This window comes from Mycobacterium sp. IS-1590, from assembly GCF_001500025.1.
Taxonomy (GTDB): domain Bacteria; phylum Actinomycetota; class Actinomycetes; order Mycobacteriales; family Mycobacteriaceae; genus Mycobacterium.
The window spans coordinates 1-57,671 of the sequence record NZ_LQIW01000016.1 but is presented as its reverse complement, the minus strand read 5'-3'; the positions used below and the strand labels follow the sequence as shown (position 1 = coordinate 57,671).

Below are 57,671 nucleotides of genomic sequence, written 5' to 3'. Positions count from 1 at the left end.
CCGTCTTGCCAGGCCATTTCGATCCACGTCTCGATCATCTCGGCGAACGACGGTTCGCGGCCACCGGCGGGAACCGGATTGAACGCCGTCATCAGCCCGGTGTCCCACATCGCTTCGACGACGGCAGGGCTGAGCGTGCGCAGTCGCTCCGACTCACCGGCTTCGGCCTGCACGATCTCGCGCAGGGCGCGCGCCCGCCCGGCGATCCCCTCGGCGGCTTCCAATGTCGACGTCATCAGTCCTCTTTATCAGCCATCGTCGCACCGCACATACACTTCGGCGGTGCACGTCACCGCGCTCAACATCGCACCGGGGAGCCGGCTGCCGATGCGCTCCGTCGGGGAGGTGGTGGCCGAGGCGCGAACCGGCCTGGTCGGCGACCGCTACCACGGCACCCGGGATCGCCACCTCACCGTCCAATCGCACGAACTGCTGGACCGCGCGGCCGCCGAGCTGGGCTACGCGTTCGACCAGGCCCAGACCCGGCGCAACGTCACCGTGGACGCCGGGGAGATCCCGACCAAGCCCGGTACCCGGCTACTCATCGGCGATGTGCTTGTGGAGGTGGTGCGGAGCCCGAGTGACGCCGGTCGGCCTATTTGATGATGCGGACCAGGTACGGTGCCATGTTGTTGGTCCGCACCGCCGACACCGCGACGCCCGACTCGGTGGCCTCCAGCATCTGACCGTTGCCCAGGAAAAGTGCGACGCTCTGAGTCCCGTTGGGTCCGTAGAAGATCATGTCACCGGGCAACGCCTCGGACGGCAACACCTTCTGCCCGACGTTGTACTGCGCGCCAGAGGAACGCGGCAGCTTGACCCCGATACCGGCGAACGAATAGACCATGAGGCCCGAAGCGTCGAAACCGACGGTGCTGATCGCCGGATTCAAGCCGACGATATGGCCTTGCGGATCGAGCCCGGCGACGTTCTCGGCCGTGCCGCTGCCCTTCGTCGGCCCGTTCGCGTCTCCCCCGCCGTAGGAGAAGGGAACACCGCGCTGCGCCAGACCGCGCGCGATGACGAGGTCAACCGCCTGCTGATTGACCGCGGATCGCGAGGATGGTGCGGCGACCGCCACCCCAGGGAGGGTCACCATCAGGGCGACACCGATCACCAAGGCGTAGATGCGTCTCATGGTTTGCTGCTCTTTCTCGTCTGCGCGCACACCGGTGGCGCTGTAATCACTTCTACGCGTCGTTTGCTCGTGACGCCAATTCGCGCCTGGCTCAGCGTCAATGAGATGCAGTACCGTAACCGAACAGTGATTACCTCCCCGTCTTGCAGCGTCCGGCGATGACCGAACGGGTCGCAGTGGTCGGCGGCGGCATCCTCGGTGTCGCGGTGGCCCGCGAGATCGTGCGGCGTCGTCCCGACTCCGACGTCACCCTCTTCGAGAAGGAGGACCGCCTCGCGTCACATCAGACCGGCCGAAACAGCGGAGTCGTGCACGCGGGCCTGTACTACCAACCCGGCTCGCAGAAGGCCGTGCTCTGTCGACGCGGGGTGAGCCTGCTCGAAGAGTTCTGCGCCGAGCGCGGGATCCGCCGGATCGCTTGCGGCAAGGTCCTGGTCGCGCTCACCGACGAGGAGAAGGCCAGGCTCGCCGACATCGAGCAGCGGGCGCTGGCGAACGGCGTGCCCGGGGTGCGCGTCATCGGGGCGGAGGAACTGCACGAACTCGAACCCAACGTGGGGGGTCTCGCCGCGCTGCACTCTCCGTCGACCTCGATCGTCGACTACGCGCAGGTGACCAGTGAGCTTGCCGCCGATGCCATGGCGGGCGGTGCGAAAGTCCTTCTCGGACACGAGGTGACGGGCTTGCGGGCGGGCGATAGCGACGTGGTGGTCAGCGCCCGAACGGAAGGAAGCGACGACCAGCTCCGATTCGACCGGACAGTCGTGTGCGGTGGCCTACAGAGCGACCGGCTCGCCCAGATGGCCGGTGACGGCCCCGAGCCGGTGATCATGCCGTTCCGGGGTGAGTACTACGCGCTGAAACCGCACCGACGCGATCTCGTCAACGGTCTGGTCTATCCGGTGCCCGACCCGCGCTATCCGTTTTTGGGTGTCCACCTCACCCCACGCGTGGACGGTGAGGTGCTCATCGGTCCCAACGCGGTGCTGGCGCTGGCGCGTGAGGGTTACACCTGGGGCACGGTGTCGCTGCGCGATCTGGGTGGGATGGCGTCGGCGCCCGCCTTCTGGCGGTTCGCCCGCCGACACTGGCGCACGGGGGTGCGGGAGGTCTCCGGGTCGCTGTCGCGGCGGCGATTCGTCACCGCCGCGAAGGCCTACGTACCGTCGTTGCGCAACGAGGACGTGGTGCCCGGCATCGCCGGCGTGCGCGCCCAGGCCATCGACCCCGACGGTGCCCTGGTCGACGACTTCCGGATCAGCGTCCGCGGTCGCATCGTGGTGCTCCGCAATGCGCCGTCACCGGCGGCAACCTCGGCGCTGGCGATCGCCGAGCATGTCGTCGCCACTTTCGAGGCGTCGACCTGACGGCGCCACCCTGCTGATAACGCCATTCCCGGCAAGGTCGAGTCGTACTGTGGGGACATGGCCATCATCGAAACGGACGCCGCGCCTTCGACCCCGTTCGACCAGGAGGTCGCTGCCACGCAGCGGTACTTCGACAGCCCGAGGTTCGACGGGATCATCCGCCTCTACTCGGCTCGTCAGGTCGCCGAACAGCGCGGCACGATCCCCTCGGACTACATCGTGGCGCGCGAGGCCGCCACGGCGTTCTACGAGCGCCTGCGCGAACTGTTCGCGCAGAAGAAGAGCATCACCACCTTCGGCCCGTACTCACCGGGCCAGGCTGTGACGATGAAGCGGATGGGCATCGAGGGCATCTACCTCGGCGGCTGGGCGACGTCGGCCAAGGGGTCGACCACCGAAGACCCCGGACCCGACCTGGCCAGCTACCCGCTCAGCCAGGTGCCCGAGGAGGCCGCGGGCCTGGTCCGGGCGCTGCTCACCGCCGACCGCAACCAGCAGTACCTGCGACTGCAGATGACCGAAGAGCAGCGCAATGCGACACAAGCCGTCGACTACCGCCCCTTCATCATCGCCGACGCCGACACCGGCCACGGCGGGGATCCGCACGTGCGCAACCTGATTCGCCGGTTCGTGGAGGCCGGCGTGCCCGGATACCACATCGAGGACCAGCGGCCGGGCACGAAGAAGTGCGGCCATCAGGGCGGCAAGGTGCTGGTGCCGTCCGACGAACAGATCAAACGGCTCAACACCGCCCGCTTCCAGCTCGACATCATGCGGGTGCCCGGCATCATCGTGGCCCGCACCGACGCCGAGGCGGCCAACCTGATCGACAGCCGCGCCGACGAGCGCGACCAACCGTTCCTGCTCGGCGTGACGAACCTCAAGGTGCCGTCCTACAAGTCGTGCTACCTCGCGATGATGCGGCGCTTCTACGAGGCGGGCGTCACCGAACTCAACGGCCATCTGCTCTACGCGCTGCCCGAAGGTGAGTACGCCACCGCCAACGCTTGGCTCGACCACCACGGGATCGGGGACGCGGTGGCCGAGGCCGCGTCGGAGTACCAGGACCGCCCCGACGGCGAGATCGACGCGATCTTCGACCGGGTGGAATCGAAGGCCGTCGACGCCTGGCAGCTCGACGCCGGCCTGATGACCTACGGTGAGGCGGTCGCCGAGCTGCTCGAGTTCCGCGAGAGCGAGGGCGAACAACTCGACATGAGCGTCGCGGACTGGCGTGCATTCGCCGAGCGCGCCCCGCTCTACACCGCGCGTGAGAAGGCCAGGGAGATCGGGGCGGCCGTCGGCTGGGACTGCGAGCTGGCCAAGACGCCGGAGGGCTACTATCAGGTGCGCGGCGGAATCCCCTACGCGATCACGAAATCGCTTGCCGCCGCACCGTTCGCCGACATTCTGTGGATGGAGACCAAGACCGCCGATCTCGCCGACGCGCGTGAATTCGCCGAGGCGATCCACGCCGAGTTCCCCGACAAGATGTTGGCCTACAACCTGTCGCCCTCCTTCAACTGGGACACCACCGGCATGACCGACGACGAGATGCGGGCCTTCCCCGAGGAACTCGGGAAGATGGGGTTCGTCTTCAACTTCATCACCTACGGCGGCCATCAGGTCGACGGCGTCGCGTCCGAGGAGTTCGCCACCGCGTTGCGCCAGGACGGCATGCTCGCGCTGGCACGGCTGCAGCGCAAGATGCGTCTGGTCGAATCGCCTTATCGCACACCGCAGACGCTCGTCGGCGGGCCACGCAGCGATGCCGCGCTGGCCGCGTCGTCGGGCCGCCTGGCAACCACCAAGGCGATGGGCAAGGGATCGACCCAGCATCAGCATCTGGTGCAGACCGAGGTGCCGAAGAAGCTGCTCGAGGAGTGGCTGGCGATGTGGGGTGAGCACTATCAGCTCGACGAGAAGCTGCGGGTGCAGCTGCGTCCGACTCGGCCGGGCTCAGACGTGCTGGAACTGGGCATCTTCGGCGAACGTGACGGCGAGGACGAGAAACTCGCCAACGTGATCGTCGATCCGATCAAGGACCGGCACGGCCGCAGCATCCTGACGGTGCGCGACCAGAACACGTTCGCCGAGAAGCTGCGCCAGAAGCGGTTGATGAGCGTGGTGCACCTGTGGCTGATCCACCGGTTCAAGCCCGAGATCATGTACTACGTCACGCCGACGGAGGACAACATCTATCAGACCGAGAAGATGAAGTCGCACGGCATCTTCACCGACGTGTACCAGGAGGTCGGCGAGATCATCGTGGCCGACGTGAACCAGGCCAGGATCGAGGAACTGCTCAACCCCGATCGCGAAGCGCTGGGCCGGTTGATCCGCAAGGAGGACTGACCCTCAGGACGTGCCGTCCGACCCCGAGCCATCCGAACCGGAGCTGTCGGAGCCGGAAGGGTCGGATGTGGAATCACCCGTGGTCGTTCCACCCGACGTCGTTCCGGTCGTCGTTCCGGTCGTAGTTCCGGTGGTGGTGTCGTCGGTAGTCGTCGACTCGGTCGCGGCGGTGCTTTCGGTGGCAGGCTCCGATGTCGACGAATTGGTCGGAGTCGCGGACTCGCTCGTCTCCCCGGACGTCGACGTAGACGTAGGGTCCTCGGTCGCGGTGCCCGAGGGTGTTGCCGCGTCGGTCGACACGGGCGTCGCGGTGGCCGACGTGCTCGGTGGCGCCGAGGTCACCGAGGCCGTAGGGGCTGTCGTGACGGCGACCAGGGTCGTCGGCTGCGCCGTGGTCTGTGTGAGGGAGGGGAACGTGCCGGGTTGGTCGCGCTCGACGATCCACATAATCTGCTCGGTGTATCCGGCGAGCTTCCCGTCGATTTCGTTCGGATCCGCCTCACCGGCCGCGATCTGATCGCCGTAGGCCGCGATCTCCGTCCACAGTTCGTCGAGTTCCGCCTTGGCCTCGGGCGACAGATCCTCGTCGAGCGTGACGAACAGTTGGCGCGCCAGCGCGTATGTCATGCAGTTGACGCACTCGTAGTTGAGCGCGCCGGCCAGGTTCTGCGGCACCGCGACGTTGTCGTTCGACTCATCCTGGTCGATTACGAACACCACTTGGTAGGCGATCGCCACCGCCGCGCAGTTTTCGCACGATGCGTACGCGTGCGCCTCGTTGACGTTCATCGCGTATTCCTCGTCGGTGGCCCAGACGAGGGCGAACGCGGCGTCGTACACGACGGTGTTGTCGGTCGTGTTCACGGCCAGGGCCTGATTGTTGCCGTCACCGGGTTCGGGGGCAACGGGCTTGTCGAACGGGAACACCCAGCCCTGGTCGGCCCGCGCAGTCGGGGAGGCAAAGAGCGAGGACCCGGTGTATCCGCCGCCGTTGGCCGCCGAAACCGGTTGCCGCGGCACCAGGATCACCGCAAGCTGAGGCGTTCTGAACGTCGGTGGCGCCGTGCGAGTATCCCACAGTGTCGGCATCACTCCACGTTGTCCGGGAGCAAGAGCACGCGTCACCGCGACGGGTTTGGGCGCCTCCCGGACGGTCGGTGAGGAATCGCCCAATCGCTCGACACGTAAGGCGTAGACGATATCGCCGAGGGTGCCGCGCTCGGACGCCTCGATGGGTCGGTAGTTGTCGGCCTGCGGCCACCAGGCATACGCGATACCAGCCAGAGCCGCCGCGCCGGCCAGGCCGGCGAGCAGTCGCTTCGCCGGCTTACCCGATGTGCCCTTCCAGGCGGTGGTGACGATTCGCCGGGCAACCCGGATCAGCAGATAGATCATCCCGGCCATCGGGATCACGATCGCGATCATCGCCAGTACGCGCGCGACCGCCTGCACCATGTCACCGTCGACCCACGCGTTGGTCAGCACATCCTGCTGCTTGTTCAACGCGGCCCACGCCGAACCGAGCAGCCGGGGCAGTGCCAGGACGGCCAATGTGATCATGCCGAGCACCAGCGGGACAACGACGATCACCCAGGCGGTCACCACGATGCGCGCCCACCACTTCAGTTGGCGCGCTTGCGGATCCCCCCACCGCCACGGCAGCATGCCGAGCAGCGTCGGCTTCATCCTGCCGTAGAGATCGGGCACCCCGGTGAGGTCTGCCAGCACGTGGTAGCCGTCGAATCGAACCAGCGGGGTGAGTTGGCGGATCATCTGAATGATCTGCGTGGCCACGACGAGCAGCAGCGCGTCATATCTCAGCCATATCCACAGGCAGGTAATGGCCACCGCGACAATGGCATTGAAGTAAAGCCCGCCGAGGTCGGTGCGCAGTCGTCCGCGCCGCCCGAGGCGGTATGAGTCGGTGACATCGGTGTAGAAGGCCGGCCACAAGAGATAGAGGCCGAACCCCATGACACCGGGTGTCGCGCCGCCGTACCGGGCCGCCGCTGCGTGTCCGAACTCGTGAAAACCTGCTGACAGCACGGTCACTGCGAACACGAGGATCAGCAGCCCCGGGCGTTCGAACGCGTCATAGGCCGCCGCGGCCAGCCCCTTGCGGAAGGACACCCACCAGCACACAACCAGGAACGCCGCCAGAACCGGAACGACCACCCAGGGGCGGAACAGGAACCGGAACGGATCGGTGAGGCGGCGGGTCTGCTCCGGATCGGTCACTGTCCGCTTGAGGCGTAAACCCAATAGCGGAGCGCGCTTCTTCACCTGGGGTTCGGCGCCGTCGGCAAGCAGCATCAAACCCAGCGGGCGCAACCTGGTGTCGACGAGTTGGTGGACGTTCTCCTCGTTGACGGTCCGCCCCGTCGACTCCGTTACCGCATCAGCAACCTCGGAAGCGCTTCGCGCACCGTCGATTTCGCTCAGCACCGCGAAGAGCAGTGGAGTGAGCTGAATCGTCTGACCGTCGCCGCGACGGACCAAGGCGGGCGGGACCCGGTAACCGGATCCCGCCATCGCCCCGATCAGTTCGACACCGTCCGCGCGCTGCAGGACGGCACCCTCGGCCGTCGTGCCCCGCTCGGCTGTCACGGTCATGTCGGCACCCTCGGTTCAGTGAGTAGGCCGAGCGTCAGCCGGCGGAACCGCCGCCGCTGCTGCCACCCGAGCCGCTGTCACCGCCGCTGTCACCGCCGCTCGAAGTGCCGCCACTGGAGGTGCCGCCACTGGAGGTGGAGACACTGTCCCCGCCGCTGGTGCTGTCACCGGTGCTGGTGCCACCGGTCGACCCACTGAAGGAACTGGTGGTGGAGTCGCCGGCGGAGGTGGGCGCCGAAATCGCCTCGGTGCCACTCGTCGGGTCCTCGTCATCGGGTTGGCTGGTTCCCTGCAAGATCTCGGACGTCTGGTCCGCGCCCGCGTAGGTCTCGCCCCTCAGTTCCTGGTTGACTACGGCGTCCTGGTAGGACAGGGCGTCCGCCTCGGAATCGACCGACAGCACGTTGGCCGCCACGGCGGCGCTGATCGGCGCCGCGACGTTCGCGTTCGCTGCCACTGCGCCTGCGATCGGTGCGGCCAGGTCGGTGTCGAGGTCAACGTTCACATTGACATTGAGCAGCGGCCCCTCGAGAGTGGCCAGGTCTCCGATCTCGACCGTCCCGCCGTCGTCCGGGGGTGGCGGGGCCGAATCGCCGTCGGCCTCATCGGTCTGGTCGATGCCGCTGTCCTGAGTCGAGATCGCCGTCGCATCGGCCTCGAGAATCTGGTTGACGTCGGCCGACTGTTCGACCAGGGCACCGGCCGTGGAGCCCTGAGACAACACATTGGCTGCGGCCGCTGCGTCGATCGGGGCTGCCACGTTGAGCTGTGCCGCGACGGCGAGATCGATCGGCGAGGCGACGTCGAGGAAGACGTCCACGTCGACGTTGAGGTCGAGAATGGAGACGACCTCTTTGTCCGGCAGCACGGTGGCCACCTCGGCTGCGAGTTCTTCTGGAGTCAGTCCCTGGATACTCATCGCTCTCTCCCGTGTGCGCACGTCGACGTTGCTGCCGCCGAGTGATCTGGACAACATTGATGTGGAGAGACGTACCCAGCTCTGCGCATGATCAACAAAATTTTTTCCAGAATCGACGAAAAATGCCTTGTTGCCGCAGCTAGGCGGAGCCAGGCTAATTAACTCCACCGAAAGGGCGAGTCGCGGTTGCCGCAAGTTACGCGGTACGCCCATCCCTGATCGACATGATCAAGACTTTGCTGGCAAACAAAGCGGGGGCGAGATCCCAGTGCGCGGGGCCGAGATGTGCCGGCTCATCGGATCGCGCAGCGCGGGAGCCGACCGCTCAGCCGTAGAGCTCTTCGAACCTGCGGATGGAACGTTCGATGTCGCCCTTGACCGCGCGCGCCGCCGTCGCGCCGATGGGTCCGAACAGCGGCGCTCCCCCGAGATTCATCGTGAGGGTGAATGCCGAACCGGTTTCGGTCGGCGCGACCGTCATCGTGAGCCCGTACCTGGTTCCACCGACACCCTTGCCGGTGACCTCGATCATCGTGGGTGGGTCGAACCTCTGGATGGTCCAGGTGACGCGGTTGCGCAACCCCTTGGCCCCCGCGACGCCCACGATCGTGGTGCCGACCGTCAGCTCGTCAGGCAGCTCGCCGCGCCAGCCCTCGTGCATGACCATCCAGTCCCCCAGCGCGTTGAGATCCGATACGTGCTCCCACGCCTCCTGCGGGCTCAACGTGAGCTGACGCGACAACTCGAGCTTGGCCATTTTCGGATGGTAGCGAGTTCAGCTCGGCGCGGGCAGGCGTAACACCAACCGGGCCCCGCCGAGTGGGCTGGCCTCCATCGCAGCGGTGCCTCCGTGTAGCTCGGCCTGCTGGGCCACCAGTGCGAGCCCGAGCCCCGATCCGGATCGCGCCGCCGTCGAGCCACGGGAGAATCGCTCGAATACGGCGGCGCGTTCCCCCTCGGGTATCCCGGAACCGTTGTCGTCGACGGTGATCTGTACGCCTTCGCCGGAAGCCACTGCGCCGAGCCGGATTTCGGTTGCGCCGCCGTGCTTGATCGCGTTGGTGATCGCGTTGTCGACGACGAGCCGCAGCCCGGCGGGCAATCCCACCATGAGGACCGTCGTCGTCGACGACAGCGACACCTTCAGGCCGGGATAGTTGCGCATCGCGTCGTGTGCGGCCCGGTCCAGCAGTTCGGTGATGTCGACGGGAACGAAGTCGTCGACGGTGGTCAGTTCGCCCTGTGCGAGCCGCTCCAACGCGGTCAGTGTCGCCTCGATCCGGCTCTGGGTGCGCATGATGTCGGCGATCACCTCTTGACGTTGCTCGTCACGCATCTCGAGCGTGGAGAGAACCTCGAGGTTGGTGCGCATCGCGGTCAGCGGCGTGCGAAGTTCGTGCGAGGCGACCGCGGCGAAGTCTCGGGCCGACTCCAGTGCCGCTCGCGTGCGCTGCTGTTCGTCGCCGATGCGGGCGAGCATCCCCTCGACGGCTTCGGCGATCTCGACGGCCTCCTGCACGCCGCGCACTTGAACCTCGTCGGGTTTGGACTGGGCGTTGATCGCGCGCGCCTGCTGGGCCAACAACCGGAACGGGTTGATCATGATCGACCACATGACCCAGCCGACCAGCACGGTGCCGACGATGACGCCGCCGCAGATCAGCAGCACGCGTCGGTGCAGTTCGTCGATGCGGCGCTGAGTCTCGGCCAGCGGCGCGCCGATCGCGATCAGGGCTTCGCCGGCGGTGAAGGTCCGGACCCGGTATTCGACGCCGTCGATGGTGGTGTCGGCGTAACCGACGTCGAACCGCGGCAACACGATGTTCTCCGGTATGGAGACCGTGATCCCGTCGACGCGGGCGGTGCGTACCAGCCCGCCGTCCGGGATCGGCGGGTTCAGGTCGGCTTGTTGCGCGGTGCGCAGCAGCTCGCTGATGTCCCCGAGGCTGCTCACCGAGTCGAGGCGACGGTCCAGCTGGCTGTACTGGTCGTTGGTGACGCCGAACCACACCCACGCACCCAGCGTGATCACCAGCGCGACCACCGACAGCGCCGCGACGATCACGATGATGCGCAGCGACATCACCCGGGTCAGCAGCTGATACAGGCGTCCACCGAGTCGCACGATCAGCAACGATAAAACGGATCAGACACGCCGCGGCAGTTGCGCGCCGATCAACGGCGCAATCTTTTCCGCCATATAGGTGTGACCGGCGTCGGTGGGATGCACACCGTCGGGGCCGATCAGCTCGGGCCGGTCCACGAACCACCGCTCCGCGATCGGATCGACGAACGTCGCGCCCGCCAGTTCGGCCTGATATTTGAGTGTGTCGCGGATGCGTACCACCGCGGCGGGCACGTCAGCCGTCGGCCATGGCGGCCCGATCACCAGGAAGAGCGCGGACGGCGCGATGCGCCGCGCCAACAGAAACGTGCCGTACACCAGGACCGACAACTGTGTCGGGTCGACATTCTGGTCGTTGCGCGAACCGAAGAACACCACCAGCGTGTCGTCGGGTTTGACCGTCGCAGCGGTCAAATCCTCGAAGAGGCTGCCCCGATTACCCCGGGTGCCGTACCCGGCCCCACCCTCGGCGCCGACCACCGCAGTGGTGGACAGCCCCTGTTCGGCCAGGATCTGCCAGGCCTGAGTGGTCCACGATTTCTCACCGAGACCGCCTTCGGGCCCGCCGGTCGTGTACGAATCGCCGATCACCGCGATCCGGTTGAGCGCGAAGCTGAGCGCGTCGATCTCCTTGTGCTCCACCGGCTTCGAGTGCTGACAACCGGTGACCACGAGGACGGCCACCGCCAGCGCCACGGTCAGGGCGCTCCTGAGCGCGCCGGTGTACGGCCGCGAGAACACGGTCGCCAGAAGCGTCATCACCCGGCGCGGGCCGTCATCACCTCGGAGCGTTCGCGCGCGCGGGACATGGTGTGCAGCCTGCCGGTCGCATCCGGTGTCGAAGCGACGGGGCCGTTCATCATGCTGCGCATCCATTTCCGGGCGGGCTCCTCGACAAGGTGGTACAGCATGACCGCGCCGATCAGCGCGGTAGCAAGCAAGGCAACCATTATGAGCTTGCCCGTGACGTCCGACGACAGCCGCAGTCCGAATTGCTGCACCATCCAGTTCCAGGTGGTGTGCACCAGCTCATGGACCATGTAGAGGCTGAACGATATGTGGCCCAGGTACACGATCGGCCTCCGCGAAAGAAGCCAGGGCACGGACCCGGCGCCGATGGCCAACGTGAACAGCAGAGGCACGAACAGTACGTCGACAAGACCGGCGCCGTCGGCGATCTTGGGCAGCGGATGCGCGTCGAGTCGGTAGAGGATTGCGACGATCGCGACGCCCAGAAGCAGTGCGGCGTACCCGGCGGCGCGCCGCGCCTGCTCGCTCGGGTCGAGCCTGCGCACCGCCGCGGCGATCAGGGCGCCCGCGGTGAATTGCATGACGATGCGCGGTAGCCAACTCCACGGGGTGTAGAACTGCCCGGACGCCAGTAAGAGCAGGATCGGCGGCATCACGGCAACGAAGGCCAGCGCGATCAGGCCCCGCGCCCGCGTCGACCGTGCGATGCGGAAAATCACCAGGATCAGGCCGCCGAACAGCAGATAGGCCAGCCACTCGGCACTGATCGACCATGCGGGTCCGTCCCAGCTGGAGCCGTCGAAATAAGGCACGAACCACAGTTGGACCATCAGCGCCTGGCGCAGATAGTTCGTGGCGGTCAGGGTCTCGGCCGCCGGTGACGGCACATGCCCGACCTGCAGGGTGAAGATGATCCACAGCGCCGCCAGATGCATCGTCACCAGGTACACCGGCCAGACGCGGGCCAGTCGAAGCCACAGGAAGCGCACGGTGGCTCGCCACTCGAACGACGGTCCCATGCGATCGAGATAGTTCCACGTCAGCACGAAGCCGCTGAGCATGAAGAACAGGTCGACCCCTTGGGCCCCACAGTTGAGCAACGGGGCGAACGCCGAGCGAAACCCGGGCACCGACTGCTCTAGCAGTGGTCGGAAGTGAAAGAGCACCACCCATACGGCGGCGACGATGCGCAGGCCGGAAAGGGCCTTGATTTCGCCGGTGCGCACAACACTCTCTTCGCCGAAGGTCGTCGTTTGTTCGATCTCGCCTGATAGGGGCTCACCGGGTGGTCGCTCCCCTGACCACAGACCCCGGCAGCCACCGAAGGGTACCAGCGGGTCTTGGCGCGGTTCACGTCCGAAAAGTGCGCTCGGGATGGTGTGCGAAGTCGAGAAGCGTTGGTAACGATGGACTTTGGCAGTGACAGCAACATCGGCGGATACGTGTGCGACACGCCGCCAAACCAACTCTTGACTGATTCCAGAAAACAGAGCATATTGGCAGCGTGTCCCCCACGCCTGATTACGCGGATCGGCTACGCGCCGCCGATCTTCGTGTGACCCGCCCGCGGCTCGCGGTGCTGGAGGCGGTTTACGGCAACCCCCACGCCGATACCGAGTCGATTTTCGGCGCGGTGCGTCGCGCTCTGCCCGACGTTTCGCGGCAAGCCGTTTACGACGTGCTCGCCGCGCTCACCAGCGCGGGGCTGGTGCGGAAGATCCAGCCGTCCGGTTCAGTCGCCCGCTACGAGTCGCGTGTGGGCGACAACCATCATCACGTCGTCTGCCGGTCGTGCGGCGTCATCGCCGACATCGACTGCGCCATCGGCGAAGCGCCCTGCCTGACGCCGTCGGACGCCCAGGGCGCGTTGGACGGCTTCGTGCTCGACGAGGCAGAGGTCATCTATTGGGGTTTGTGCCCAGAGTGCTTGGTATCGCAGGTTTCCCGATCACAACCGTGATCACAGCCCAGTTAACCCACCGGAAGGAACGCTGTGTCATCTGATACATCCGATGCTCGCCCGCCGCACGATGATTCCAAAACAGCCAGTCACAGCGAGAGCGAAAACCCGGCGATCGATTCGCCGAAGCCCAAGTCGCACGCTCCCCTGACGAACCGGGACTGGTGGCCCAACCAGGTCGACGTGTCGGTGCTGCACAAGCAGAACGAGAAGGGCAATCCCCTCGGCCAGGACTTCAACTATGCCGAGGAGTTCAAGAAACTCGATCTCGAGGCTTTCAAGGCCGATGTCCACAAGCTGATCACCACCTCGCAGGACTGGTGGCCGGCCGACTACGGCAGCTATGCCGGCCTGTTCATCCGCATGAGTTGGCACGCCGCCGGCACCTACCGGATCTTCGACGGTCGTGGCGGTGCCGGGCAGGGCGCACAGCGCTTCGCGCCGCTCAACAGCTGGCCGGACAACGCGAACCTGGACAAGGCGCGCCGCCTGTTGTGGCCGATCAAGCAGAAGTACGGCAACAAGATCTCCTGGGCCGACCTGATCGCATACGCCGGCAACGCCGCACTCGAAGTGTCGGGGTTCAAGACCAAGGGCTTCGCGTTCGGTCGCGAAGACATCTGGGAGCCCGAGGAGATGCTCTGGGGCCAGGAGGACACCTGGCTGGGCACCGACCAGCGCTACGGCGGAACCAACGACTCGGAGCGCAAGCTGGCCGAGCCGTTCGGGGCGACCACCATGGGGCTGATCTACGTCAACCCCGAAGGTCCCGAGGGCAAGCCGGATCCGCTGGCGGCGGCGCACGACATCCGCGAGACGTTCGGCCGGATGGCGATGAACGACGAGGAGACCGCGGCGTTGATCGTCGGCGGCCACACCCTGGGCAAGACGCACGGCGCCGGAGACGGTGACCTGGTCGGGCCGGAGCCCGAGGCCGCGCCGATCGAGCAGCAGGGCCTGGGGTGGAAGTGCGCGTTCGCGTCCGGTAAGGCCGGCGACACCATCACCAGCGGGCTCGAGGTGGTCTGGACGCCGACCCCGACGCAGTGGGGCAACGGCTACCTGCAGACCCTGTACGGCTACGAGTACGAGTTGACCAAGAGCCCCGGCGGCGCTTGGCAATTCGAGGCCAAGGACGCCGAAGCGATCATCCCCGATCCGTTCGGCGGACCGCCGCGCAAGCCGACGATGTTGGTCACCGACATCTCGATGCGGGAAGACCCGATCTACGGTCAGATCACCCGCCGCTGGCTGGAGCATCCCGAGGAGATGGACGAAGCCTTCGCCAAGGCGTGGTTCAAGTTGATGCACCGCGACATGGGCCCGGTCAGCCGCTACCTCGGGCCCTGGATCCCCGAGCAGGAGATCTGGCAGGACCCGGTGCCCGCTGTGGATCATGAACTGGTCGACGAGCAGGACATCGCCCAGCTCAAGAGCAAGCTGCTGGACTCGGGTCTCACCGTGCAACAGCTGATCAAGACGGCGTGGTCGTCGGCGTCGAGCTTCCGCGGCACCGACAAGCGCGGTGGTGCCAACGGTGCGCGGATTCGGCTCGAGCCGCAGAAGAACTGGGAGGCCAACGAACCCACCGAGCTGGCTCAGGTGCTTCCGGTGCTCGAGCGCATTCAGCAGGAGTTCAACAGCTCCGCGACCGGCGGCAAGAAGATCTCGCTGGCCGACATCATCGTGCTGGGCGGCTCGGCTGCGGTCGAGAAGGCCGCGCGTGACGGCGGTTTCGAGATCAACGTGCACTTCGCGCCCGGGCGCACCGATGCCTCTCAGGAGGACACCGACGTGGAGTCCTTCGCGGTGCTCGAACCGCGGGCGGACGGCTTCCGCAACTTCGCGCGGGCGGGTGAGAAGGCTCCGCTGGAGCAGCTTCTGGTCGAGCGCGCGTACATGCTCGACCTGACCGCTCCCGAATTCGCGGTGCTGATCGGCGGCCTGCGGGTGCTGAACGTCAACCACGGCGGCAGCAAGCACGGTGTGTTCACCGACAAGCCGGGTGTGTTGAGCAACGACTTCTTCACCAACCTGCTCGACATGAACACCGAGTGGAAGTCGGGTGCGGCGGAGAACGTCTACGAGGGTGTGGACCGCGCCTCCGGACAGCTCAAGTGGACGGCCACCGTCAACGACCTGGTGTTCGGCTCGAACTCGGTGCTGCGCGGCATCGCCGAGGTCTACGCGCAGGAAGACAGCAAGGACAAGTTCGTCGAGGACTTCGTCGCTGCCTGGGTGAAGGTGATGAACAACGATCGGTTCGACCTGGATTAACAGGCGAGTCGGATCGTCGGTAACGGCATGCGGCACCCCGCGGGCTCACCGGGCTCGCGGGGTGTCGTGCTTTCTGCGCCCTTCCTGTTGCTCTCCATCCGCGGAGAGGACGAAGCCGCCGAGGACGAATACCGGGCGATGATGCGGTTCGCCGGCCTGGACGGCACCGGTATGCGGCGGATCCGATTGACTCACGAGACGCTGGGACGCATCGACCTCGACGACTGGTCCGGAATCATCCTCGGAGGCGGCCCCTACAACGTCAGCGATCCCGTCGAGGTGAAGTCGGCGACGCAGCAGCGGGTCGAGGCGGAGTTGTTGGAACTCATCGGGCGCATCGTCGATCGCGACTTCCCGTTCCTCGGCTGCTGTTACGGCGTCGGCACGCTCGGGACCGTCATCGGCGCCACCGTGGACCGGACACATCCAGAACCGGTCGGTGGGCTCACCGTCACCGTCACCGCCGCGGGCCGCGAGGATGAACTCTTCGCCGAGGTGCCCGACGTCTTCGACGCCTACGGCGGACATCGGGAAGGTGCGACCTCGCTACCACCCGGAGTCGAACGCCTCGCGTCGTCACCGGACTGCCCGGTGCAAGCCTTCCGGGTGGGCCGCCACGTGTACGCCACGCAGTTCCACCCCGAACTGGATCTCGACGGCCTGCTCACCCGGATCAACGTCTACAAGGACCACGGCTACTTTCCGCCGGAATCCGCCGAAGCGCTCAAATCGGCTGCCCGGCAATGGGATGTCCGTTATCCGCAGATGCTCCTGCGCCGGTTCGTGGACAAGTACGCGCGTTGACGATTGGTCCTCGGGCTACCGGGGCACTATAGGTTGATGCACACCGTCGAATACTCCCCCGGCCGGTCCGCGGACATCTTCGGCGATGCGGCGCACGCGACAGTCCTGATGTGGCACGGCGCGCAGACCGATTCGCGCACCGTGATGCGGCCGTTGGCCGAACGGGTGCACGGGCACGGGTTGTCGGTGGTGCTGGCCGATTGGGATTCGCACGCCGACGATCGTGGGCGGGCCGACCTGCTGGCGTCGGCTTCGCATGCCCGAGAGCACGCCGGCGATCAGCCGCTCGTGGTGGTCGGCTGGTCGATGGGTGGCCTGGCGGCGGCCGGTCTGGTGGTCCACTCCCGTGAGTTCGGTGTCGCCCACAGCGTCTGCCTTGCGGGGGCATTCATGGTCGCCGACCCCATCAGCGGCTCCCCATTGCCCGGTCAGCTGGACGGCCACCCAGTTCCGTTCACGCTGTTGCACGGCGCGCACGACGATGTCATTCCCGTCGACGCGAGCCGCGACTTCGCCGAAACACTGTCGCGCAACGGTTGGCCCGTCTCGTGCGTCGTGCTGGAGGCCGATCACGGGTCCATCGCGGGCGCGACCTACGACCCTGCCGCCGACCGCTATTCGGCGGCCTCGGATCCGGTGTCGCTATCGGTGGCGACGGATGTGGCGGCGCGGATCGCTGCCACGTTCTGACCTACTCCGCGGTGTCGATGCGATGAGCCCACCGCAGGTGGCCCCCGCCCATGTCGGTACACACGAACGCCACACCGTCGGAGCCTTGAGCCGACAAGTTCTGTTCGGGGCAGTCCATCGCGACGTTGTGAATGCCGACGAGCGGCCCGGCCGGTGTCCAGGCGCCAATCCGGTTGCAGACGAACGTCGCACCGTCTGGACCGAGTCCGTAGTTGAAATACTTGCCGGGCTTGCAGGGCGTTCCTTCGACGACATTGCGTGCGACGTTGGGAACGCAGTCGGCGGAATAGCACACCGCCGACGCGTCGGGAGCGAGCGTGATCAGTGCGGCAGCGGTCGTCAGCGCCGCCGCCAGCGCCGGGATGCGAGAGCGCGCCATGTTCCGATGGTGACACTCGGATGCGAAATTCGGTGAAGAATCGCTTGACCTCAACAAGGGTTCAGGTCGCAGAGTCGAGCACATGACCACTTCCACGACACCGTTGACCCGGATCCGAGACGATCTCTGGCAGACACGGACCGACACGCCCTTCCCGGGCCTCACCACACACGCGTATCTGTGGCGAGGACCGCATGGCAACGTGCTGTTCTACAGCCCCGCCACCGAGGCGGATTTCGACGCGCTCGACACACTCGGCGGCGTCAGCGCGCAGTATCTGTCGCATCTCGACGAGGCTGGCCCGAACCTGAAGCAAATCGAAGAGCGGTTCGGGCGCCGGTTGCACGCGCCGGAGGCCGAGATCGACGCCGTTGCAGAGCATGCACGCGTCGACGTGGCCGTCGGTAGTGTGCGGCACGTCGACGCCAACGGTGTCGAGGTGCTTCCGACGCCGGGTCATTCGTCCGGCAGCACAAGCTATCTCGTAACGGGCGTGACCGGTGAGCGATACCTGTTCACCGGCGACACCATGTTCCCCACCGCCTCGGGGACGTGGGCGACCTTCCTGGTGCCGGGCCGCGGCGACGCCGGCCAGCTGCGCGAAAGTGTGAAATTGCTGAGCACGGTCGCGCCGGACCTGGTGATCTCGAGTGCATTCGGAGGCGAGACGGCGTGGATGGCCGTGGACTCGCGTTCGTGGGCCGACTGCGTCGCGCAAGCGCTGGCGACCGTGCCGTCATAGGTCTCTGCTTTGGCCGGCGGCTCGGCGGGTCTCGTTTGTGAAACTACCGACGCTTTTCGAACGCGGATTCATACGGTCAGTGCAACATCTGTTGTGATTGGAGTTGCGCTATGCCGAGTCCGTTCGGAGTTTCGGTTCGTCGAGATTTCTTTGATCGTGTGTGTCTGGGATCGACTGTTGGAGATGCCGCCCGGGGTGCGGGTGTGTCATACAACACCGGGTGGCTGTGGTGGCGCGATGCTGGTGCGATGACACTACGTAAGGGTCGCGGAAGTGGTGGGCTGGCTAATCCGGGGAATTTGTTGCGTCCGGGTGGATTCGGCGCCGACCTCAGTTTGGACGAACGCGTCAAGATCATGCGCGGTCTTGATGCTCACCTCACCCAGGCCGAGATCGCGCGCCGAATCGGTCGGGGCCGCTGGACGGTCAGTCGCGAAATCGCTCGCAATAAGAACCCCGACGGGGATTACCACGCCTTGATGGCCCATGCCCGCGCAGCCGAACGCGCGCGGCGGCCTAAGGCGTTCAAGCTCAAAGACAATCCGTTGTGCGCCCAGATTGAGGGCTGGATGGATATCGGTTGGAGTCCCGGGCTGATCGCCGATGTATTGGCCCGCGACTACCCCGATGACAAGCTGATGAGGGTGAGCCACGAGACGATCTATCGCTGCCTGTATGTACAGGCTAGGGGTAGTTTGCGCGCTGATCTGCACCAACGGCTGTCTACCCGGCGGGCCAAGCGCAAGCCACGCGACCGCACCGACAATCGTCGCGGGGTCTACAGCAGTGGTGAGGAATTCAAAATCAGCGATCGTCCGGCCGAGGCTGCCGACCGCGCAGTGCCCGGCCACTGGGAAGGCGATCTGATACTGGGGCCCGGGGGCACGAGTGCGGTCGGGACCCTGGTCGAGCGGTCCACCCGGTTCACCATGCTCTTGCACCTGCCCGGCGATCACACCGCCGAAACGGTAGCCACGGCGATGATCAAGGCGATGAGTGAGTTGCCCGAGGATCTGCGTCGGTCGATCACCTGGGACCGCGGCAGCGAGATGTCCAAGTGGCGTGACATCCAGCTCCAGCTCAACACCCCGGTCTACTTCTGCAACCCCCACTCACCCTGGCAGCGCGGAACCAATGAGAACACCAACCGACTGCTGCGATTCTGGTTCGAAAAAGGCAGCGACCTAAGCGGTTACACCAAGGCCGATCTCAAACGCATACAAGATCTCCTCAACCGCCGGCCCAGACCGACCCTCGATCTCGACACACCGGCCCAGCGGTTAGCCGCACTCCTCGACCAGGCCGCCGCCTAAACGTTGCACTCACCGGTTGACAATGCCGAAGGTTTTCGTCGGTGGTTTCACAAACGGTGTCGCGCTACGGCGTTGGGTCGTAGGTGTCGTGCCAACGCCACCACTCGTACGGTCGAGTCTGCGGATAACCCGCCGGCGAGTCTTCCCATTCCTCCTGTCGCCCAAGCGCCGTCATGTCAAGGAAGGGCCAGGTGTTGACGAACATCTCGTCGCCGCGGCCGGTGACGAGGTAAGTGCGGAAGATGCGGTCACCGTCACGGATGAACGCGTTGGTGCCGTGCCAGTCCTTGACGCCGAAATCTTGGTCGAAGTCGTCGGTGATGGTGTACCAGGGGATATGACCCCAGCCCATCTTCGCCTTCATCCGCTGCAGGTCGGGTTGTGTTGCCCGCGAGATGTATATGAGTGTGGTGTCGCGGGCGTTGAGATGGGCAAGGTTCGGCACGTGGTCAGCCATCGAGGAGCAGCCGACACAGCCGTGGTCGGGCCAGTCACCGTCGGAGGTTCCGGGCTCGATGAAAGCCCGGTAAACGATCAGCTGGCGACGGCCGTCGAACAGGTCGAGCAACGTCATGCTGCCGTCGGGACCGTCGAAGGTATAGGTGTTTTCCACGGCCATCCACGGCATCCGTCGGCGCTGTGCGGCAAGGGCGTCGCGAGCCCGCATGAGGTCCTTCTCCTTGGTCAGCATCTCTTGCCAAGCAGCGTCCCACTCTGCTGCGGGAACTATCGGTGGTGTGTTCATCGTCGTCATGAGGTTGCCTCCAATGCGCTCTTCAGGTTGGCCAGCTTCCATGGCCAGCCGCCGGAGATCAGGCCGCGCACAGTACTTTCCGGCGGGAAATCGTCATGTACGACGGTCAGTTTCACCTGACCGTCCTCTGCCGGCTCGATCTCGAAGGTGACTTTGGACCGCCGTTCGGCCGCGGCCTTCTCGACGACGTCCTCATCGAGGCCCAGCGTCGTCAGTTCGGGCACGAAGGTGTGGAAGGTGAACGCGAGCCGCCGATACGGCTCCGACTCGAGGATCACCTGCTCGGGGTCCGTGATCTCCAGACCGCTGCAGTCGGACCACACGTACTCCGAGCCCTTGTTGAAGTCGGACACCAACGCATGACCCATGTACCTGTTGGAGAAGGTGGGGTCGGTGATGGCATGCCACAGCCGTTCGGGGGTGGTGCGGATATACGTGACGTAGACGAATTCACTGCTGCTCATCGGGTGGGTCTCCAATGCAGTCTTGAGGTCCGCGAGCGTCTGCACCCGCGCGCGGTCGTATTGGTGGATCCAGCGGTCGGCGATCGCGTTGATCGGTTCTGCGTTGAGGTAGTGCAGCTTCTCGCGCCCCCGCCACACGGTGGTGATGAGATTGGCGGCTTCCAGCACGGCGAGATGCTTGCTCACCGACTGGCGAGCCATCGACAACCCCGAACACAGATCCCGCAGCGACTGGCCGTTGCGGTGGTTGAGGCTGTCGAGAAGCAAGCGCCGGTTCGGATCGGCCAGCGCTTTGAATACGTCGTCCATCCCTGCCGCCTGGTTTATGCAGCCGTCTGGCTGCCTGTCCGAGAATAGGCAGCCGCGCGGCTGCGTGTCAATGGTCAGCGCGGCTTCTCTTCGCCAAGCGCGCTCAGGCCGAAGAACGGCGCCGAATTTCGATCTCACCGCACGTTCGGTGAGTCAGTGCGATGCGGTGAGTTCCTCGAAGCGCCTCAATGCGTGGTCGCGGTCGTCAGGGTCGAAAGCCTCGATATGCGTGACGTGGTTCCCACTCCAGAGGTTGATCAGGAAGAACGGAACCTCGATGGAAAGGCCGTTGGTGGAGGTCCCTTTGACCACCACATGAGTCGCGACGCCGATGGCTGAGTGGGCCAGGATTTCTGCCGACTCGATTCGAAGGTCGGGTGCGAGCGATGCCAGCGCCTGGATCGATGCGATGTAGTCGGCGCTGTTGGCTCCGAGTTGGCGGTGGTTGATGTAGCTGGCGCCCGCGCAGAGGGCGGCGAGCGCATCCCACTCGTGGCGATTGGTCATTTCGATGTTGATCCGATGCGCCTCGATGATCTCCGGATGCGTCACCGCGCCCGAGGCGATCCAGCGGGCGTCGAGCTCTTTCATCGCGGCGTCGAGGTCGTCGCTGTCGAAAATCACAGACCGGCAGATCAATCCGTCTTCAGTGATTTCGGTAAGCGATAGATCGTCGACGGTGACGGGTTGGCCGGGCGCACCGGTGTCGCGGAACGAGTCACGGCACAGCGCCAAGCGCTGTCCGCGGATGGCGATCGGTTCGTCTGCCCACTGCCAACTCGCGGGTGCTTCGGACAGCATGGTGGGCACGAATTCCTCTTTGAGCGATCCCGAATTGCGTAAACCCTTGCGGCGGTCGTCGTATCGCCCGTTCTCCGCGATGTAAGAGCAGAACGCGTCCACGTTGCGGGAAGCGAATGCGTCTCTCAGATGAGCCCGTACGCTGGTGGCCGCGTTGGCAAGCCGGTGTGCCGGTTGATTGAGCTCGTCGAACCGCGCGAGTGCCGCGTCCAGATCGGCTTCGTCGAACACTTCGCAGCGGCTGATCGCGTCGGCGTCGACCGTCAGAAGGGTGACCTCCCGCCACTCACCGTCGAAACCCTCTTCTGACGTCGCTTGCACAACCTGAGTGAATACCGCTCCGAGGGTGTCGAGGCGATGGACGTTCACGGGGTAGACGTGGATCTTCCCCACAGCTTCCCAGGTGGCAATGATCAAGGCGCTCTGTTCGCCTGGTGCAAAAGCGGTGCCGCCCCGCCGGTGGTCGATGTTCACCCAGTCCGGAGTGGTGGTGAACAGCTCTCGCCGGTTGAACGCACCATATGCGTCGGCGACAGCCGACCAGGTGCGAGCGTGTGCGGCCGCTTCGCCAGCGAGGTAGCGGCTTTCGAGCTCCGCGAAGGCAGCGTCGAGGTCGTCGCTATCGAAGTTGACGAAGTCGTGCATCAAGCCATCGTCGTTGATCTCGACGACTGCCAGATGTTCTATCGTGACTGGCTGGCTGTCATCGTCAGTGTCGCGATAGATCTGCCGGGTGAGGGACAGTCGCGACCCTCTGATCGCGATGTGGTCAAGGTTCAGTCGCCACGTCCGCGGCACCTCGAAGAGCGCCTGTGCAGCCCGTCTGCGGTCTGAGGGATCATGTAGAGCCTGCAGACCTTTTCGACGGTCGTCGATTCTTCCGTCGGGTGAAGTGAGCGCGAGAAATTCGTCGATGTCGCGGTGATTGAAGGCGTCGGCGAGACGCTCCCGCATCCGGGTCGCAGCGTTTTCGATATGTGCTGTGGGCCGGCTCAGTTCGTCGAATCGCGCGAGTGCAGCGTCCAGGTCGTCCTCATCGAAGATCTCACAGCGCGTGATCGCATCACCGTCAAACGTTAGGAGTGTCACCTCACGCCACTCCGCGGCGAAGCCCCCGCGGGAAGTGCCGCTTTCGGCGTGAGTGAAGACAGCTCCGATGCCGCTCAGTCGGTGCACGGCTTCAATCCGGGTGCTGATATCGGACGCGACCTCCCACGACTCGCGGACGTATGCGTGCACGTCGCCCGGAGCTGACGCGACGACCGACCGGTGGTCGATGTTCACCCAGCCGTCGGTGGTCAAAGACAGTTCGTGCCGGTTGAAGGCGTCATAGGTTCGGGTGACGCGGGCCCAGGTTTGCGCATACTCAGCGGCTTCGCCCGCGACGTAACGTGATTCGAGTTCCTCGAGAGCGCTTGCGACGTCGTCGGGTTCGAAAACCACGATCCGATTGATCAAGCCCTCAGGACTGAGCTCCGTGACAGCCAGGACGTCGTTTGTCACTGGTCGGCCGGGAAGGTTGGTGTCGACCCAGTAAGCACGAAGAAGTGACAGACCCGAACCCCTTACCGCAATCGGTTCGACGTTCATCCGCCAGCCGCGTGGCGCAAGCTCGAACATCAGCCGGGAATGAGCGTGACGATCGGGACCGTCGAGGAGGGCCTGCAGGCCTTTTCGCCGATCGTGAAGTTGGCTGCCGGCCGTGATGAGGTTGAGGTAGCTGTCCAAGTCGCGTCGGTTGAAGGTATCCGCCACCGACGCCCACTTCTTCGTCGCAGCGTTCTCGATCCGCGGCGCCGGCTTGTTGAGTTCGTCGAATCTCGCGAGTGCCGCATCGAGATCGGTCTCGTCGAACAACTCACACCGCTCGATGGAATCCCCCGTGACGGTGAGGAGTTGAAGGAATCGCCACTCGGCTTCGAAGCCGTCTTGCGATGAACCGCCCACGACCGATGTTACGAGCACCGCTGTGTCACTGAGGCGGTGCACCGATTCGATGTGAGCGCTCAGGTCGGGTGTCACATCCCAGACGTCGGGATGCGCGGAGGCGGCGGCGGATGAGGTGGATGCGAACGGTGTGCCGCGCCGGTGGTCGGTGTAGATCCAATCCCGTTCGAACTGCTCATGGCGATTGAGCGCGGCGTAGGCGCGTGTTACGACCGACCAGGTTGGTGCGTGTGGCCTCGCCTCTCCCGCAGCGTATTTGGCGTCCAGCTCCGCGAAAGCTTCGTTGAGGGCAGCAAGGTCGAAGACAGTATTCGAGACCAGCCGATGCGCGGCGTCCGTCTCGATGATCACGAGTGCCTCGGCGATGTTGTCGCCGCGCAGTGACTCGCCCGCCGTGAAGCGACTCTGGCATAGCGCCAGGTGCTCGCCCCTGGTCGCGATGGTGCGCGACCCTGCGTTTCTGAAGCCGACCTCGCCAACCGACCGCATGTTTTCGACATTTATCGTCCGACCTCGCCTCACGCCGGCGTTGACGACCTGGCGGCGATCGTAGGAGGCGAAATCCTCGGCCGTCGCTGCTTGCATGGCATCCCAGTCTTGCGCGTCGAAGGACTGCCATAGATCCGCCAAGGCGCGGGTGGCTCCATTCTCCGGTCCTGCTCGGGAGCTCTGATCTCCTTTCGTCGCAGCGTTTGTCAATACTGGGGTCGGTGGATTGAGCTCTTCGAACCGAGCGAGGGCTGCGTCCAGGTCCGTTTCGTCGAACAACTCGACCCGACTCAGAAGGTCACCGTCGAAGGTCGCGAGCGTGATGACGCGCCACTCGGCGTTGAAGCCTTCCTGCGAGGTGCCCGTTGCCACTCGCGTGACGACGGCACCAAAGTCGTTCAACCTATGCACGGCTTCGATGTAATTGGTGATGTCTGGAGCCAACTCCCATGAGGTGCGCACATAAGGGAACAGCTGGCCCGGCGCGATCGAGGTGCCGCTTCGGTGATCGATGTTGACCCAATCGGGCGTTGTCGGAGGAAGCGCACGGCGGTTGAACGCGGCGATGGCGTTCGCGAGGACCGTCCACATGCGACCATGGGCTGCGCCTTCTCTGGTTCCGTACTGTGCGTCGAGTTCGGTGAACGCGGCGTCCAGGTCCTCCACGTCGAACACCACGGTCGATGTGATGACTCGCTGTTGCGCGTCCAGCTCGACGAGATTGAGCACGTCGCTGTGAAAGCGCGCGGTGCGGACGCGAGCAAGGACGAGGCGCTGACCTCGGGTCGCGACCACCGTTGAGGTGACATCGTCAATCCCCACCTCGGCGACCGCCCGCATATTCGCGACGAACGCCTCGCGGCCCTGGCGCAACCCGTCATTGACGATGCGTCTCCTGTCCTCGGCACGAATATCGGGTGCCAGTAGCTCCCCTATTGCCGCCCAATCCCGCTTGGCGAAGCTGCTCCACAATCGCTCGACCATCCGATATGCGGCGTTGACGGGTCGGGCTACTGGACGGGTGATTTCGTCGAACTGCGCGAGCGCCACCTCGAGATCCGGTTCGTCGAACAACTCGACACGGTCGACCAATCCCCCGCCAACTGTCGATAGGCTGACACCTCGCCACTCGGCCTGAAACCCCTGAGCGGACGTACCTTTGGCGACGTACGACACGACCGCGCCACGAACGTCCAGTCGATGTACCGCCTCGACGTAGGTCTTGAAATCGGGAGTGTTGGTCTGAGCAGCCACGGTGTAGGAACCGAGTTCACCCGGCGCGAAAGCGACAGCGCGCCGGTGATCGAGGTTGATGCAGCCGGGCGCGACTTCAGGGACAACGCCCCGGTTGACGGCAGCGAATGATTCGACGATGGCTAACCATGTCTGCGCATAATCGGAGGCTTCCCCGGCCAGGTAGCGAGCATCGAGTTCTCGGAAGGCGGTATCTAGATCGTCGTCCTCGAAGGCCATCATGAGCGTGATGCGGTTATCCGCATCGATCTCGGCGACGCCGAGCATCTGGGCGCTGACTCTGCCCGGTGAAACCTTCTGGTTGGCCGTATGGATACGACTGAGCACGAGGCGATCGCCGCGGGTTGCGAGGACGGCCGCCGATACGTCTTGGCCGCTGCCCACCTCGGCCGCGGCTCGGCTGTCGGCCACCTGCATATCTCGACCGCGCCGCAGGCCACCGTTCACTACCCGACGGCGGTCGTCGGTGAGGACGTCCTCGGCCAAGGTCTCCGCGAGCGCAGTCCAATCGCGTGCGACGAAAGCCGCACAGTAGCGGTCGATCAGCCGGCTCGCCGCATTATCCAGATGCGTCGTCGACCGATTGAGCTCATCGAACCGTGCGAGTGCGGCGTCGAGATCGGTTTCGTCGAAGATTTCCGACCGGTTGATCCGGTCACGGTCGACGGTCGACAACCCGATCTCGCGCCACTCTGCGGTGAATCCTTCACGCGACGTTCCCTTGATGACCCGGGTGACGACAGCGCCGAAGTCAGTCAGCCGATGCACGGCCTGGACGTAGATTCTGATGTCATTCTCGAGGACGTCCCACGTCGCCTTCAAGAACGGCTCCAACTCATTCGGCGCGAACGGAGTCACCCGGCGGTGATCAACATTGACCCAATCGGGCGTCGTCGGCGGCAGTTCATGGCGCAGCACAGCGGCGTAAGCACCCGCGATGACCGACCAGGCGTCGGCGTGAGGAGACGCCTCGCCAGCGAGGTAACGGCGTTCGAGCTCCTCGATGGCGGCGTCGAGTTCATCGGTGTCCCATACGACCACGGCTGCGAACCGCCCGTCGGGGTTGATCTCGATGAGCTGAAGGGTATCCATCTGGCTTGCGCGCGGATCACGGCCCACAGCATGGAAGTGTGTGAGGGCGAGGCGCTCACCACGGATGGCGATGACGTCCGACGACAGGCTTCCCCACAAGCCGATCTCCACAGCCGACCGGATGTCTTCGAGCGCGTGCGCTTTACCCTGTCGCACCCCGGAATGCACAGTGCGACGGCGGTCGTCGTAGTAATAGTCGCCGGCGAACAAGCTCGCTATTGCCTCCCAGTCGTCCGCCTCCAGAAGTGCCAAGAATCGCTTACCCGCCTTGCCGGCGACGTTTTCGAGTTGCCTTTCCGGTCGGCCAAGTTCTTCGAATCTTGCTATGGCCGCTTCCAAGTCGGTTTCATCGAAGAGCTCACATCCGCTGGCCAGTGGACCGTCAATAGTTGTGAGATTGAACATTCGCCATTCAGTTGGGAAGCCTTCGGGCGTTGTTCCGCGCGATACCTGTGTGCAGAGAGCTCCCTGATCACCCAGTCGATGCACTTTCTCGATGTGGCTTTGAAGATCTGGCGTGATATCCCACATCGTCGCGACTACCGCGCGAAGGTTGGCATTGGCGAGCGGTGTACCTCGCCGGTGATCAATGAGTACCCAATCCGACGTCGACGCAGGGGCTTCATGTCGAGCCAGGCTCGCGAAGACGCCGGCAATCGCCGACCACGTCTGCGCGTGACTAGCTGCTTCTCCCGCGATGTAACGAGCCTCGAGCTCCTCCAAGGCGCTGTCGATGGCGTCGCGATCGAACGTGACGATCGACGCAATTCGTTCGTCCGTGTCGGCCTCGATCAGCTGCAGCAGTTCGACGTGGAACGCATCGGCCATCCCCTCGTCGACGTCGTACCGTACAGCCGTCAAGGCCAGCCGCTCGCCCCGAGTCGCAAGGACGGTTGATGTTGCATCCGGGTTGCCGAACTCGCTGACCGCCCGGAAACTTCCGACCACGGCGTCGCGACCATGCAAGTCGACACCGATCACCTGGCGTCGGTCATAGCCTTGAAAGTCGTCGGCCACTACCTCGGCCATCGCGGCCCAGTCTCGTGCCTTGAAGCACGCATACAAGCGGTCACTTACTCCTGTTGCCGCATTCTCGAGGCGATGGGCGGGGCGGCTGAGTTCGTCGAAGTGGGCGAGCGCGGTGTCGAGGTCCGTTTCGTCGAAGAGCTCGCAGCGGTTGATCAGTTCGCCGTCGACGGTCGAGAGAGTAATCTCTCGCCACTCCGCTTCAAAGCCTTCGCGCGATGCGGCTTTCGACGCATAAGTGACGACAGCTCCGAGCGAATTCAGGCGATGCACCGTCTCTATGTATGGACCTTCGCGTAGATCCAGTTCCCGACCGCCGCGGATATACGTCGTCAGCTCATCGGGCTCGAACGCTGCGCCTCGGCGCCAGTCGATGGTCACCGCATTGGGTGTCATTGCGGGGCGTACGCGTTGACACACCGATGCGTACGCGCCTGCGATCACCATCCACGTCCGCGCATACGGGGCGGCCTCACCCGCGACGTACCGAGCCTCCAATTCGGCGATCGCGGAATCGAAGTCGTCCAGGTCGATGATCACCACTGCACAGATGCGCTCATCGGCATCGATCTCGACAATGCTAAGGTCTTCCATCTGAAAACCTTCAGGCTCCGCCCCGCTACCCGAGTACCGAGCGCGAAGCAACGCCAGGCGGCCGCCGCGCACCGCGATCACAACAGAGCCGATGTCTTTTGCCCCCAGTTCCGCGCCGGCCTGCATGCTCGCGATGGTCGCCTCTCGTCCCTGACGGATCTCGGTGTTCACCACTCGGCGGCGATCATCGACAGTTATGTCCTCGGCCATAAGGTCGCCAGCGGCGTCCCATTCGCGGTTCGCGAAATGGCCCTCGATGCGCGCGTGTATGCGACTTGCCGCATTCTCCAGCCGCGATGTCGCGCGGGTGAGCTGGTCGAACCGCGCCAGTGCAGAATCCACGTCCGTTTCGTCGAAAAGCTCGTAGCGCTTGAGCTGCCCATCTTCGATCAGGAGGATGTTGATCACCCGCCATTCGGCTTCGAACCCCCCTTGAGCGATCCCGTAAGAGCGACTGGTGATTACCACTCCGCGGTCGCTGATGCGATGCACTATCTCGATGTAAGTGCGCAGATCCAGCGGGAAGTCCTCATGAGTATGGTTTGCAACCGTCAGGTCTTCGGGTGCGTATCGCGTCAGTCGGCGGTGGTCGATGCTCGGACAATCTGACGCGTCATATTCGTGCCGATTGAAAGCAGCGGTGAAGTGTGTGACGACAGACCACGTCTGCGCAAATGCCGCCGCTTCGCCCGCGAGGTACCGCACGTCGAGTTCGGCGATGGCGCCGTCGAAGTCGTCGAGGTCGAAGTCGACCTTGGCCACCATCGACCCCTCGGTGTCAACCTCAGTGATCTCAAGCAGCTCAACACAGAACGCGTCGGACCTCGTCGACTGCTGTTCGAACCGGGTGCTGCTGAGGCATAGACGATCGCCCCTCAGAGCGAGAGTCTCCTTGGAGACGACGACGCCCAGGGCGGCGATTGCACTGATATTGCGGACGGCCATCCCACGATTGTTGCTCTCGCGACGAAGACCATGCCGCCGGTCGTCGAGCAGCGTGTCCTGCGAGAACAGGTCGCCGATCTCGGGCAAGCGATTCTCGTTGAACAGGGCGATCAATCGGTCGTCGGCTCGTGTCGCGGCATTCTCCAGCGACGGGCGCGCTTGCGATAAAACCTGCTGACCGTACAAGTTGTTCAACTCCGCGAGCGCGGGGTCCATATCCTCGGCGTCGAACCACATCCGGCAAGCGATTCGCCCTTCATCGTCGAGAGCGTAGAGCTCGAGAATGTCTTCTTCCGCCGCGTCGGGACCAAAGTCCGGTCCGCCTATGGTCAATCGACAAAGTGCCAGCCGCTCGCCCCGAACCGCGACGACACTTTGCCCGTGCCGCACCGTGTCGGAAGTGGCGAGACGTCGCGCCGCGCCCGTCCAGTCACCGGGTTCCAGGTCCTCCTTCCTAAACCCGACCATTTTCCGTCTGCTCTCGACTACAGCGTCGGGTGCGTATAGGTTCTGATACTCGTCCCAAGCCGCACGATCGGCTGTCGCGGCCTGCCGTCGGATGACTCGGACACATGCGTTCTCCGGCTCGGACTCGCCGGGCAGCGGCGGAGCGACCGGCGCCATCGGTTCGCTGCGTGCGCCCAATACTCGACGCGCCTTATCCGTAAGGGCTGCAGCACCTTTCCGTTCGTACAGCGCAGCCGCCTGCTCCGCCGCGGCGCGCATGCCGGCCCTGTCACCTGCGAGACGCAACACCGTAGCCAACGCCAGGCAGGCATCACCGTGATCGACCAAGGCATCGGTATCCCCGGCGAGACTGACCGCCTCCTCGGCGATCTCCCTGGCCCGATCGTGGGCACCGGCGCGCGCCAGTAGCTGAGCCCTGACCGACCGCCACGCAATCGACGCCTTCGACCCGTGACCAGCGAGACGCTCGCTCACCGAGCACAATTCGTCCGCCTCGGCGTCCCGCTCCAACGCCAAGCAGGCCCGCGCCAACAACGCCGCCGTATCCGCCGTGTCGGTGTCTAGGCCCATCCGACGGAAACCCTCGTAAGCCCGCCGCAGATACGGTTCGGCGGCTGCCGCATCATCGGAGACCAACTCGATGATGCCCGCGAACTGATCCACCTCCAGTAGCGCGTGGCGCAAGCCGAGTTCGGTCAACGTCCGTCTGGCCGACTCGATCAACCGCCGCCCCTCGGCGGCCCGGCCCCGGAACGCATCCAGCACAGCCTGGCACCGCGTCGACGTCGCCTCCACCAGCGGTGACCCCGTCGTGATGCGCAGCAGCCGCACCACATCCAGGCATCGCCCGCCTGCGCGCGGAACGGGATTGGGCCCCCACAGCGCCGCCAACGGTGCCCCTGCAAGGACGGCGTTGACCCTGCTGTGCTCACGGGCCCGCCGAGCCGCGGTGAGTGCCTGGTCCAAAGCCGTTTCACAATCGCCGATTCGGCCCAGCCGCGCCAAACACCCGGCGCGGACGGTGTGCGCCTTGGCCTCCCCCGCCGCGTCGTCTAGAGCGGCCAACTGTTCGGCGGCCACACGTACCGCGGATTCGATCTCGTCCAACCGTTCAGGATCGGTGAGCATGGCGAGCTCGCCGTCAAAGCAGGTCCCCCAGGCGCCGAGCCGACCGGAATCCCCTGCGACATCACGCAACTGCGTCACCGCGACTTTCGCCGATGTGACATCGCCGGCGGCCAGCAATGCCTCGCAATGAGCGATCAACAACTCGGCTTGCAGCTCGTCGCGGTTGGGGAGCTCGTCGTCCAACTCCTCGAGCGCATGGAGCGCCCGGTCGTAGAGGTCCGCCGCGCCCTCGTACGCCACCCGCGCCATCGCCTGGTCCGCCGCGCGCCGGCAGTACTCGACCGCCTTGGCCGCGTTTCCGGCCCAGGCACATTCGAAGTAGTGATAGGCCAGCTCGGCCAGCAGCTCGTCGTCGCCACCCGCTTCGGCTTCGAGCGTGCCCGCGATGCGGTGATGTAACCGCATGCGCCGCACCGACGGAAGCTCGGCAAGCAGCGACTGTCGCACCAGCGCGTGATTGAAGCGGTAACGCCCGCCGGGCTCCTCGATGACGATGCCGGCCTTACCGGCCTCATCGAAGGCGTCCACGAGGTCCTCACCAACCACCTGCTCGACGAGTGTCAATGCGAAGCGGCTGCCGACCACCGCTGCCGCCGCCAGCGCCTTGTTCGTCTCGGCCGTGAGCCGGGACAACCTGCGGCTCACCGCTTCTCGAACGCCCTGCGGCAGGGTGCTCGGATCCCAGCGGCCTCCGCTCTCCTCTACGTGGCGCAGCGCCTCGATCAGGAAGAACGGATTGCCACCCGTCACCGTCGCCAGCGCCCGGCCCAGTTCCTCGTCGGCGTAACCGGCTTCGGCGACATAGGCGGTGACGTCGCCCTCGTCGAGGCCACCGAGTTGCAGGCGAGTGGCGGTGCCGTCGCGGTGAAGGTCGGCGAGCATCGCAGCCAGCGGGTGGGAGCGGTCGAGATCGGTGCTGCGGTAGGTCCCGACGATCTGGACCCGGGCCTCTTCACCGAAACGCAGCAGGTGCCGCAGCAGCAACAGCGTCGGTTTGGCCGCCCAGTGAAGGTCGTCGAGGATGAGCACGACGGGTGCGATCGCGGAGGCGGTGGCCAGAAGAGTCACCGCAGCGTCGAACATCGCGTAACGCTCGGTATCCGGATCGGCTCGCGGCGGTGCGGTCACGTCGGGCAACGCCTCGGCCAGGCCCGGCACCAACGGCAGCAGCGCTTCGACACCGCGCACGTTGCGCAGTCGGTTGGAGTCGACGCAAGCCACCAGCGAGCGCAACGCCTCGGCGAACGGCTGATACGGCGCGCCGAGATCCTCGTCGGACCGGCCGTACAAGACGACGGCGCCCTGGTCGTAGGCGTTGCGCGACCACTCCCCGGCCAGCCGCGTCTTGCCCACGCCCGGTTCCCCCGCGATGAGCACAGCTCGTGTGCCGGTGGCCAAGGTCGATTGCCAGGCCGACACGAGTCGCTCCAGCTCACGACCGCGTCCGACAAATGGGCCCGGGCCGACGAGCACCGCAGGCAGCGCGGGCCGCTCCATGGGTGACTCCGCGGGGGGCGGGCCCGCGGCGTTCACGGCCTCGATGCGCAGTTCGAACACATGCTCCGGGCGGGGAAGGTTGCGTAGCCGGCGTGTGCCCAGGTCGGCGAGCACGACGTCATCCGGCAGCGAGTCGATGACGAGTTCGGCCGTCGCGCCCGAACAAAGGATCTGCCCCCCGGTGGCCAAGGACCGCAGCCGAGCAGCGCGGTTGACCGCCCTGCCGAAGTAGTCGCCGTCGCGGAACTCGACCTCCCCGGTGTGCAGTGCCACGCGGATCCGCATCGGGTCCGCGAGCTGCCACGCCTCGTGGGCGATCGCCTCCTGCAATTCGATCGCGGCCGCGGCCGCCGCCGACGGACGGTCGAACACCGAGAACGTCGCATCCCCTTCACCGCGCGTCTTGATGAGCCGTCCCCCGCGCGACGTGACCACCTGTTCGACGATCTCGTCGTGGCGGGCGAGCGCCACCGCCATCGCGTCGGCGTCGGCCTCCCACGCCGCCGTCGACCCCTCGATATCGGTGAGCAGGAAGGTAACCGCGCGCGTGACCGTCGAAAGTTGCTGCGATTGAGGCACTTCCAGCGCGGCATCCTGCGAGACGATCGCCGCCTCCAGGCGCCGCAGCTCCGGTCCGGGGTCGACACCCAACTCCTCGGCCAGCAGCGACCGCGCCCGCTTGTACGCGCCCAACGCCTCGCCCTGCCGGCCGGCCCGGTAGAGCGCGAGCATGAGATGACCCCAACGGCGTTCTCGCAAGGGCGCTTCCGCGATCGCCGACTCGAGCTCCCCCACGATCTCGGCGGCTCGACCCGTCGCAAGCAGGGCGTCGGCCCGGTCCTCCACCAAGGCGGCGTGGCCCTCGAGCCAGCGTGTCTTCTCCGATGATCCGCGTGAACTGTCGGGGAGTTCGGGAATCCCGCGCCACAGCGCGAGTGCCTGGTCGAACAGGGCCACCGCTTTGATCGAGTCGCCTACGGCGAGGGCCTTGCGCCCGAGTTTGGCGGCGCTCTTGTAGTGGATGGCGTCGATTTCGGTGGTGTTCAGGGTCCAGCCCGTGCCTTCTGTCAACACGAAGCCGTCTCCCAACGCGCGACGCAGCGACGAGACGTGGGTCTGTAGCGCTTTGGTCGCGGTCCGCGGCGGATCGTCTCCCCAAAGCAGCGCCACGAGGGCCGCGGCCGACACGACCGAACCGCCGTGGAGTCCGAGCATCGTGAGAATCGCCCGCGGCTTGGCACCGGGGATGGCGACCGGCAGGCCGTACTGCCGGACCTGGAGAGGTCCCAGAACCCCCAGTTCCACCTGTTGAAGCGTAGTCACATTGCCATCGTCAAAAAGGCGATTCAACATGCGGTCAAGAACCGGTAAAGGACCGCTGAGCTGGTTCTTTGCGCTGGCAATGAAACACGGTCGACCCGTGTGGCAGGCTCAGCTCGTGGACCTGCCCACACCGGATCCCGAGCTGCCCCACCTCGCTGATGTCGTGCCGTCGGTGCTGTCGGCGATGGGCGCCGAGGGTTTCCACGACACCCTCGGGTTTCCCGACCTCTCCGGGGCCTGCGTTCTGCTGATCGACGGGCTGGGCGCCGAACTTCTCGACCGCCACGCCGCCGACGCGCCGACGATGGCCTCGCTGCGAGGGCGGGCATTGACGGTCGGCTTCCCCTCCACCACCGCCGCGGGTCTGGCGGCGGTGGGAACGGGTCGTCGCTCCGGTGAGCATGGCTTCGTCGGCTACTCCTTTCGCATACCGGACGCCGGCGTGATCAATGCGTTGCGGTGGCGGCCACACCCCTGGGGACGGGATCTTCGCGGCGCGGTTGTTCCCGAACAGGTGCAGCCATTGCCGACCACCTTCGAGCGGGCCACCTCGGCGGGCGTCGCCGCCAGCGTCATCTCCGGCGCCGAGTTCACCGGCTCCGGCCTCACCCGCGCGGTGCTTCGCGGCGGACGCTATGTGGGTGTTCATGTGCTCGGCGATCTCGCCGCGGCGGTGCGGGTCACGCTGTCCGACGGCGGATTCTGTTACGGATATCACGCCGAGCTGGACATGTTGGGCCACCTCTACGGCCCGGGATCGGCCCAGTGGCGCCTGCAGCTGCGGCAGATCGACACCCTGATCGAGTCGGTGGTCGAGGCGCTGCCCTCAGGCGGCCTCCTGGCCGTCGTGGCCGACCACGGGATGGTCGAGGTCACTGACGCCGAGACGATCGACGTCGATGCCACCCCGGCGCTGCTCGACGGTGTCGAGGCGGTCGCCGGAGAGGTCCGGGCTCGGCACATCTATATAGAGGACGGATCCCACGAAGATGTGCTCGCCGCGTGGAGGGCCACGCTGGGTGAACGGGCATGGGTCGTCTCCAGGGACGAAGCCATCGAGGCCGGCTGGTTCGGGCCGCAGGTCAGCGACGACGTTCGGCCCCGGATCGGCGACGTCGTCGCCGCCGCCCGTGGCTCCGCGGCGATCATCCGACGCACGGTCGAACCGCTGGAATCCTCACTGGTCGGGCACCACGGATCGCTCACCTTCGCTGAACAGACCGTTCCGTTACTGTTGGCGCTCGGCTGAGTTCCTGCTTCAGTCCTCGCCGTAAAGCGGAGAATCGACTGCAGGACAAGGTAATTCAGATGATGATCCTGGACGACAACTGCAAATCGATTGCTGCGCTCCCGATTTCAGCCAGTGGTAATCGGCATTGCTGTAGCAACGTCAAAAGCCCAATTCGGCAATGCTATTCGTGAAGTAGGCAATAGAAACCGCAGGCTGTGAAGGCAGTCACAGAATTTGGTGGCGTTGTCCGGAGACTTGTAGCGTCCGACCGCGTGTTTGCTATTGCCACGCTTTTGACGCTTGTAAACCAGGTGTCCGGCACGCCGTACGTCACCGGCGGGGACTCACCGGCCGGTACCGACTGCTCGGGCCTGGTGTCCTGGGTGACGAATGCAGCGACGGGTCGGCCCGTCTACGGGAACCGGTTCAACACGGGAAACATCGAGGGTGCGCTGCTCGAGCGCGGGTTCCAGTACGGCACCCAGCCCGGTGCGCTGGTGGTCGGTTGGAACAGCGGCCACACTGCGGCCACGCTGCCTGACGGGACACCCGTCTCGTCCGGTGAGGGCGGCGGCGTGAAGGTCGGTGGTGGCGGCGCCTACCAGGACCAGTTCACCAACCACATGTTCCTGCCCGTGCCCCCTGAGCAGCCGATGATCCCGGGCGCCCCGGCCGCGCCGGTGGTGATGATGGCCGGCCATGCTCCCCCGCCTCCGGCGAACCCGTTCGCGCCTCCTCCACCGCCCGCCGATCCGCTGGCGCCCCCGCCGCCGCCGGCTCCGGCCCCGCCGCCGGGCGATCCGTTCGCGCCCCCGCCGCCGCCGGCTCCGGCCCTGCCGCCGGGCGATCCGCTGGCGCCCCCGCCGCCGCCGGCTCCGGCCGATCCGTTCGCACCCGCGCCGCCACCGGCTCCGGTGCCTCCGGCCTGAGCGAGACCCGCGCCCGGCTAACCTCTGCGGCGTGATCGTGCTTCTTCCGCCTTCGGAGACCAAGCGGGTCGGCGGCGACGGACCTCCACTGCGGTTGGACTCGCTCAGCTCGCCCGAGCTCGGACCCATGCGCGCCGAACTGCTCGACGAACTCGTGGACCTGGCCGCCGACCGGCCGGCATGCCGGCGCGCCTTAGGGCTCTCCGCCGCGCAGGACGCCGAGATCGATCGCAACGCCGAGCTGCGCGAGGCGCCGACGCTGCCGGCGATCAGCCGCTACACCGGTGTCCTCTATGACGCCCTGAACGTGGAATCGCTGCGCGGAGCAGCCGCATCGCGTGCGCGTGCCCGGCTGGCCGTCGGCTCCGCGCTGTTCGGACTGCTGCGCGCCGACGACCCGGTCCCGGCGTACCGGCTCTCGGCGACATCGAAGCTTCCAGGGCGACCGTCGCTGGCGACGCGGTGGCGCCCAGTGCTGGAACCGGTGCTCGCCGGCTGGGCGGCCGACGACCTGGTCGTCGATCTCCGGTCCGGTTCGTATGCGGCGCTCGGTCGGCTACCCAACGCGGTCCGCGTGGACGTCCTCGCCGAGCATCCAGACGGGCATCGCAGCGTGGTGACCCACTTCAACAAGGCGCACAAAGGGCGACTCGCCCGGGCATTGGCGAGTTCACGAGCGGAACCGGCCGATGCGGCCGCGGTTGCCGCCGTGGCGCGGCGCGCGGGTATGCGGGTGGAACGCCGAGGCGACGAGCTGACCGTCGTCGTTGCCGCCTGAGCGGAAACGTTCAGATCTTCACGATCAGGTCGCTGGTATAGAACTCCGCGGGATCCTGGGAGAACCGGTCGGGCCGCGAGATCCACACCCATGCCCCCGTCGCGCCCGGTTCGATGCTGTCGGTGAGGGTGACGGTGCCGTGGCCCACAGCGTTTGTCTGCAACGAAGCCATGGCGACACCGGGATCGCCGCCGAGGCACGGCGCGGACGACGGTCGCGGTACCTGAATGAGCCGGACGTCGTAACGCATATTCGGGATCGCCACGTCAAGCGTGACATCCGCGGTCAGATTCGACCCGCTCGACCTGATGACACTCGTGCCCCGCCCGTAGCCGGTCGGGCCGTTGTAGTCGGTCTCGCTGTAATCGCAACGGCGCGACACCTGGTTCATCGGGACGAAGGTGTCATTGGCCGACGCGATGGCGGCGGTCAGTAACCCGAGTGGCACCGCAGTTGTGCACGCGGCGGCTGAGGCCATCAGTCGGATCGATCGGCGCATGTCTTCGTCCCCGTTCCCTCATCCGCGGTGTGTAGCCACGGGATTGACCGTCGTCGCTACCGTAAACCACCCATCACCGGCTCCGGAACGGTTCGCCGGGTGTTCGGCGCCACGGCCATCAGTCCCGGCACTCGACGACGTCGTAGGCGCCGTCTGCGTACCGCGCCCTGATCAGTTTCTTGTCGAACTTCCCGACGCTGGTCTTGGGCACCTCCTCGACGAACGCCCATCGTTCCGGCAGCCAGAACCGGGGAACGTTGTCGCTCAGATGTTTCCGTAATTCGTCGGCGGCAACGGATGCGCCCTCGTCGAGCACCACCGCCGCCAACGGCCGCTCCTGCCAGCGGTCGTCGGGCACCGCGACGACCGCAGCCTCGTACACGGCGGGGTGGTCCATGATGCGCAGTTCCAACTCGACCGACGAGATCCACTCCCCGCCGGACTTGATCACGTCTTTGGCGCGGTCGGTCAAGGTGATGAAACCCTGCGGATCGATCTTTCCGACGTCGCCGGTGCGCAGCCATCCCTCGTCGAACTTGCTGGGGTCGGCGTTGCGGTAGTACGACCCCGTGATCCACGGACCGCGAATCTCGATCTCACCCACGGCTTTCCCGTCGCTGGGCAGCACCGCACCCTGGTCGTCGACGATGCGGATCTCGACGCCGCACAGCGCACGTCCCGCCGCGGCACGCAACGTCCAGTGGTCGTCGCCCGTCACTTCCGGCGGTGGGGTCGCAATCGCCGCCAGCGGAGAGGTTTCGGTCATTCCCCAGCCCTGCCGGATCACCACACCGAAGCGCTCCTGGTATTCCTTCATCATCGCCACCGGCACCGCCGAGCCGCCGCAGCAGACGGTCCGCAGCGACGAGATATCCCGGTCCGGATTGGCGCGCAAGAAGTTGAGAACGTCGTTCCATATCGTCGGCACCGCCGCCGAGACGGTCGGGCGGTGACGCTCGATCATGTCGACGAGCGGGGCGGCCTGCAGAAACCGGTCGGGCAGCAGCAGATCCGCACCTGCCATCACCGCCGCATACGGCTGACCCCACGCATTGGCGTGAAACATCGGAACAACCGCCAAGACCCGGTCACCGTCGGCCAGGCCGATGCCGTTCGCGGAGCACACGGCCATCGAGTGCAGATACGTCGACCGGTGGCTGTAGACGACGCCCTTCGGGTTGCCGGTCGTGCCACTGGTGTAACACATTGCCGCGGCGCTCTTTTCGTCGAGATCCGGCCAGTCGTACTCGAGCGGCTGCTCGGCGATGAGGTCGTCGTATCGAATCACCGTGCGGCCCGCGTCGGCGAGCTCGGATATGTCGCCCTCCCCCACCAGGACCACGGTGTGCACCGTCGTCAGCTGCGGCAGGATGGGCGCGAACAACGCGACGAGCGACATATCCACCAGCACAACGGAATCCTCGGCCTGATTGGCGATGAACGCGACCTGATCGCCGCCCAGCCGGATGTTGAGTGTGTGCAGCACCGCGCCCATGCACGGCGCGGCGAAGTAGGCCTGGAGATGCTCCTGGTTGTTCCACATGAAGGTGGCGACACGTTGGCCCTCGCTGACTCCGAGCGCACGCAGGCCGTTGGCCAGCTGGGCCACCCGGGTTCCGAGTTCGCCGTAGCTGATCTCCCGCGAACCGTCGGGCGTCGCGGTGATCACCTTGCGGCTGGAGTGCCACCCCGTTCCGTGTCGCAGGATCGTGGTCAGGGTCAGCGGAAAGTCCTGCATCGTGCTGTCCATCGGCATCTCCCGTGCGGCTGGCTCGATAGCGCCATGATGGTCCATGTCCAGGCGTTTCGACGGGAAACCGCGCATCGCGTCGCTAGCATCTGCGGTCATGGTCCAACCGAGCTATCCGCCCGTCTACCCGATGCCGCAGCCCGCCAAGCGGCCGGTGTCGGGCGCGGACATCGCGGCTTCGATAGTGGCGCTGGTGATGACCGCGGCGATGATCGTCGTCGGCGCCGTCTTCGGGCTGTTCTCCCTCGCGTTTCTGGATCACTGTCCACCCGAGAGCTGTAGTGAGGAGGGCGCGGTCGGCGCGGTCATCAACGCGTTGTTGATCGCCGCCGCCATCGGTGTCGCCGGCCTGATCGCCACGGTCGTGCAGTTGGTGCGGCGCCGGCGCGGATGGCCGTTCGCCCTGGGCACATTCGGGTTGTGCCTGGCCACCTTCGTCGTCGGCGGCCTCTTCTACACCTTGGCGGTCGGCTGAAACACCCGAGCGCTGCGCCGCTTTGGCCTACCGTTGGTCGCGTGGAAGCACACCCGGCAAAAGCCCCCGGCCTGGTAGCGGTCGAGGCACTGCGCTCAGGGGACCCCGTCGTCGACGTCAACGGTGGCGGTCAGCATTACACGGTGTTGGAAGCCAAAGACCTCGGCGAGGGTTGCGTCGTACTCGAACTGGAGTCCAAGGCCCACGACGAGCTGCGGGTGATCGAGATGACGTTCCCCGCCGGTTACGAGATGGAAAGATCGCCCCGCCGACTGCCGTAGACCGCCGTCGGCATCACCTCAGACAGGAGGCTGCGTGTTACGCGATATCCGGGAGTTGACCGATTCCCCCGAGGAGTACGCCGAGGAGTTGCGGAGGCGGTGGGGCGGGCTTCTGAGTTATCGCTACATCGGCCGCAGCTACGCGCAGATGGACCTCGTCGAGGAGGACAACACCGTCACGGTGCGCCGCGATATGCGCGACGCCGCGGGTGGCCTGCTGTTCGCGGTGCTCGGGATCTCGGCGCCCGAGAGCGGCCACATGTCCGACCTGGAGGCGGTGCCGAACCCGGTCATCCATTCCTGCCAGATCCTCGACCCGGGCCTGGGCGTGCGACGCATCGAGGTGGTGTCGGAAGAACTGCGGGTCGGCCGCCAGATGGGATACAGCCGCGCCAAGATCGTCGACGCCGACAACCCGGATCGGGCGCTCGCATTGATCGAGGGCCAGGGCGTCAGCATCGGCATCCCGCCCGAGGGCCTGGAACGGATGGAAGCCAATCCCCTCGAGATCGTCGACTCCCCCGACCTGCCGCCGCTGTGGCGGGTCTTCGGCGGGCATCGCCGACCCGACGGCCGCTGGGGACTGCCCGAACTGTCGGTCGAGGTCGCATCCCCCGATGCGGCTCTGCACGTCGGACCGCAGTTCGTCATCCTCGAGACCGCTGCCATCGACGCCGCGGCCGCCGCCGCGGGAACCGATCGTCTCCACGGGGTGTCCTGCCACGTGATGTTCATGGCGCGCGGAAAGACCGGCCCGTTCCGGGTCGACACCGAACCGGTGCGCGGGTCCGACGGCACCTTCGCGGTCCGGGTGCTGATGCATGACGAGGGCGTCGACGACCGCATCACCACCGCAGCCTCGTACGTGTTTCGGGCGGCCTAACCGAAATGCGCGTCCGGGCGACGTGCGACACTTCCGCCATGGTTGTCGCAATCGCCCGCCCCAAGCTCGAGGGCAACGTCGCCGTCGGTGAAGACCGCCGCATCGGGTTCGCCGAGTTCGGTGACCCGCAGGGCCGCGCCATCTTCTGGCTGCACGGCACGCCCGGTGCCCGTCGTCAGATCCCGATGGAAGCGCGTTTCTACGCCGAGAAGGCCAACATCCGCCTGATCGGCCTCGACCGGCCCGGCATCGGGTCCTCGACCCCGCATCGGTACGAGCGGGTCGTCGACTTCGCCGAGGATCTCCGCACCATCGCCGACACCCTGGGCATCGACCAGATGGCGGTCGTCGGCCTGTCCGGCGGCGGCCCGTACACGCTCGGGTGCGCGGCCGCGATGCCCGACCGTGTGGTGGTGGCGAGTGTCATCGGTGGGGTCGCCCCCACCGTCGGTCCCGACGCGATCCCCGGTGGGCTGATGGGTAACCTCGGCACGCGCGTCGCGCCTCTGCTGCAGTACGCGGGTGTTCCGATCGGCCTGGTGGCCTCGGCGCTGATCCGGTTCATCAAACCGGTCGCCTCCCCGGTCGCCGATCTGTACGGCCGGGTGTCACCCGAGGCCGACCGCCGGCTGCTGGCCCGCCCGGAGATCAAGGCGATGTTCCTCGACGATCTGCTCAACGGCAGCCGCAAGCAGCTGGCCGCTCCGTTCTCCGACATCGTCGTGTTCGCCCGTGACTGGGGTTTCCGGCTCGATCAGATCACGGTGCCAATCCGGTGGTGGCACGGCGACGCCGACCACATCGTTCCGTTCCGGCACGGCGAGCACGTCGTCTCGAAGCTTCGCGACGCCGAGCTGTACACGATGCCCGGCGAGAGCCACCTCGCCGGCCTGGGCCGCGCCGAGGAAATCCTGCAGACGACGATGAAGGTGTGGGACGAATACCGGACCCAGCGCTCCTGACGGCGCGGCTCGTCAGCGCTTCAGCCAGCCCGACACCGTGGACAAATCCCGGCTGTAGGCCATCAGGATGTCGTCGTGGTAAAGCGCGCCGCCGCTGATGGCGTCGTTTCCCTGCCAGATCACGTGGATACGCACCGGGCTGCGCGTGTAGTAGTCGGCACGGTCCGCGTCCCTGCGGTGCCATCCGGCCTCTACGGCGCGTTCAGACATCTGCTCGCGCGCGTTCTCCGCCATCGGTACTCCTCCTGTGTCGGACCCGTACGTTAGCCGATCCGCATGGCACCGCTGCAGGAGGCTGCGGACGCGCATTTCAGCTCAGCGCCCGGCGCAGTAGGTGCATGGCCACGGTGGTGGACCGCTCCCGGATGTCGGCCCGGTCACCGGGCATCCGCATCGATCTGGTCACCGTGGTGCCATCGGCCAGTTTCAGGCTGAAACACACTGTGCCGACGGGCTTGTCCTCCGTCCCCCCCCCGGGCCCGGCGATGCCCGTGATCGCGACGGCGGTGTCCGCGCCGAACCGGTCCAGCGCCCCGTCGGCCATCGCTTCGGCGACGGGTTCGGAGACCGCGCCGTGCTGTTCGATCAGCGCGGGGTCGACCCCGAGCAGTTCGGACTTGGCGTCGTTCGCGTAGGCCACGACCGCACCCGCGACATATGCCGACGACCCGGCGAGGTCGGTCAGCCGCGCGGCCAACAGCCCACCGGTGCACGACTCCGCGGTCGCGATGCGACGCCCGGCCAGCAGCCGAGCGACCTGGTCATCGATGCGGGAGCCGTCCTCGGAGAACACTGCATCGCCATGACGATCACGCAACAGAGCCATCAGCTTCGCGTACGTCTCGGCGGCGTCGGGCTCATACCGGGTGACGACCTCGAGTTCACCGCGCCGCAGACAGGTGGTGATCTCGAGCCGTTCGAAGCCGTCGATCTCGCGTTCGGCGTCGCGCAGTGTGTCGGCCAGCCCGGACTCGGGGAGCCCGAACATCCGCACCATCTCCTGGCGGTAAAGCGTGCGGCCCGCGATCGCCTTCTGCACGGCAGCGGTCTGCAGCGCCAGCGGCCACATGGGCTGCAGCTCCCGTGGCGGGCCCGGTAGCACGACAACCGCCGGCGAGCCGGGGACCACCACACCCGGCGCGGTGCCCACCGGGTCGATGACATCGGCGCCTTCGGGTATCAGGGCCTGCTTGCGGTTGGCCGCCCGGACCGCCTCGGGGTCGACGTTCGGGAAGCGGGCCATCAGCCGCGACACGATGTCGGCGATCTTCTCCTCCAGTCGGTTGTCCAACAACAACTTTCGACCGCTGAACCGAGCCACGGTCTCGACGGTCATATCGTCGGCGGTGGGCCCGAGGCCGCCGCTGGTGATGATGAGGTCCACACCCTCGTCGGCCAGGAAACGCAGCTGCGCCTCGATGTCGCCGGGCCGGTCGCCGCACATCGTGATGTGGGCCAGTTCGACACCCAGCTCCAGCAACCGATCAGCGAGCCAGGGTCCGTTGAGGTCCTGCACCCGGCCGGTGAGGACCTCCGTACCGGTGACGACGATGCCCGCGCGTGCGCTCACAAGCTACGACACTACGCACCCGACATCGCACCGGCGCAACAGCGGTAATGTCATTACCCATGACGGCACCCAAGTCGCTTCGCGAGTTGTTCGACCAACTCGGTTTGACGGAGGTGCCCTCGCCCGAGGGGACCGTGACGATGGAGATGCCCGTCGACGAACGGACCACCAACACCGCCGGCGGTCTGCAGGGCGGTCTGGTTGCGACGATGGCCGACGTGACCGCGGGCCAACTTGCCTCTCGAGCCACCCCGTTCGGTCACGCCATCGCCACCACGGATCTGTTCATCCGGTATCTGCGGCCGATCAAGATCGGGCCGGCCCGGGCGGTGGCGCGAATTCTGCGTACCGGTAAACGCTCGGTGGTCGTCCAGGTCGACATCTACCGCGGCAACGACGACGAGGTCGGCGCGACCGCCACGGTCAACTTCGCCGCCGTCGACTGACCTCGAACCACCTGACCGTCGCCTCACCCCTGGCGTCCGCCCTACCCCTGGTCGGCGCCTCCTTGCCGCCCCGCCCCTGGCGTCTGCCTTACTCCTCGCCGAGTGTGGGGTTATGTCACGCAAACGTCGCGAGTGGCGTGCGGGTAACCCACGTTCGGCGGGTTATTTGTGGGGGACGTCGTTGGTGAGCCCGCCGTCCATCACGTACTCGGCGCCGGTCGAGTATCGGGACTCATCGCTGGCGAGGAAGACGATGAAGGTCGCCACCTCGTCGGGCTGACCGGGCCGGCCGAGCGGGATCCGCAACATGTTGTCCGGGAAGTGCTTGGTCATCGGCGTGCGGATGAAGCCGGGATGCACCGAGTTGACCCGAATGTTGTGCGGGCCGAGTTCCAGTGCCGCCGACTTGGTCAGCCCGCGCACCGCCCACTTCGAAGCCACATACGGGTGCACCATCACGGCGCCGCGCAATCCCTCGATCGAGGAGATGTTGATGATCGACCCGCCGCCGGCGGCCTTCATCGCCTCGACCGAATGCTGCATGCCGAGGAAGGTGCCGGTGAGGTTGACGTCGATGACCTTCTGCCACTTGGCCATGTCGAACTGGCCGATCATCCCCAGGGCCACAGTCCCCGCGTTGTTGACCAAGACGTTGAGCTTGCCGAATTCGTTCACCGCGGTGGCGACCGCGGCCTCCCACTGGTCGGCCTGGGTGACGTCGAGGTGGACGTAGCGCGCGGCGTCACCGATCTCGTCGGCCAGCGCCTTGCCCTCCTCGTCGAGGATGTCGCCGATCACGACCTTGGCGCCTTCGGCCACCAGCGCGCGGGCATCGGCCGCCCCCATACCGCGAGCGCCGCCGCTGATCAATGCCACTTTGTCGTCCACACGTCCCATGGGGCGTCAGGCTACCGCACCCCGCGAGGAACTAGAACCTGTTCCAATTCGGCTGGCCGGCACGCATACTGCTGGCCATGGCTATTCGTGTGGCGCTCATCGGAACCGGTAACTGCGGCAGCCTCGCGCTCAAGCAACTCGTCAACGATTCGCGATTCGACCTCACCGGCGTCTGGGTCTCGTCGGAGGCCAAGGTCGGCAAGGACGCCGGCGAGTTGGCCGGCCTCGACGTCACCACCGGTGTGAGCGCGGTCGGGGATCTCGACGAGATCATCGCCGGCGCGCCGGAATGCGTCGTGTACTGCGCGATGGGCGACACCCGACTGCCCGACGCGATGGCCGACGTGCGCAAGATCCTCGCGGCCGGCATCGACGTCGTCGGCTCGGGTCTCGGCGTGTTGCAGTACCCGTGGCAGGTGATCCCGGACAAGTACATTCAGCGTGTCGAAGATGCTGCGCGAGAAGGTAATTCGACGGTCTTTATGACCGGCGTCGACCCGGGTTTCGTGACCGACCTGCTCCCCTTCGCGCTCGCTGGAACATGTCAGAGCATCGAACAGGTCCGCACGATGGAGATCGCGGACTACGCGAGCTACGACGGCGCCACCGTCATGTTCGACGTGATGGGCTTCGGCAGGCCCATTGCGGATGAGATCGGCGACCTTCCGATGCTGTATCAGCCGGGAGTGCTGAGCATCGCCTGGGGCACCGCGATCCGCCAGCTTGCGGCGGGCCTGGGCATCGAGGTCGATGAGATCAAGGACTCCGTCGAACAGGAGCCGGCGCCCGAGGACTTCGACGTCGCGGTGGGCACGATCAAGAAGGGCACCGTGGCGGCGGTGCGCTTCCTGATCGAGGGTCTGGTCCGAGGCCGACCGGTGGTCGTGGTCGAGCACGTCACGCGGTTGCGCGGCGACCTGCGACCGGATTGGGCGCAACCCGCACAGCCGGGCGGTTCGTACCGCGTCGAGATCACCGGCGAACCGTCATATGTCATGGACATCTGCCCGACGAGTCGCAACGGCGACCACAACTACGCCGCGATCCTGGCCGCGGCCGGCCGCATCGTCAACGCGATCCCGGACGTGGTGTCGGCCGCACCGGGTATCCGGACCACGTTGGACATGCCGCTCGTGACGGGCAAGGGGTTGTACGCGGCTCAGTAAGCTGACGACGTTATGAGCCTGCAGCCGGCGGTACCGGAGCGCGTGGACGCTGTAGCCGAGGTCGCCGCCAGCCCGCAGGATCCTCGCGTCGGGGCATTCTTCGATCTCGACGGCACGCTGGTCGACGGTTTCACCGCCACGGCACACGCCGCCGACCGCATCCGCCGCAGGCAGGCGCGCATCGGCGAGGTGCTGGGCGTGGTCGAAGCGTCGCTGCGTTATCGGTTGGGCCGCATGCAATTCGAGCGGCTCCTCACCCGCGCGGCCGGGTACCTGCGCGGTGAATCCCTCGCCGAACTCGACGAACTCGGTGAACGGCTGTTCGTGGAGCGGGTTGCGGCGCGCGTGTTCCCCTACATGCACGAGATTGTCCAGGCGCACCAGCAGCGCGGTCACACCGTCGTGCTCAGCAGCTCGGCGTTGACCATCCACGCTGAACCCGTTGCCCGGTTCACCGGGATCCACCACGTGTTGTGCAACCACTTCGAGACAGACGACGCCGGGCTCCTCACCGGCCGGATCGCCAAGCCCGTCATCTGGGGCGCCAACAAATCGACCGCGGTGCAGAACTTCTGCCGGGCCAATGACGTTGAGTTGCATCGCAGTTACTTCTACGCCGACGGAGACGAGGACTCGGTGTTGATGGCTCTGGTCGGCAATCCGCGGCCGGTGAACCCGCGTCCCGGGCTCGCCGCGATGGCGGCCGAACACGGGTGGCCGGTGTTGCAGGTCGAGGGGGCGAGCAGCCGCAGACGGGTGTCGTTCCGGAGGCTGATCGGTTACGACTGACCGCGCGCGTCGAGCCTGCGGTTTCTGACGGATTTCGGCCGAATCCCGTCATAACGCGCAGTCTCGGCGAAGGATTGGACCGTGGCTCCGAAGTTCAACGATGTCGCCGCGGTCGTCGCCACCGGCGATTTCGCCACGGCCCGATCGTGGTACTGCGAGGTGATGGGGCGCGGCCCCGATCTCGAGCCGATCGAGGGCGTCGCCGAGTGGCAGATCACCGCGACCGCCTGGCTGCAGCTCATGGAGGACGGCACGCGGGCGGGCCGGTCGGCGGTCCGGATCGGGGTCGACGATCTGGATGCGCAGATCGCGGAGTTGGCGGAGCTGGGTATCGACGCCGGAGAGGTCGTCGTGATCGCTGACGTGGTGAGGGTCGCCGACGTCGTCGATCCGGACGGTAACGAGGTCTCTTTCGTAGAAGACCTCGGCGCGTACTAAACTAGAACACGTTTCAATTTGAGCGGCCACCACCAAGGAGCAGGCATGCGCACCCCGATCTGTAACGACCTCGGCATCGAGTATCCGATCTTCGCGTTCACCCACTGCCGGGACGTGGTGGTCGCCGTGAGCAAGGCCGGCGGCTTCGGCGTGCTCGGCGCCGTCGGATACACCCCGGAGCAGCTCGAGATCGAGCTCAAGTGGATCGACGAGAACATCGGTGATCACCCGTACGGCGTGGACATCGTGATCCCGAACAAGTACGAGGGCATGGACTCCGCCGACATGGATCCGGAAGTGCTCAAGAAGACCCTCAACGATCTCGTCCCGCAGGAGCACATCGACTTCGCCAAGAAGATCCTCGCCGAGCACGGCGTCCCCGTCGACCACAGCGACGACGACGCACTGCAGCTGCTCGGTTGGACCGAGGCCACCGCCACCCCGCAGGTCGAGGTCGCGTTGCGGCATCCGAAATGCACGCTGATCGCCAACGCGCTCGGCACTCCGCCCGCCGACATGATCAAGCACATCCACGACGAAGGCCGCAAGGTCGCCGCGCTGTGCGGTTCGCCGTCGCAGGCGCGCAAACACGCCGACGCCGGCGTGGACATCATCATCGCCCAGGGCGGTGAGGCCGGCGGGCACTGCGGCGAGATCGGCTCAATCGTGCTGTGGCCGCAGGTCGTCAAGGAGGTCGCCCCGGTGCCCGTGCTGGCCGCAGGCGGCATCGGCAGCGGTGAGCAGATCGCGGCCGCGCTGGCGCTCGGGGCTCAAGGCGCCTGGACCGGTTCGCAGTGGGTGATGGTCGAAGAGTCGGAGAACACCCCGGTTCAGCACGCGGCGTACGTCAAGGCCACCAGCAAGGACACGGTGCGCAGCCGGTCGTTCACCGGTAAGCCCGCGCGTATGCTGCGCAACGAGTGGACCGAGGCGTGGGAAGATCCCAACAACCCCAAGCCGCTCGGAATGCCGTTGCAGTACATGGTTTCCGGGATGGCGGTGGCTGCCACGCACAAGTATCCGAATGAGTCCGTCGACGTGGCTTTCAACCCCATCGGTCAGGTCGTGGGGCAGTTCACCAAGGTGGAGAAGACCGCAACGGTGATCGAACGCTGGGTGCAGGAGTACCTCGAGGCGACCGGCAGGCTCGACGAGATCAACGAGGCCGCCTCGGTCTAGAAGTGGTTCTCCGCGGGGGCTGATCGCGTCGCCGTAGGCCGGTTTCCCTGCGCCGGGGATCTGGAGCGCATCGAAGCCGAGATCGACGACATCAAGAACCGGTTGAGCCTGCCGACTTCCCCGCCGTGAGAAGTCGCTGCGTGGCGCGCTCCATCACTTCGCGTCGGGTCAGCCCGGCGTGGTCGGCGGCAATGAAGTGCCCCCCGATCGCCAACGAGAAAGCAAGCATGGCACGGGCCTCGACATCGGCGGCGTCCTGAACGAAAGTGCCGATGAGAGCACGCAGATACGCCATGCGACGGTTGTCGACGCGACGAAGGCGCCGTGCCACCGCCCGGTCACGGCGGGCCCAGTCCCGCACCGCGAGGTCCACCGGGAGGAGCTGTTTGGAGAAAGTGAGTAGCCCGGCCCTGCGAACCTTCGACCGGGCGTCTCCACCCTCGGACTCCACACGAGCGAGCACATCGTCGGTGCTGCGCTGCTCCCAGGACTCCAGCAGTGCGTCGAGGAAGTCCTGTCGATTGGTGAAGTGCCAGTAGAAGCCGCCACGGGTGACGCCCAACGCCTTGGCGAGCAGATCCACCCGGACGGCGTCCGGCCCACCTGCCGCCAGCGCCTCGAGTCCGGCGTCGATCCACACGTTTCGCGGTGTGCGGATCTGAGCGCCCATTTCCATCCCCTTCGTTCAGCCCTTGACGGCGTTGAGAATTCAAGCATACAGTGATGTATGTTTGGTAGTGAGCGGCTCGACATCTCCGAGCATGCCGCCCGGCCCTGGCGTATTCATGAGATCGCCGAGGACTTCGAGGTCCTCGACCTCTGGGCGCTGCCGACGCCGGGGCGGCCCGACGACTTCGATGAGCTCGTGAAGCTGTGGTGCACATACGATGCCGCCCGGGCCTCACCCGTCGTGCGCGCGTTGTTCGCCGCCCGGTGGGCGCTGGGAAGGGTGTTCGCCCTCGACACGGAACAGGCCGGCCTGGGTGCGCGCGTCCACACCCTGCAAGACCGGCTCAGTCCTGAATTACGCTCCAGCGCAACGCGACTCGCGGTCGACCACGCCCATTTCCAGCCCCTGTACCGCATCGACGACGAGTTCGCGATGGAGATCGCCAATCGGACCGTCCACGGCGTGCTACACGTCGGATGGGTCGCCGACGCCACGGGTGTGCACCGCGGACAGATGGCGGTGCTCGTCCGGCCCAACGGTGCGATGGGCCGGATGTATCTGCGCGCGATCACTCCCTTCCGCCACTTCGTCGTCTACCCGCTGATGCTGCGCGACATCGGTCGACTGTGGCGCAGCAGGCATGGCGCGACACGATCCGAAAGTAGACGACCATGACGGAAATCAGCGCGTTGAATTGTCACGTTCAGCAGGTTCCGCCCAGCGAAGCGCTGCTCACCGCGAGCACGCTCGGGCGCGTCGACTACGCCGACGCCTTCGACGTCACCGTCGAGCATCCCCTCGAGCGCAGTGCCGAGGAATGGATGCGACTGATATTGGAGGGCGCGCCGCTGCACACCCGGATCCGGCTGCTGTCGGCTTGGTCGGCGATCGGGCTCAAGCTGCGAGCGCCGGGTTCGGCCGGGGCGATCCTCGGGTGGAAGATTCGCGACCGCGGCGCCGGTTTCGTGAAGGTCGGGGCGAACTCGCGGCTCGGGATGCCAGCCGAACTGGTTCTGCGTCGCGGGAACGGCGGATTACTGTTCGCGACGTTGGTACGTCACGACAATGCGTTGGTCCGCGCCTTGTGGGCGTCGATCGAGACGTCGCACGTGCAGACCGTCCGGTCGCTTCTGGAACGAGCCCGCCGCTAGGGCGCCGGCGCCGGTGGAGCAGGCTCAAGCGGCGGAGCCGCAGGCGCAGGCGGGTGCGGCGCGACCGGAACATTCGGGCCGGGGTTCTGGTCGGGAATCGGGGTGTTCATGCCGCGCTGGGCCAAGCCCATGATCAACGCTTCCTTACCGCTGATCTCATGCCTCTGGACTGCGTACCACAGGTCTTTCAGATAGCTGACGTTCGGACTCTCGTTTCCGCGTCCGGTCGGATCCAGTGTGGTTCCCGGCGCCAGCGTTTCCGGGCTTGCGAGATGCGGCACGGGCTCGGGCGGGGTGGCCGGCGCTTCGGCGGCGGGCGGCTCGGGCGCGGGCGGCGGCGCCGCAGGCGCCGGGCGCAGGAACGCCAACGGATCGGCTGCGGGTGCCGGGGCGGCTGCCGCCAGCGGAGCGGGCGCCGGCGCGGCGGCTTCCAGAACCGGCGCGCTGTTGGGTGCCGCGGGGGGCGGTGGCGGAGGAACCGGCGCGGCAGGCTCGGCGAGGGCCTGCGGCGCCGCGGTCATCAGTGCCGCTGCCAATCCCGCGCCCAGCAGCGAAAGCTTCTTCGGGTTGATGACGATCCTCACCGCTGCCCCCTTCCCGGGTTACCGCTCGAGGCCGGAGCACCGGCCCGTCGACGACGTCACTTTTGGTTCGAACAGTGTCGCAGAATTGTTACAGGAGTGCTCGTCGTGACGAAGAGGTCAATTACCGCGCCGTAGAGAACACGTTCTACTTCTATTTCCGTCGGACTTTCCCGAACCCGCCTCACCCGCGCCTAACTGTGGTGTAGCAATGCGGTGAGGGCACTAGACGACGTCATCGAGGGATGCAGCCATGCCGACTCCGAACCTTCCGCCCGGATTCGATTTCACCGATCCAGACATCTACGCCGAACGCCTGCCGGTGGACGAACTCGCCGAGCTGCGCAAGGTTGCGCCCATCTGGTGGAACGAACAGACCAAAGGAAACCTCGCCTTCGGCGACAACGGTTTCTGGGTGGTCACCAAGCACAAGGACGTCAAGGAGATTTCGCGACGCAGCGACATCTTCTCCAGTAACAAGAAGACCGCGTTGCCGCGCTACCGCGACGAGGCCGATCCCGAATCGCTCGAGGGCGGCAAGGTGGTCCTGCTCAATCAGGACGCCCCGCACCATACGCACCTGCGCAAGATCGTGTCGCGTGCGTTCACCCCGCGCGCGATCGAATCGCTGCGCGCCGAACTGCGCGAGCGAGCGGCCAAGATCGTCAAGGCGGCCGCTGCCGGGGGCTCCGGGGACTTCGTCGAGGAGGTCTCGTGCGAGCTGCCTCTGCAGGCGATCGCGGGACTGATGGGTGTGCCGCAAGAAGACCGGATGAAGCTGTTCCACTGGTCCAATCAGATGGTGGGCGACCAGGATCCGGAGTACACCCGCAACGATCCCACCGCCGCGTCGGTCGAGCTGATCATGTACGGCATGCAGATGGCCGCCGAGCGCAGCAAGAACCCCGGCGACGATCTGGTCACCAAGCTCGTGCAGGCCGATGTCGAGGGACACAAACTCACCGACGACGAGTTCGGCTTCTTCGTCATCCTGTTGGCGGTGGCCGGCAACGAGACCACGCGGAACTCGATAACCCAGGGCATGATGGCGTTCACCGAATTCCCCGACCAATGGGAGCTTTTCAAGCGGGAACGGCCCGTCACCGCCGCCGACGAGATCGTGCGCTGGGCCACCCCCGTCACGTCGTTCCAGCGCACCGCGCTCGAGGACACCGAGTTGTCGGGCGTGAAGATCAAGAAGGGCGACCGGGTGGTCATGTTCTACCGGTCGGCCAACTTCGACGAAGAGGTTTTCGACGATCCCTATTCCTTCAATATTCTGCGAGATCCCAACCCCCACGTCGGATTCGGCGGCACGGGTGCGCACTACTGCATCGGGGCGAATCTGGCCCGGATGACGATCGACCTCATCTTCAACGCGATCGCCGACGAGATGCCCAACCTGCGGCCGTTGGGCCCTCCCGAACGACTCCGATCCGGCTGGCTCAACGGCATCAAACACTGGCAGGTCGACTACGTCGGCGCCGACACGGCCGCCAGCGGTCGGTCGCCCGTCGGCGTCCACAGCGAGCCCGCGCCGTGACGTGTTCCCCCGATCGGCGGACACCCCTGTCGACCGCGGAAGGGTCCGATCGGCGGACGCGCCGAGCCGTCGAACAGCGATAGCTTGACTTCGGCACCTGAAAGAGACGGGTGTCATGGTTCCACCCGGACGGGATCGACTACCAAGCCGGGTCTTGTTCGCAAGACCGGACCGTGAGTTGTCCATCGGGGGCATGCCCTACCTACGGTCTGTCCCGTCCGGGCCCACCGCGTGTCAGTAGTCGATGATCGAACGCCAGTACTCCTCCGGTATCTCGGCGTTGGACTTCAGGACCATGGCCAGACCGGTTGCCATCGCGATGCCGAGCAGGCCCAGCCATAACCCGAAGAGTCCGATGACGATCCAGAGCACGGTGGTGACCGCCGGCCACGGCGACAGCACCGCCAGCACGGGCGCGAAGAAGAAGCCGGCACCGATGTACCACGCGGACCCGGCGCGGTCGGAGATCAGCACGAAGCGCAGCCACCGCGGGATCGGCGTCGTCGCGGGCAGTGCACCCATAAGGCCTCCTTCGTCCGACGACACCGATAACGCTGCCCTCCTGAGGTAACCGGCGCAATTACCTGACAGGTAGTGGTCGGGACGCGGGCAGCCGGTCACACTGGCAACCATGACCATCGCGGCTGTACACACGCAGACGTTCGGCGCGTTGTTGAAACAGTGGCGCGGACGCCGACGGCTCAGCCAACTCGATCTCGCCGTCGCCGCAGACGTCTCGTCCCGGCACGTCAGCTTCATCGAGACCGGGCGATCCACGCCGAGCCGCGCGATGGTGCTGCGACTGGCCGAGGTGCTCGACGTGCCGCGTCGTGAGCAGAACCAGCTGTTGATGGCGGCGGGTCTGGCCCCGGTGTTTCCCGAGCGGTCTCTCGATGATCCGGACATGGCCGCGATTCGGGCCGGGATCGACCGAGTCCTGTTGGCCTACAACCCGTTTCCATGTGTCGTGGTCGACCGCCGCTGGGACATCGTGCGGGCCAACGCCGGTGCCGGCGTGCTGATGGACGGTGTCGCGCCGGAGCTGCTCCAATCACCGAACGCGCTGCGCATCGCCCTGCATCCCGACGGCTTGGCGCCGAGGATCAGAAACCTCGCGCAGTGGCGGCACCACCTCACCGAACGCCTTCGGCGCGAGGTCGCGGTCAGCGGTTCCGATGAGCTATCGGCGCTGTTGGCCGAAATCGATTCCTACCCCGGCGGTTCCGATGGCACATCGGATCTGGGCAGCGTCGCGGTACCGCTCGAGCTCTCCACACCGGACGGACGCCTGCTGACCTTCCTGTCCATGGTGACGACGTTCGGCACAGCGCTCGACCTCACCGCCGCCGAGCTCTCGATCGAGGCGTTCCTTCCAGCCGACGAGGCCACCGCCGCCGCCTTGCGGTGAGAGCGGGGCCGTCCGCAAGAGTTCTGTTCTGCGGTCACATAATCCTGGTTCGCAGACGGCGATCGCCGCATTGTCGGTGTATGACCACGACCGCCGACGCGCCCACCACCGCCTCCTCCGCACCCAGCCGCATCTCGCGGCTGCGGGTGCCAGAACTCGACGAGCTGCAGACCACGGCGGTGCGCGGCTTTTTCGCCAAACAGCAGCGCGACGAGGGACTGACGTCGAACTGGTTCCGGGCGCTCTCCCTCAATGAGCAAGACCTGGAACGACTCAACGGCTACCTGCTGCCACTGTTGGGCGCCGACGGGCGCGACGGTCTCAGCGCGCGTGAGCGAGAGGTCATCGCCACCGTCGTATCCGGCGAGAACCGCTGCGCCTACTGCCATACCAACCACGCCAACAAGCTCGGCAAGGTCGCCGGCGATTGGTCGTTCGGCCAGCGTGTGGCCATCGACCACCACCAGGTGGCCGAGTTGACCGACCGAGAACGGGCCCTGGCCGATATCGCCGTGCTGGTCAACAATCACCCGCAGTCGATCCGAGACGGCGACATCGACCGGCTGCGTGCGTTGGGGTTGGACGATCATCAGATCCTCGAGGGCATCTCGATCGCCGCATTCATCGGCGCGACCAATCGGATCGGCATCGCGCTGTCGGTGCCACCCAATGCGGAGTACACGGGTATCCCAGCCGCGATCCGCCGGAACACGCCGGATCGGTAGTCGACCGAACCGCGCATATGCGGCCGCAAACACCAATAGAGTCTGGCGTCATGGACATCCGACTCGTTGCGGCGGCCGCGGTCATCCTCGGTGCCGGGGTCGCGGGCTGCTCCACGCCGCCCGCGGCACTCGGTGGGACGACCGCGAAGGTAACCATCAACGGCGAGAGCACCGGCGGACCGCACGCGGTGTCGTGCACGCAGTCCGGGTGGCTGTGGACCATCGAGACACCTGACGAGAACAAGGGCTTCACGGCGAGCATCGGCACCGGAGACAAGGTCACCGTGGAATCGGTGACCTTCCATGACTTCGGCGGCTTCACCGGCAACTTCTGGCAGGGGAACATCGGCGAGGCCGAAGTGAAGGGTGGTGGCGGCGAGTTCACCATCACCGGCTCGGCGGACGGGTCGTTCACCGACAACCCGAGTAATGCGGTGACTGCGACCTTCCGCATCGAAGCCAACTGCTGAGCGTTCGACCGTGCATGAGTTTCGTCGGGCCGTCGAGACCGGGGATCTCGATGCCGTCATCGCGCTGTGCCGCGACGACATCGTGTTCCGCAGCCCCGTCGTCTTCACGCCGTACGAGGGACGCGATGCACTGCGAACGATCCTCGCGGCGGTGATGGAGGTTTTCGAAGACTTCCGATACGTCCGTGAGATCGGAACAGCCGACGCTCGAGACCACGCACTGGTCTTCCAGGCGAAAGTCGGCGACAAGGACATCGAAGGCTGCGACTTCATCCGGACCGATGGGAACGGAGCCATCAGCGAGCTGACCGTGATGGTGCGCCCGTTGTCGGCGACGCTGAGCCTGGCCGAGACGATGAAGAAGCGACTGACCGGCACCTGATCACTGGTCTGACCACTTGACCTCTGGCCTGTCCGATGGCACGCTGGCCGCATGGCTCTGCAACCCGTTAATCGGCGCTCCGTGCCCGAGGACGTGTTCGAACAGATCGTGTCCGAGGTGCTCAGCGGGCAGATGCAACCCGGAGAGTCCCTTCCCAGTGAGCGCAGACTGGCCGAGGTCCTTGGCGTCTCCCGGCCCGCCGTACGCGAAGCGCTCAAGCGACTCACCGCAGCGGGTCTGGTGGAGGTGCGGCAGGGGGACGCGACTACCGTGCGTGATTTTCGGCGCCACGCAGGTCTGGATCTCCTGCCACGGCTGCTCGTTCGGGCCGGCGAACTGGACCTGTCCGTCGTCAGGAGCATCCTGGAGACGCGGCTGCACAACGGGCCCAAGGTTGCCGAACTGGCCGCGCAACGCAGCGGTCCGGAACTGGGCGACGCGCTCGACCAGACGTTGCGGGATCTGGCCGACGCGGATGACCCCGTCGCGCAGCAACTCCACGCCCTGTCGTTCTGGGATCACATCGTCGACGGCGCCGACTCGATCGCGTTCCGGCTGATGTACAACACGCTGCGGGCCACCTACGAACCTGCGCTTCCCGCACTGGCTTCCGTGATGGCCGCCGAGGTCGGCAGGCCACAGGCCTACCGCGAGTTGGCCGACGCGATCACCGCAGGCGATCCGTCGCGGTCCCGACGCGCCGCGCAGGATCTCCTCGAACCGGCGACGGCGGCGCTACTGGATGCCCTTGACAATCTGAAGGACCCACGATGACCACGACAGCACGCCGCGCACGCAAGGACTTCACGCTCACCGATGCGCTGCGCCAATTCTGGAAACACCCCTCACCCTGGATGATCGGCGCCACGCTCGTCGCCGCGGTGATAGCACGCATCGCCGTCGGCGACTGGCAGCTCACCGATGCGCTGGTGCCGGTGGTGATGCTCGCGCTGTTTCCGTTCTTCGAGTGGATCATCCACGTCTTCGTCCTGCACTGGAGGCCGAAACGGCTCGGACCGTTGACGATAGACCCCCTGCTCGCGCGCGAACACCGCGCGCACCACAGCAATCCCCGCGACGTCCCGTTGATCTTCATCCCCTGGAAGTCGTTGGCCACGTGGGTGTTGCCGTTGACGGTCGCGGTCGGTCTGCTGGCCTTCCCGCGGCTGGGTATGGGACTGACATACCTCGTGTGTATCGGGACGCTCGGACTGGTCTACGAGTGGACCCACTACCTGATCCACAGTGACTACAAGCCGAAAACGGCGCTGTATCGGGCGATCTGGCGCAACCACCGGCATCACCACTTCAAGAACGAGCATTACTGGTTCACCGTGACCAGTTCGGGAACGGCAGACCGGGTGCTCGGCACCTACCCCGACCCGGCCACGGTGGAGAACTCACCGACCGTGAAGAAGCTGCATGCCGACGCTCAACCGGTCGGCGCTTCCGGCGATTAGGCCTGGACGATGACCGGGTCGCCGAGGCTCACCATGTCGTAGTACCACGCCGCGTTGTCCGGACTGAGATTGATGCAGCCGTGGCTGACGTTCTCGTACCCCTGCGACCCCGTCGACCAGGGTGCGGAGTGCACATACACACCACCCCAGTTGATGCGCACGGCGTAGTAGACGGTGAGCTTGTAGCCCTCCGGATCGTCCAGCGGAATGCCGATGGTGCGGGAATCCATGATCACCGGGCTCTGCTTCTCGAGCACCGTGAACGAACCCTTGGGTGTCGCGAAGCCCGACTTGCCCATCGATGCGGGCATCTCGCGCACGACCTCGCCGTCGACGCTGACGGTGAAGGTATGGGCATCGATGTCGGCGACCGCGAGCACCGTGGAGCCCGTCTGGAAACTGGCCTTGGCATCGCCGGCCGTCACTGTGATGGTGGAATGCGCCGGGAAGTACTCGTCCGGGGTCCACTGCAGCACGCGGTCATCGAGCCAGGAAAAAGTTCCCTGTTGGGTGCTGATCGGCATCGACGGCGCGGACACACCGAACGCGCGCTCGGCGGCCTGCCGGTCGTCGACGGGCTGCGTGAACGTCACCGTGATCGGATGCGCCACACCGACCGTCTGGCCGGCAGGCTGAATGCTGGCTACGGCGTTGGGCGTTGCAATGCCCGCTGAACTTGTCGGGGCGGAGACCACGGTGAGCACCGCGAGGCTCGCCACCGCGAGCAGGTTTCGTAGCTTCAGCACACTTTCATCCTAAGTCGTCTCGTGGAGTTCCCCCGGCAATCGCAAGGCGGACCCGCGCGTGCATGTCACAGCACAGGCAGATACCGCACTCACAACCGTTATCGAACACGCTGCTCAGAACGTTTCACACCGATTCGGCCCGAGCGGAGGCGGCGAGATGGTCAGCGGGCGGCAAACTCGGCCGCAGGCGGGTCCACATGCGCCCAGCACATCACCGTGTCGCGGTCCGCAACACCGGTGGGCAGCACAGCCGCCGAGGCCGCGTCACACGGCCTGGGTCGCGGATTTGCCCAAACGCGATCGGCGAGTCAGGCAGGGGGCAGCGGCGCAGGTTCCGGGGCCGGCGGTGCGATGCCCTCGGGCGGCGGAGCGACGACCGCGTCAGGCGGTGGCGGCGGCAGCGGTGCCCCCGGCGGCGGAGCCAGCGCGGGGTCGAGCGGAGGGGCCTGCTGTACCGCTGGAGCGTTGTCGCCCGTGTCGGAGAACCGGTCTCTGATCCGCTGCAACCAGCCTCGGCGTTCGGGCACCGGAGTGGGCTGGGCAGGCACCAGACCCGGAGCCATCGATTCCGGCGGCAACGCGGACGCCCCCGGCACCGGCGCCCCCGGTACCGGTGTGACGGGCGCTTCGGGTGGCGGGCCGGCAAGGAGCGGATCCTGCACCGCTGCGGGAACGTCGACAACCGCGACGGGCGGCTCCTTCGGCGGCACCGGAATCTCGACCGGCGGAGGCGGGGGTG

At 66.1% G+C, this 57,671-nt stretch carries 51 protein-coding genes and 1 pseudogene (1 of these 52 running past the window's edge); 30 read left to right on the top strand and 22 right to left on the bottom strand.

The features are described from left to right. Positions 1-236, bottom strand: partial view of an acyl-CoA dehydrogenase family protein gene (locus AU197_RS13095; protein ID WP_064403132.1) — the 5' end (the start) only. Its footprint begins 949 nt before the window's first position; only the first 236 of its 1,185 coding nucleotides appear in the window; the start codon lies at positions 234-236; the stop codon falls past the left edge of the window. Positions 237-282: 46 nt separating this feature from the next. Between AU197_RS13095 and AU197_RS13090 the strand changes: the two genes are divergently transcribed. After that, a complete protein-coding gene (locus tag AU197_RS13090) occupies positions 283-603 on the top strand; it encodes an MOSC domain-containing protein (RefSeq protein WP_197415531.1) in 321 nt (106 codons plus the stop codon). Here AU197_RS13090 and ripD read toward each other — a convergent pair. Further along, a complete protein-coding gene (gene ripD / locus AU197_RS13085) occupies positions 596-1,138 on the bottom strand; it encodes an NlpC/P60 family peptidoglycan-binding protein RipD (RefSeq protein ID WP_064403150.1) in 543 nt (180 codons plus the stop codon). The two genes, AU197_RS13090 and ripD, sit on opposite strands and share 8 nt — an antisense overlap. 158 nt (positions 1,139-1,296) lie before the next feature. Here ripD and lhgD point away from each other — a divergent pair, with 158 nt between their 5' ends. Both lhgD and aceA read left to right on the top strand, forming a co-directional pair. Further along, on the top strand, positions 1,297-2,505 hold the full coding sequence (lhgD, locus tag AU197_RS13080; protein WP_064403131.1) for an L-2-hydroxyglutarate dehydrogenase: 1,209 nt from the start codon (positions 1,297-1,299) through the stop codon (positions 2,503-2,505). A 57-nt stretch (positions 2,506-2,562) separates the two neighbouring features. Next, positions 2,563-4,860: an isocitrate lyase ICL2 gene (gene aceA, locus AU197_RS13075; RefSeq protein ID WP_064403130.1), complete on the top strand. Its 2,298-nt coding sequence runs from the start codon at positions 2,563-2,565 to the stop codon at positions 4,858-4,860. Positions 4,861-4,863: 3 nt separating this feature from the next. Here aceA and AU197_RS13070 read toward each other — a convergent pair whose 3' ends face one another. The 6 genes from AU197_RS13070 to AU197_RS13045 all read right to left on the bottom strand — a co-directional run bounded on the left by AU197_RS13070 (position 4,864) and on the right by AU197_RS13045 (position 12,493). Next, complete coding sequence (locus AU197_RS13070) at positions 4,864-7,473, bottom strand: hypothetical protein (protein ID WP_064403129.1); 2,610 nt, start codon at positions 7,471-7,473, stop codon at positions 4,864-4,866. Positions 7,474-7,507: 34 nt separating this feature from the next. Beyond that, complete coding sequence (locus AU197_RS13065; protein WP_231744917.1) at positions 7,508-8,605, bottom strand: peptidoglycan-binding protein; 1,098 nt, start codon at positions 8,603-8,605, stop codon at positions 7,508-7,510. A gap of 112 nt (positions 8,606-8,717) precedes the next feature. After that, positions 8,718-9,149 carry a type II toxin-antitoxin system Rv0910 family toxin gene (locus AU197_RS13060; protein ID WP_064403128.1) on the bottom strand — a complete coding sequence of 144 codons (432 nt, stop codon included), beginning with the start codon at positions 9,147-9,149 and terminating at the stop codon, positions 8,718-8,720. A gap of 18 nt (positions 9,150-9,167) precedes the next feature. Continuing rightward, positions 9,168-10,475, bottom strand: coding sequence for a sensor histidine kinase (locus AU197_RS13055; RefSeq protein WP_082696655.1), 1,308 nt, complete (start codon positions 10,473-10,475; stop codon positions 9,168-9,170). Positions 10,476-10,538: 63 nt separating this feature from the next. Then, positions 10,539-11,276: an Rv0518 family GDSL lipase gene (locus tag AU197_RS13050; RefSeq protein WP_064403127.1), complete on the bottom strand. Its 738-nt coding sequence runs from the start codon at positions 11,274-11,276 to the stop codon at positions 10,539-10,541. Further along, positions 11,276-12,493 carry an acyltransferase family protein gene (locus AU197_RS13045; protein ID WP_064403126.1) on the bottom strand — a complete coding sequence of 406 codons (1,218 nt, stop codon included), beginning with the start codon at positions 12,491-12,493 and terminating at the stop codon, positions 11,276-11,278. The genes AU197_RS13050 and AU197_RS13045 overlap by 1 nt, the downstream gene beginning before the upstream one ends. Before the next feature lie 278 nt (positions 12,494-12,771). Between AU197_RS13045 and AU197_RS13040 the strand changes: the two genes are divergently transcribed. The 4 genes from AU197_RS13040 to AU197_RS13025 are packed head-to-tail and all read left to right on the top strand — an operon-like array spanning position 12,772 to position 16,998. Then, positions 12,772-13,227: a Fur family transcriptional regulator gene (locus AU197_RS13040; RefSeq protein ID WP_156434408.1), complete on the top strand. Its 456-nt coding sequence runs from the start codon at positions 12,772-12,774 to the stop codon at positions 13,225-13,227. A 33-nt stretch (positions 13,228-13,260) separates the two neighbouring features. After that, positions 13,261-15,504: a catalase/peroxidase HPI gene (gene katG / locus AU197_RS13035; RefSeq protein ID WP_064403124.1), complete on the top strand. Its 2,244-nt coding sequence runs from the start codon at positions 13,261-13,263 to the stop codon at positions 15,502-15,504. A 27-nt stretch (positions 15,505-15,531) separates the two neighbouring features. After that, a complete protein-coding gene (locus AU197_RS13030) occupies positions 15,532-16,308 on the top strand; it encodes a glutamine amidotransferase (RefSeq protein WP_064403123.1) in 777 nt (258 codons plus the stop codon). A gap of 36 nt (positions 16,309-16,344) precedes the next feature. Beyond that, entirely contained in the window at positions 16,345-16,998 is a 654-nt protein-coding gene (locus AU197_RS13025) for an alpha/beta hydrolase (protein ID WP_064403122.1), read from the top strand. 1 nt (position 16,999) lies between these two features. Here AU197_RS13025 and AU197_RS13020 read toward each other — a convergent pair whose 3' ends face one another. Next, positions 17,000-17,377, bottom strand: coding sequence for a hypothetical protein (locus tag AU197_RS13020; RefSeq protein WP_064403121.1), 378 nt, complete (start codon positions 17,375-17,377; stop codon positions 17,000-17,002). 82 nt (positions 17,378-17,459) lie between these two features. Here AU197_RS13020 and AU197_RS13015 point away from each other — a divergent pair, with 82 nt between their 5' ends. Both AU197_RS13015 and AU197_RS13010 read left to right on the top strand, forming a co-directional pair. Continuing rightward, positions 17,460-18,119: an MBL fold metallo-hydrolase gene (locus AU197_RS13015; protein WP_064403120.1), complete on the top strand. Its 660-nt coding sequence runs from the start codon at positions 17,460-17,462 to the stop codon at positions 18,117-18,119. Between the two features lie 110 nt (positions 18,120-18,229). Further along, positions 18,230-19,432 (top strand): IS30 family transposase, encoded by a 1,203-nt coding sequence (locus tag AU197_RS13010; protein ID WP_064403119.1) that lies wholly within the window; start codon positions 18,230-18,232, stop codon positions 19,430-19,432. 64 nt (positions 19,433-19,496) lie between these two features. Here AU197_RS13010 and AU197_RS13005 read toward each other — a convergent pair whose 3' ends face one another. From AU197_RS13005 to AU197_RS12995, 3 genes are all read right to left on the bottom strand, one after another. Beyond that, on the bottom strand, positions 19,497-20,177 hold the full coding sequence (locus tag AU197_RS13005) for a DUF899 domain-containing protein (protein ID WP_064403147.1): 681 nt from the start codon (positions 20,175-20,177) through the stop codon (positions 19,497-19,499). A 5-nt stretch (positions 20,178-20,182) separates the two neighbouring features. Continuing rightward, positions 20,183-20,959: an ArsR/SmtB family transcription factor gene (locus tag AU197_RS13000; protein ID WP_064403118.1), complete on the bottom strand. Its 777-nt coding sequence runs from the start codon at positions 20,957-20,959 to the stop codon at positions 20,183-20,185. Positions 20,960-21,112: 153 nt separating this feature from the next. Continuing rightward, positions 21,113-33,505 (bottom strand): BTAD domain-containing putative transcriptional regulator, encoded by a 12,393-nt coding sequence (locus AU197_RS12995; protein ID WP_064403117.1) that lies wholly within the window; start codon positions 33,503-33,505, stop codon positions 21,113-21,115. A 133-nt stretch (positions 33,506-33,638) separates the two neighbouring features. Between AU197_RS12995 and AU197_RS12990 the strand changes: the two genes are divergently transcribed. The 3 genes from AU197_RS12990 (at position 33,639) to yaaA (ending at position 36,461) form a co-directional block, all read left to right on the top strand. Beyond that, complete coding sequence (locus AU197_RS12990; protein ID WP_064403146.1) at positions 33,639-34,772, top strand: alkaline phosphatase family protein; 1,134 nt, start codon at positions 33,639-33,641, stop codon at positions 34,770-34,772. A gap of 254 nt (positions 34,773-35,026) precedes the next feature. Continuing rightward, positions 35,027-35,683 (top strand): NlpC/P60 family protein, encoded by a 657-nt coding sequence (locus tag AU197_RS12985; protein WP_064403116.1) that lies wholly within the window; start codon positions 35,027-35,029, stop codon positions 35,681-35,683. Between the two features lie 31 nt (positions 35,684-35,714). Further along, the gene (gene yaaA, locus AU197_RS12980; RefSeq protein WP_064403115.1) at positions 35,715-36,461 is read left to right on the top strand and encodes a peroxide stress protein YaaA; all 747 of its coding nucleotides are present in this window, start codon (positions 35,715-35,717) and stop codon (positions 36,459-36,461) included. 10 nt (positions 36,462-36,471) lie between these two features. On the opposite strand, the gene AU197_RS12975 is transcribed toward yaaA, so the two are convergent. Continuing rightward, positions 36,472-36,960, bottom strand: coding sequence for a hypothetical protein (locus AU197_RS12975; RefSeq protein WP_064403114.1), 489 nt, complete (start codon positions 36,958-36,960; stop codon positions 36,472-36,474). 118 nt (positions 36,961-37,078) lie between these two features. After that, positions 37,079-38,710 carry a fatty acid--CoA ligase gene (locus tag AU197_RS12970; protein WP_064403145.1) on the bottom strand — a complete coding sequence of 544 codons (1,632 nt, stop codon included), beginning with the start codon at positions 38,708-38,710 and terminating at the stop codon, positions 37,079-37,081. Positions 38,711-38,807: 97 nt separating this feature from the next. Between AU197_RS12970 and AU197_RS12965 the strand changes: the two genes are divergently transcribed. The 4 genes from AU197_RS12965 to AU197_RS12950 are packed head-to-tail and all read left to right on the top strand — an operon-like array spanning position 38,808 to position 41,311. Continuing rightward, positions 38,808-39,185, top strand: coding sequence for a hypothetical protein (locus AU197_RS12965; protein WP_082696652.1), 378 nt, complete (start codon positions 38,808-38,810; stop codon positions 39,183-39,185). Positions 39,186-39,226: 41 nt separating this feature from the next. Further along, positions 39,227-39,466 (top strand): hypothetical protein, encoded by a 240-nt coding sequence (locus AU197_RS12960; protein ID WP_064403113.1) that lies wholly within the window; start codon positions 39,227-39,229, stop codon positions 39,464-39,466. 34 nt (positions 39,467-39,500) lie between these two features. After that, positions 39,501-40,349, top strand: coding sequence for a hypothetical protein (locus AU197_RS12955; RefSeq protein ID WP_064403112.1), 849 nt, complete (start codon positions 39,501-39,503; stop codon positions 40,347-40,349). Between the two features lie 38 nt (positions 40,350-40,387). Further along, entirely contained in the window at positions 40,388-41,311 is a 924-nt protein-coding gene (locus tag AU197_RS12950) for an alpha/beta fold hydrolase (RefSeq protein ID WP_064403111.1), read from the top strand. A gap of 12 nt (positions 41,312-41,323) precedes the next feature. Here the strand turns inward: AU197_RS12950 and AU197_RS12945 are convergent, their stop codons facing one another. Together AU197_RS12945 and AU197_RS12940 are read right to left on the bottom strand one after the other, a co-directional pair. Next, a complete protein-coding gene (locus AU197_RS12945) occupies positions 41,324-41,545 on the bottom strand; it encodes a hypothetical protein (RefSeq protein ID WP_064403110.1) in 222 nt (73 codons plus the stop codon). A gap of 76 nt (positions 41,546-41,621) precedes the next feature. Beyond that, positions 41,622-42,881 carry a competence/damage-inducible protein A gene (locus AU197_RS12940; RefSeq protein ID WP_064403109.1) on the bottom strand — a complete coding sequence of 420 codons (1,260 nt, stop codon included), beginning with the start codon at positions 42,879-42,881 and terminating at the stop codon, positions 41,622-41,624. Positions 42,882-42,940: 59 nt separating this feature from the next. On the opposite strand from AU197_RS12940, the gene AU197_RS12935 reads away from it, so the two are divergent. Beyond that, positions 42,941-43,327, top strand: coding sequence for a PaaI family thioesterase (locus AU197_RS12935; RefSeq protein WP_064403108.1), 387 nt, complete (start codon positions 42,941-42,943; stop codon positions 43,325-43,327). A gap of 162 nt (positions 43,328-43,489) precedes the next feature. Here the strand turns inward: AU197_RS12935 and AU197_RS12930 are convergent, their stop codons facing one another. Continuing rightward, positions 43,490-44,224: a glucose 1-dehydrogenase gene (locus AU197_RS12930; protein ID WP_064403107.1), complete on the bottom strand. Its 735-nt coding sequence runs from the start codon at positions 44,222-44,224 to the stop codon at positions 43,490-43,492. Positions 44,225-44,301: 77 nt separating this feature from the next. On the opposite strand from AU197_RS12930, the gene AU197_RS12925 reads away from it, so the two are divergent. The 4 genes from AU197_RS12925 (at position 44,302) to AU197_RS12910 (ending at position 47,796) form a co-directional block, all read left to right on the top strand. Further along, a complete protein-coding gene (locus AU197_RS12925) occupies positions 44,302-45,390 on the top strand; it encodes an NAD(P)H-dependent amine dehydrogenase family protein (RefSeq protein ID WP_064403106.1) in 1,089 nt (362 codons plus the stop codon). A gap of 12 nt (positions 45,391-45,402) precedes the next feature. After that, positions 45,403-46,179, top strand: coding sequence for an HAD family hydrolase (locus AU197_RS12920; protein ID WP_064403105.1), 777 nt, complete (start codon positions 45,403-45,405; stop codon positions 46,177-46,179). An 81-nt stretch (positions 46,180-46,260) separates the two neighbouring features. Next, positions 46,261-46,617, top strand: coding sequence for a VOC family protein (locus tag AU197_RS12915; protein ID WP_064403104.1), 357 nt, complete (start codon positions 46,261-46,263; stop codon positions 46,615-46,617). A 45-nt stretch (positions 46,618-46,662) separates the two neighbouring features. Beyond that, on the top strand, positions 46,663-47,796 hold the full coding sequence (locus AU197_RS12910; RefSeq protein ID WP_064403103.1) for a nitronate monooxygenase: 1,134 nt from the start codon (positions 46,663-46,665) through the stop codon (positions 47,794-47,796). 91 nt (positions 47,797-47,887) lie between these two features. Here the strand turns inward: AU197_RS12910 and AU197_RS12905 are convergent, their stop codons facing one another. Beyond that, a complete protein-coding gene (locus tag AU197_RS12905; protein ID WP_064403143.1) occupies positions 47,888-48,466 on the bottom strand; it encodes a TetR/AcrR family transcriptional regulator in 579 nt (192 codons plus the stop codon). A 57-nt stretch (positions 48,467-48,523) separates the two neighbouring features. Between AU197_RS12905 and AU197_RS12900 the strand changes: the two genes are divergently transcribed. Together AU197_RS12900 and AU197_RS12895 are read left to right on the top strand one after the other, a co-directional pair. After that, positions 48,524-49,141: a DUF2867 domain-containing protein gene (locus AU197_RS12900; protein WP_064403102.1), complete on the top strand. Its 618-nt coding sequence runs from the start codon at positions 48,524-48,526 to the stop codon at positions 49,139-49,141. Further along, positions 49,138-49,617 (top strand): hypothetical protein, encoded by a 480-nt coding sequence (locus AU197_RS12895; protein WP_064403101.1) that lies wholly within the window; start codon positions 49,138-49,140, stop codon positions 49,615-49,617. Before AU197_RS12900 ends, AU197_RS12895 begins: the two co-directional genes overlap by 4 nt. On the opposite strand, the gene AU197_RS12890 is transcribed toward AU197_RS12895, so the two are convergent. Then, entirely contained in the window at positions 49,614-50,201 is a 588-nt protein-coding gene (locus tag AU197_RS12890) for a hypothetical protein (protein WP_064403100.1), read from the bottom strand. The genes AU197_RS12895 and AU197_RS12890 overlap by 4 nt on opposite strands. A gap of 250 nt (positions 50,202-50,451) precedes the next feature. Here AU197_RS12890 and AU197_RS12885 point away from each other — a divergent pair, with 250 nt between their 5' ends. Next, positions 50,452-51,741, top strand: a complete 1,290-nt coding sequence (locus AU197_RS12885) for a cytochrome P450 (RefSeq protein ID WP_064403099.1) — start codon at positions 50,452-50,454, stop codon at positions 51,739-51,741. Positions 51,742-51,975: 234 nt separating this feature from the next. On the opposite strand, the gene AU197_RS12880 is transcribed toward AU197_RS12885, so the two are convergent. Then, complete coding sequence (locus AU197_RS12880; RefSeq protein ID WP_064403098.1) at positions 51,976-52,263, bottom strand: hypothetical protein; 288 nt, start codon at positions 52,261-52,263, stop codon at positions 51,976-51,978. Positions 52,264-52,372: 109 nt separating this feature from the next. On the opposite strand from AU197_RS12880, the gene AU197_RS12875 reads away from it, so the two are divergent. From AU197_RS12875 to AU197_RS12850, 6 genes are all read left to right on the top strand, one after another. Beyond that, entirely contained in the window at positions 52,373-53,149 is a 777-nt protein-coding gene (locus AU197_RS12875) for a helix-turn-helix domain-containing protein (RefSeq protein WP_064403097.1), read from the top strand. Positions 53,150-53,229: 80 nt separating this feature from the next. Further along, positions 53,230-53,874 (top strand): peroxidase-related enzyme, encoded by a 645-nt coding sequence (locus AU197_RS12870; protein WP_064403096.1) that lies wholly within the window; start codon positions 53,230-53,232, stop codon positions 53,872-53,874. Between the two features lie 50 nt (positions 53,875-53,924). Continuing rightward, the gene (locus AU197_RS12865; protein WP_064403095.1) at positions 53,925-54,344 is read left to right on the top strand and encodes a lipoprotein LpqH; all 420 of its coding nucleotides are present in this window, start codon (positions 53,925-53,927) and stop codon (positions 54,342-54,344) included. Between the two features lie 10 nt (positions 54,345-54,354). Continuing rightward, positions 54,355-54,726, top strand: coding sequence for a nuclear transport factor 2 family protein (locus AU197_RS12860; RefSeq protein WP_064403094.1), 372 nt, complete (start codon positions 54,355-54,357; stop codon positions 54,724-54,726). 51 nt (positions 54,727-54,777) lie between these two features. Continuing rightward, entirely contained in the window at positions 54,778-55,500 is a 723-nt protein-coding gene (locus AU197_RS12855) for a FadR/GntR family transcriptional regulator (protein WP_064403093.1), read from the top strand. Beyond that, positions 55,497-56,186 (top strand): sterol desaturase family protein, encoded by a 690-nt coding sequence (locus AU197_RS12850; protein ID WP_064403092.1) that lies wholly within the window; start codon positions 55,497-55,499, stop codon positions 56,184-56,186. The genes AU197_RS12855 and AU197_RS12850 overlap by 4 nt, the downstream gene beginning before the upstream one ends. Here the strand turns inward: AU197_RS12850 and AU197_RS12845 are convergent. Both AU197_RS12845 and AU197_RS26450 read right to left on the bottom strand, forming a co-directional pair. Beyond that, positions 56,183-56,932 carry a L,D-transpeptidase gene (locus AU197_RS12845; RefSeq protein WP_231744916.1) on the bottom strand — a complete coding sequence of 250 codons (750 nt, stop codon included), beginning with the start codon at positions 56,930-56,932 and terminating at the stop codon, positions 56,183-56,185. The genes AU197_RS12850 and AU197_RS12845 overlap by 4 nt on opposite strands. 308 nt (positions 56,933-57,240) lie before the next feature. After that, positions 57,241-57,671, bottom strand: a pseudogene (locus tag AU197_RS26450) (DUF7159 family protein); the annotation flags it as partial.

Excerpts from the sequence above, each read along its gene's own strand:
- ripD (WP_064403150.1), bottom strand. The coding sequence starts at position 1,138 with ATGAGACGCATCTACGCCTTGGTGATCGGTGTCGCCCTGATGGTGACC.
- lhgD (WP_064403131.1), top strand. The coding sequence starts at position 1,297 with ATGACCGAACGGGTCGCAGTGGTCGGCGGCGGCATCCTCGGTGTCGCG.
- aceA (WP_064403130.1), top strand. The coding sequence starts at position 2,563 with ATGGCCATCATCGAAACGGACGCCGCGCCTTCGACCCCGTTCGACCAG.
- AU197_RS13070 (WP_064403129.1), bottom strand. The coding sequence starts at position 7,473 with ATGACCGTGACAGCCGAGCGGGGCACGACGGCCGAGGGTGCCGTCCTG.
- AU197_RS13065 (WP_231744917.1), bottom strand. The coding sequence starts at position 8,605 with ATGGGCGTACCGCGTAACTTGCGGCAACCGCGACTCGCCCTTTCGGTG.
- AU197_RS13060 (WP_064403128.1), bottom strand. The coding sequence starts at position 9,149 with ATGGCCAAGCTCGAGTTGTCGCGTCAGCTCACGTTGAGCCCGCAGGAG.
- AU197_RS13055 (WP_082696655.1), bottom strand. The coding sequence starts at position 10,475 with ATGTCGCTGCGCATCATCGTGATCGTCGCGGCGCTGTCGGTGGTCGCG.
- AU197_RS13050 (WP_064403127.1), bottom strand. The coding sequence starts at position 11,276 with ATGACGCTTCTGGCGACCGTGTTCTCGCGGCCGTACACCGGCGCGCTC.
- AU197_RS13030 (WP_064403123.1), top strand. The coding sequence starts at position 15,532 with ATGCGGCACCCCGCGGGCTCACCGGGCTCGCGGGGTGTCGTGCTTTCT.
- AU197_RS13025 (WP_064403122.1), top strand. The coding sequence starts at position 16,345 with ATGCACACCGTCGAATACTCCCCCGGCCGGTCCGCGGACATCTTCGGC.
- AU197_RS13020 (WP_064403121.1), bottom strand. The coding sequence starts at position 17,377 with ATGGCGCGCTCTCGCATCCCGGCGCTGGCGGCGGCGCTGACGACCGCT.
- AU197_RS13015 (WP_064403120.1), top strand. The coding sequence starts at position 17,460 with ATGACCACTTCCACGACACCGTTGACCCGGATCCGAGACGATCTCTGG.
- AU197_RS13010 (WP_064403119.1), top strand. The coding sequence starts at position 18,230 with ATGCCGAGTCCGTTCGGAGTTTCGGTTCGTCGAGATTTCTTTGATCGT.
- AU197_RS13005 (WP_064403147.1), bottom strand. The coding sequence starts at position 20,177 with ATGAACACACCACCGATAGTTCCCGCAGCAGAGTGGGACGCTGCTTGG.
- AU197_RS13000 (WP_064403118.1), bottom strand. The coding sequence starts at position 20,959 with ATGGACGACGTATTCAAAGCGCTGGCCGATCCGAACCGGCGCTTGCTT.
- AU197_RS12975 (WP_064403114.1), bottom strand. The coding sequence starts at position 36,960 with ATGCGCCGATCGATCCGACTGATGGCCTCAGCCGCCGCGTGCACAACT.
- AU197_RS12970 (WP_064403145.1), bottom strand. The coding sequence starts at position 38,710 with ATGGACAGCACGATGCAGGACTTTCCGCTGACCCTGACCACGATCCTG.
- AU197_RS12965 (WP_082696652.1), top strand. The coding sequence starts at position 38,808 with ATGGTCCAACCGAGCTATCCGCCCGTCTACCCGATGCCGCAGCCCGCC.
- AU197_RS12950 (WP_064403111.1), top strand. The coding sequence starts at position 40,388 with ATGGTTGTCGCAATCGCCCGCCCCAAGCTCGAGGGCAACGTCGCCGTC.
- AU197_RS12945 (WP_064403110.1), bottom strand. The coding sequence starts at position 41,545 with ATGGCGGAGAACGCGCGCGAGCAGATGTCTGAACGCGCCGTAGAGGCC.
- AU197_RS12935 (WP_064403108.1), top strand. The coding sequence starts at position 42,941 with ATGACGGCACCCAAGTCGCTTCGCGAGTTGTTCGACCAACTCGGTTTG.
- AU197_RS12930 (WP_064403107.1), bottom strand. The coding sequence starts at position 44,224 with ATGGGACGTGTGGACGACAAAGTGGCATTGATCAGCGGCGGCGCTCGC.
- AU197_RS12925 (WP_064403106.1), top strand. The coding sequence starts at position 44,302 with ATGGCTATTCGTGTGGCGCTCATCGGAACCGGTAACTGCGGCAGCCTC.
- AU197_RS12920 (WP_064403105.1), top strand. The coding sequence starts at position 45,403 with ATGAGCCTGCAGCCGGCGGTACCGGAGCGCGTGGACGCTGTAGCCGAG.
- AU197_RS12910 (WP_064403103.1), top strand. The coding sequence starts at position 46,663 with ATGCGCACCCCGATCTGTAACGACCTCGGCATCGAGTATCCGATCTTC.
- AU197_RS12905 (WP_064403143.1), bottom strand. The coding sequence starts at position 48,466 with ATGGGCGCTCAGATCCGCACACCGCGAAACGTGTGGATCGACGCCGGA.
- AU197_RS12900 (WP_064403102.1), top strand. The coding sequence starts at position 48,524 with ATGTTTGGTAGTGAGCGGCTCGACATCTCCGAGCATGCCGCCCGGCCC.
- AU197_RS12895 (WP_064403101.1), top strand. The coding sequence starts at position 49,138 with ATGACGGAAATCAGCGCGTTGAATTGTCACGTTCAGCAGGTTCCGCCC.
- AU197_RS12885 (WP_064403099.1), top strand. The coding sequence starts at position 50,452 with ATGCCGACTCCGAACCTTCCGCCCGGATTCGATTTCACCGATCCAGAC.
- AU197_RS12880 (WP_064403098.1), bottom strand. The coding sequence starts at position 52,263 with ATGGGTGCACTGCCCGCGACGACGCCGATCCCGCGGTGGCTGCGCTTC.
- AU197_RS12875 (WP_064403097.1), top strand. The coding sequence starts at position 52,373 with ATGACCATCGCGGCTGTACACACGCAGACGTTCGGCGCGTTGTTGAAA.
- AU197_RS12870 (WP_064403096.1), top strand. The coding sequence starts at position 53,230 with ATGACCACGACCGCCGACGCGCCCACCACCGCCTCCTCCGCACCCAGC.
- AU197_RS12865 (WP_064403095.1), top strand. The coding sequence starts at position 53,925 with ATGGACATCCGACTCGTTGCGGCGGCCGCGGTCATCCTCGGTGCCGGG.
- AU197_RS12855 (WP_064403093.1), top strand. The coding sequence starts at position 54,778 with ATGGCTCTGCAACCCGTTAATCGGCGCTCCGTGCCCGAGGACGTGTTC.
- AU197_RS12850 (WP_064403092.1), top strand. The coding sequence starts at position 55,497 with ATGACCACGACAGCACGCCGCGCACGCAAGGACTTCACGCTCACCGAT.